The sequence below is a fragment of the Thermostichus sp. MS-CIW-23 genome (genome assembly GCF_054059455.1).
This window is the reverse complement of the sequence record NZ_JBSSCC010000023.1, coordinates 1-48140: the sequence shown is the minus strand read 5'-3', so window position 1 is coordinate 48140 and position 48140 is coordinate 1. Positions and strand designations below refer to the sequence as shown.

The 48140-nt window shown below is 58.7% G+C and carries 45 protein-coding genes, 2 tRNA genes and 1 pseudogene; 23 read left to right on the top strand and 25 right to left on the bottom strand.

Annotated elements, in window-relative coordinates; all coding sequences use genetic code 11:
- The 4 genes from ACVW0B_RS09460 to ACVW0B_RS09445 all read left to right on the top strand — a co-directional run.
- The coding region (locus ACVW0B_RS09460; protein WP_457491536.1) for an RNA-guided endonuclease InsQ/TnpB family protein at positions 1–900 on the top strand (900 nt) is incomplete at its 5' end.
- A gap of 84 nt (positions 901–984) precedes the next feature.
- Positions 985–2499, top strand: a complete 1515-nt coding sequence (locus ACVW0B_RS09455; protein ID WP_457491535.1) for an FkbM family methyltransferase — start codon at positions 985–987, stop codon at positions 2497–2499.
- A gap of 21 nt (positions 2500–2520) precedes the next feature.
- Positions 2521–3390 (top strand): FkbM family methyltransferase, encoded by an 870-nt coding sequence (locus ACVW0B_RS09450; RefSeq protein ID WP_457491534.1) that lies wholly within the window; start codon positions 2521–2523, stop codon positions 3388–3390.
- Positions 3391–3411: 21 nt separating this feature from the next.
- Positions 3412–4566, top strand: a complete 1155-nt coding sequence (locus ACVW0B_RS09445; RefSeq protein ID WP_457491533.1) for a hypothetical protein — start codon at positions 3412–3414, stop codon at positions 4564–4566.
- Here ACVW0B_RS09445 and ACVW0B_RS09440 read toward each other — a convergent pair.
- Complete coding sequence (locus ACVW0B_RS09440; protein ID WP_457491532.1) at positions 4553–7396, bottom strand: tetratricopeptide repeat protein; 2844 nt, start codon at positions 7394–7396, stop codon at positions 4553–4555. The genes ACVW0B_RS09445 and ACVW0B_RS09440 overlap by 14 nt on opposite strands.
- Before the next feature lie 88 nt (positions 7397–7484).
- The gene (locus ACVW0B_RS09435; protein ID WP_457491531.1) at positions 7485–8942 is read right to left on the bottom strand and encodes a hypothetical protein; all 1458 of its coding nucleotides are present in this window, start codon (positions 8940–8942) and stop codon (positions 7485–7487) included.
- A gap of 393 nt (positions 8943–9335) precedes the next feature.
- Between ACVW0B_RS09435 and ACVW0B_RS09430 the strand changes: the two genes are divergently transcribed.
- The 10 genes from ACVW0B_RS09430 (at position 9336) to gatA (ending at position 16907) form a co-directional block, all read left to right on the top strand.
- A complete protein-coding gene (locus tag ACVW0B_RS09430; RefSeq protein WP_457491530.1) occupies positions 9336–10529 on the top strand; it encodes an RNA-guided endonuclease InsQ/TnpB family protein in 1194 nt (397 codons plus the stop codon).
- Positions 10530–10692: 163 nt separating this feature from the next.
- Positions 10693–10992, top strand: a complete 300-nt coding sequence (locus ACVW0B_RS09425) for a ferredoxin (protein WP_011433206.1) — start codon at positions 10693–10695, stop codon at positions 10990–10992.
- A 465-nt stretch (positions 10993–11457) separates the two neighbouring features.
- Positions 11458–11817: a hypothetical protein gene (locus ACVW0B_RS09420; RefSeq protein WP_457491529.1), complete on the top strand. Its 360-nt coding sequence runs from the start codon at positions 11458–11460 to the stop codon at positions 11815–11817.
- A gap of 97 nt (positions 11818–11914) precedes the next feature.
- Positions 11915–12232 (top strand): hypothetical protein, encoded by a 318-nt coding sequence (locus tag ACVW0B_RS09415; protein WP_457491528.1) that lies wholly within the window; start codon positions 11915–11917, stop codon positions 12230–12232.
- Between the two features lie 219 nt (positions 12233–12451).
- Positions 12452–13069, top strand: a complete 618-nt coding sequence (locus ACVW0B_RS09410) for an IS607 family transposase (protein ID WP_457491527.1) — start codon at positions 12452–12454, stop codon at positions 13067–13069.
- Positions 12957–14213, top strand: coding sequence for an RNA-guided endonuclease InsQ/TnpB family protein (locus ACVW0B_RS09405; RefSeq protein WP_457491538.1), 1257 nt, complete (start codon positions 12957–12959; stop codon positions 14211–14213). Before ACVW0B_RS09410 ends, ACVW0B_RS09405 begins: the two co-directional genes overlap by 113 nt.
- 62 nt (positions 14214–14275) lie before the next feature.
- Positions 14276–14348, top strand: a tRNA-Ala gene (locus ACVW0B_RS09400).
- A 102-nt stretch (positions 14349–14450) separates the two neighbouring features.
- Positions 14451–14789 (top strand): hypothetical protein, encoded by a 339-nt coding sequence (locus ACVW0B_RS09395; RefSeq protein WP_414342512.1) that lies wholly within the window; start codon positions 14451–14453, stop codon positions 14787–14789.
- Between the two features lie 107 nt (positions 14790–14896).
- Positions 14897–15193, top strand: coding sequence for a hypothetical protein (locus ACVW0B_RS09390; protein ID WP_414342514.1), 297 nt, complete (start codon positions 14897–14899; stop codon positions 15191–15193).
- Positions 15194–15374: 181 nt separating this feature from the next.
- Positions 15375–16907: an Asp-tRNA(Asn)/Glu-tRNA(Gln) amidotransferase subunit GatA gene (gene gatA / locus ACVW0B_RS09385; protein WP_457491526.1), complete on the top strand. Its 1533-nt coding sequence runs from the start codon at positions 15375–15377 to the stop codon at positions 16905–16907.
- A 17-nt stretch (positions 16908–16924) separates the two neighbouring features.
- On the opposite strand, the gene psb28 is transcribed toward gatA, so the two are convergent.
- The 4 genes from psb28 to gyrA form a co-directional block, all read right to left on the bottom strand.
- Positions 16925–17239, bottom strand: a complete 315-nt coding sequence (psb28, locus tag ACVW0B_RS09380) for a photosystem II reaction center protein Psb28 (protein ID WP_011433213.1) — start codon at positions 17237–17239, stop codon at positions 16925–16927.
- A gap of 37 nt (positions 17240–17276) precedes the next feature.
- Entirely contained in the window at positions 17277–18476 is a 1200-nt protein-coding gene (locus tag ACVW0B_RS09375) for a glycerate kinase family protein (protein WP_457491525.1), read from the bottom strand.
- 38 nt (positions 18477–18514) lie between these two features.
- Positions 18515–18886 carry a DUF760 domain-containing protein gene (locus tag ACVW0B_RS09370; protein ID WP_011433215.1) on the bottom strand — a complete coding sequence of 124 codons (372 nt, stop codon included), beginning with the start codon at positions 18884–18886 and terminating at the stop codon, positions 18515–18517.
- Between the two features lie 186 nt (positions 18887–19072).
- Positions 19073–21601, bottom strand: a complete 2529-nt coding sequence (gyrA, locus tag ACVW0B_RS09365; RefSeq protein ID WP_414351725.1) for a DNA gyrase subunit A — start codon at positions 21599–21601, stop codon at positions 19073–19075.
- A 409-nt stretch (positions 21602–22010) separates the two neighbouring features.
- Between gyrA and ACVW0B_RS09360 the strand changes: the two genes are divergently transcribed.
- The 3 genes from ACVW0B_RS09360 to ACVW0B_RS09350 all read left to right on the top strand — a co-directional run bounded on the left by ACVW0B_RS09360 (position 22011) and on the right by ACVW0B_RS09350 (position 24983).
- Complete coding sequence (locus ACVW0B_RS09360; RefSeq protein WP_255344550.1) at positions 22011–22277, top strand: hypothetical protein; 267 nt, start codon at positions 22011–22013, stop codon at positions 22275–22277.
- A 90-nt stretch (positions 22278–22367) separates the two neighbouring features.
- On the top strand, positions 22368–24074 hold the full coding sequence (locus ACVW0B_RS09355) for a SulP family inorganic anion transporter (RefSeq protein ID WP_457491524.1): 1707 nt from the start codon (positions 22368–22370) through the stop codon (positions 24072–24074).
- Between the two features lie 69 nt (positions 24075–24143).
- A complete protein-coding gene (locus ACVW0B_RS09350) occupies positions 24144–24983 on the top strand; it encodes a DUF6671 family protein (RefSeq protein ID WP_457491523.1) in 840 nt (279 codons plus the stop codon).
- A gap of 132 nt (positions 24984–25115) precedes the next feature.
- Here the strand turns inward: ACVW0B_RS09350 and ACVW0B_RS09345 are convergent, their stop codons facing one another.
- The 8 genes from ACVW0B_RS09345 to groES form a co-directional block, all read right to left on the bottom strand.
- Positions 25116–26708, bottom strand: a complete 1593-nt coding sequence (locus tag ACVW0B_RS09345; protein WP_457491522.1) for an iron uptake porin — start codon at positions 26706–26708, stop codon at positions 25116–25118.
- A 444-nt stretch (positions 26709–27152) separates the two neighbouring features.
- Complete coding sequence (locus tag ACVW0B_RS09340; RefSeq protein WP_457491521.1) at positions 27153–28745, bottom strand: iron uptake porin; 1593 nt, start codon at positions 28743–28745, stop codon at positions 27153–27155.
- Between the two features lie 299 nt (positions 28746–29044).
- A tRNA-Val gene (locus ACVW0B_RS09335) sits at positions 29045–29116 on the bottom strand.
- A 41-nt stretch (positions 29117–29157) separates the two neighbouring features.
- The gene (locus ACVW0B_RS09330; protein WP_457491520.1) at positions 29158–30321 is read right to left on the bottom strand and encodes a GuaB3 family IMP dehydrogenase-related protein; all 1164 of its coding nucleotides are present in this window, start codon (positions 30319–30321) and stop codon (positions 29158–29160) included.
- A 115-nt stretch (positions 30322–30436) separates the two neighbouring features.
- A complete protein-coding gene (locus ACVW0B_RS09325; RefSeq protein ID WP_457491519.1) occupies positions 30437–31231 on the bottom strand; it encodes a DUF429 domain-containing protein in 795 nt (264 codons plus the stop codon).
- A gap of 93 nt (positions 31232–31324) precedes the next feature.
- Positions 31325–31519 carry a hypothetical protein gene (locus ACVW0B_RS09320; protein ID WP_414400084.1) on the bottom strand — a complete coding sequence of 65 codons (195 nt, stop codon included), beginning with the start codon at positions 31517–31519 and terminating at the stop codon, positions 31325–31327.
- Positions 31520–31569: 50 nt separating this feature from the next.
- Complete coding sequence (gene groL / locus ACVW0B_RS09315; RefSeq protein WP_011433224.1) at positions 31570–33204, bottom strand: chaperonin GroEL; 1635 nt, start codon at positions 33202–33204, stop codon at positions 31570–31572.
- A 90-nt stretch (positions 33205–33294) separates the two neighbouring features.
- On the bottom strand, positions 33295–33606 hold the full coding sequence (groES, locus tag ACVW0B_RS09310; protein WP_414380983.1) for a co-chaperone GroES: 312 nt from the start codon (positions 33604–33606) through the stop codon (positions 33295–33297).
- Between the two features lie 244 nt (positions 33607–33850).
- Here groES and ACVW0B_RS09305 point away from each other — a divergent pair, with 244 nt between their 5' ends.
- Positions 33851–34663, top strand: coding sequence for a PhzF family phenazine biosynthesis protein (locus ACVW0B_RS09305; RefSeq protein ID WP_457491537.1), 813 nt, complete (start codon positions 33851–33853; stop codon positions 34661–34663).
- Between the two features lie 161 nt (positions 34664–34824).
- On the opposite strand, the gene ACVW0B_RS09300 is transcribed toward ACVW0B_RS09305, so the two are convergent.
- Positions 34825–35808, bottom strand: a complete 984-nt coding sequence (locus ACVW0B_RS09300; RefSeq protein WP_414341986.1) for an apocytochrome f — start codon at positions 35806–35808, stop codon at positions 34825–34827.
- 122 nt (positions 35809–35930) lie between these two features.
- Entirely contained in the window at positions 35931–36449 is a 519-nt protein-coding gene (locus ACVW0B_RS09295; protein ID WP_457491518.1) for a cytochrome b6-f complex iron-sulfur subunit, read from the bottom strand.
- A 183-nt stretch (positions 36450–36632) separates the two neighbouring features.
- Here ACVW0B_RS09295 and ACVW0B_RS09290 point away from each other — a divergent pair, with 183 nt between their 5' ends.
- Positions 36633–36950, top strand: a complete 318-nt coding sequence (locus ACVW0B_RS09290) for a DUF3067 family protein (RefSeq protein ID WP_011433229.1) — start codon at positions 36633–36635, stop codon at positions 36948–36950.
- 123 nt (positions 36951–37073) lie between these two features.
- On the opposite strand, the gene ACVW0B_RS09285 is transcribed toward ACVW0B_RS09290, so the two are convergent.
- From ACVW0B_RS09285 to ACVW0B_RS09270, 4 genes are all read right to left on the bottom strand, one after another.
- On the bottom strand, positions 37074–38414 hold the full coding sequence (locus ACVW0B_RS09285) for a hypothetical protein (protein WP_457491517.1): 1341 nt from the start codon (positions 38412–38414) through the stop codon (positions 37074–37076).
- Positions 38415–38851: 437 nt separating this feature from the next.
- On the bottom strand, positions 38852–39364 hold the full coding sequence (locus ACVW0B_RS09280) for a tetratricopeptide repeat protein (protein ID WP_011433231.1): 513 nt from the start codon (positions 39362–39364) through the stop codon (positions 38852–38854).
- 16 nt (positions 39365–39380) lie between these two features.
- Positions 39381–39935: a phycobiliprotein lyase gene (locus tag ACVW0B_RS09275; RefSeq protein ID WP_414341991.1), complete on the bottom strand. Its 555-nt coding sequence runs from the start codon at positions 39933–39935 to the stop codon at positions 39381–39383.
- Between the two features lie 149 nt (positions 39936–40084).
- Positions 40085–41362, bottom strand: coding sequence for a S41 family peptidase (locus tag ACVW0B_RS09270; protein WP_457491516.1), 1278 nt, complete (start codon positions 41360–41362; stop codon positions 40085–40087).
- Positions 41363–41550: 188 nt separating this feature from the next.
- Between ACVW0B_RS09270 and petB the strand changes: the two genes are divergently transcribed.
- The 4 genes and pseudogenes from petB to ACVW0B_RS09250 all read left to right on the top strand — a co-directional run.
- Positions 41551–42198 carry a cytochrome b6 gene (gene petB / locus ACVW0B_RS09265; protein ID WP_041436518.1) on the top strand — a complete coding sequence of 216 codons (648 nt, stop codon included), beginning with the start codon at positions 41551–41553 and terminating at the stop codon, positions 42196–42198.
- Between the two features lie 98 nt (positions 42199–42296).
- A complete protein-coding gene (gene petD / locus ACVW0B_RS09260) occupies positions 42297–42809 on the top strand; it encodes a cytochrome b6-f complex subunit IV (protein WP_011433236.1) in 513 nt (170 codons plus the stop codon).
- 207 nt (positions 42810–43016) lie between these two features.
- The gene (leuB, locus tag ACVW0B_RS09255; RefSeq protein WP_457394427.1) at positions 43017–44132 is read left to right on the top strand and encodes a 3-isopropylmalate dehydrogenase; all 1116 of its coding nucleotides are present in this window, start codon (positions 43017–43019) and stop codon (positions 44130–44132) included.
- A 134-nt stretch (positions 44133–44266) separates the two neighbouring features.
- Positions 44267–44450 (top strand): annotated as a pseudogene (locus tag ACVW0B_RS09250) (hypothetical protein); the annotation flags it as partial.
- Positions 44451–44492: 42 nt separating this feature from the next.
- On the opposite strand, the gene dusB reads toward ACVW0B_RS09250, so the two are convergent.
- The 5 genes from dusB to ACVW0B_RS09225 form a co-directional block, all read right to left on the bottom strand.
- On the bottom strand, positions 44493–45578 hold the full coding sequence (dusB, locus tag ACVW0B_RS09245; protein ID WP_457491515.1) for a tRNA dihydrouridine synthase DusB: 1086 nt from the start codon (positions 45576–45578) through the stop codon (positions 44493–44495).
- A 16-nt stretch (positions 45579–45594) separates the two neighbouring features.
- Positions 45595–45810, bottom strand: coding sequence for a 30S ribosomal protein S18 (gene rpsR / locus ACVW0B_RS09240; RefSeq protein WP_011433239.1), 216 nt, complete (start codon positions 45808–45810; stop codon positions 45595–45597).
- A gap of 29 nt (positions 45811–45839) precedes the next feature.
- Positions 45840–46034, bottom strand: coding sequence for a 50S ribosomal protein L33 (gene rpmG, locus ACVW0B_RS09235; protein ID WP_011433240.1), 195 nt, complete (start codon positions 46032–46034; stop codon positions 45840–45842).
- 91 nt (positions 46035–46125) lie between these two features.
- Positions 46126–46989: an RDD family protein gene (locus tag ACVW0B_RS09230; RefSeq protein WP_414421656.1), complete on the bottom strand. Its 864-nt coding sequence runs from the start codon at positions 46987–46989 to the stop codon at positions 46126–46128.
- 29 nt (positions 46990–47018) lie between these two features.
- On the bottom strand, positions 47019–48005 hold the full coding sequence (locus ACVW0B_RS09225; RefSeq protein ID WP_011433242.1) for a ribonuclease Z: 987 nt from the start codon (positions 48003–48005) through the stop codon (positions 47019–47021).
- Positions 48006–48140 lie beyond the last annotated feature (135 nt).

The window sequence follows — 48140 nt, the reverse complement described above, 5'->3', positions numbered from 1 at the left end:
TACGATGCCCGTATCTTTTCGTTTCGCGAGAAAGACTGGACGGTGTCGCTGACCACCGTTGGGGGTCGAGAGCGCTTTGAGCTGGCGATTGGCCGTTACCAGAGAGAACAGTTGGCAGGCTCCAATCCCAAATCTGCCACTCTGGTCAAGCGCAAAGACGGTTCCTACTCCATTCAAATCTGTGTGGAAACGGAACCGTGCCCACCGCAACGCACGGATAGAGTGCTAGGCGTGGATTTGGGCAGGACGGATATTGCTCATACATCGGAAGGAGATAACTGGAATGGACAGCAGTTGAACCGAATCCGAGACCACTACTCCAAGCTGAGGGCGGTACTTCAACGCAAAGCCAGTAAGGGCACCCGCAGTTCGCGGCGCAGATGCAGAGAACTGTTGCAACGGCTGTCTGGCAAGGAAAGACGCTTTCAAGTGTGGGTCAATCATCGCATCTCCAAAGCTATTGTCTCTAGGGCAAAGGCGACAAACAGCGCTATTGCTCTGGAAGACTTGACAGGGATCCGGAAAAGAGTCAATCAACAACCCCGCAGCAAAGCCGAGCGGCGCAGGGCCAACAGTTGGGCGTTCTACCAACTACGTCAATTTCTGGAATACAAGGCGAGGGCTGCAGGGGTTTCTCTGATTCTTGTGCCGCCTGCTTACACGTCGCAGACCTGTCACCGGTGCTTACACATCCACCCTGAGCAGGGCAAGTCCTACCGCAGTGGCAAGTCGTTCAAGTGTGGGCACTGTGGATGGGAAGGAGATGCGGATTTGAATGGTGCGAATGTGATTGCGCTTTTGGGGGCTGTCGTAAACCAGCCTAGAGGTTCGGGCCTGTTTTGTTCTCTGGTAGAGCAGAGCAGGCTCAGGGCTACTGAAAGCCCGCTCCGTACCGCTTAGCGGTCGGAGTCGGGTAGTTTACGGAAGACCCAGTGCAGCTCCGGCAAGGTGGTAGGATAATTCAGCAGCTTAGTTAGCGAAGCCATGGGGATCCCCACCACTGCCGATGAATGTAACGAGCTGGGAATCTCTCACTGCTTGAAGGCCCAGCAAGCCAAAACCTCGCGGGAGCGACGTGCGGCTTGGGCCATGGCTCTGGCGGCCTGGCGGCAGGGTTTGGATCTCGATCCCAACCATCTCCCCTCCCAGTTCAATCGCCTCCATGCCCTTTTGGCCTTGGGAAGCGGCTACACGGCCCTCCAAGAGGGAAAAGAGCTGCTCTCCCGGCTTTTGACCCAGCGTTACCTAGAAGATCCCAGCTTGGGCCTAACTGGATCCCAACCCAAGCTCGCTTGGGATCCCCCTCGTCTGGCTTCTGCTAGCAAAAAGGCCCGCCGCTCTTCTAAGGCCGCTTCTGCTTCCCGCCTTGGCCCCCGCGAGCGCTACCTCCACACTCTAGCCCGTTGGCTAGCCCACCACAGCGGAGTCGTTTACCGACCGGAGCCATTGCCCTACTGGCGGCTGGCTGCAGCCATTGACCCAGAGGATCTAGAGGCGCAAATGGTGGTTGCCATGAATGCGGCAGCGCAGGCGCAGCCGGAAGGGGCTTTCTTGCTGCAGAAAATAGCCGACCATTTCCCTGGGCAGAAGGACAGGGCCCTGCAAGTGCTGCAACTGGCTCTAGATCGCTACATTCCGCGGCAGGATCCCTCCAAGGCGGAGTCGGATTCAGCAGAGCAAGAGTTAGAAACGCCTCCTAACGGAGATCCAGCCTCGGAGGCGGTGGCCAGTATGGAAATTTGGACTCAGTATGAGGGGTACAAGCTGAGGCTGGAGCCAGACCTTAAGAGCATTGCAACCTTCGTCCTCCTGGCTCAAGATCGCTGGTTTGAGAGTGAAATCGAGCTGTGTCGGCAAATCCTCAAGCCGGGCATGAACGCCATTGACGTGGGGGCCAACGTTGGGGTTTACACCTTTCTCTTTGCCCGCTGTGTGGGCGAGTCTGGGAAAGTCTATGCCATCGAGCCCACGCCGGGGTGTTTGCAGTGCTTGCGGGCAACTGTTGCTCAAAACCAACTCGATCCCTCTGTACAGGTCGTGGAAGCTGCAGTTGGCGAAGAGCCTCGGGAAGTTTATTTGGTTTGCGAAGGGGCCAGCGTTTTCAACCGCATCGTCACGGATCCCATGTCGGTTGTAGAAGAAACCAAGCCGGTGCAGCAAATTACCTTAGACGAGCTGTGGATCTCAGAGGGCAGCCCCGACATTGATTTGCTCAAAGTCGATGCGGAAGGGGCAGAAGTTCCCGTTTTGAAGGGGGGGAGAAAACTTATCGAGACCTGCAGCCCGGTAATCCTGTTTGAAAACCAAAATGTCGGCCAGTTTTCAGGTTTGGAGTCGGCGAAGCTTCTCGCCGAATTAGGCTATCTCATTTATGTTTACAACCCGATGATCCAAGATCTCAGTACCGTTCAGGCTTCTGTGCAACTGCCAACTGCGTTAAACTTGGTTGCCGTGCATCCGAATCGCTTTTCTCTGGCGAGCAAAGCTGGTCTGATCTAGCCGTTTCTGTGGAGTAGAGTAATGCCTTTCCCGATTAGCGAGATCCTCGGCAAAGACATGCCTTTTATCCGAATTGCAGACGTGGGGGCGATGTTTCTGGGCGGCGATAACTTCGACAAGCTGGTTCAGGAAGGACATGCCCAGGTGATAGGATTTGAGCCCCAGAAGGAAGAGTGTGAAAAGCTCAACGCCAGAGCCCTAGCCGAGGCTCCTCGCGCCGACAAAGTGAAGCGGCAGTACTTTCCCTACTTCATTGGGGATGGATCCCGCCGCAAGTTCTATTTCACCAATGCCGGCTACACCTCCTCTCTTTATGAGCCCGATCAGGAGCTGGCCCAGCATTTTGAGAACTTGGCGGAAGTTTGTCGGGTAACTCGGGTCGAGGAAGTCCAGACTACTCGGCTAGATGACATTCCAGAACTGGGCGAAGTGGACTTTCTCAAGATGGATGTTCAGGGAGCTGAGCTGGATGTTATCCGGGGCGCTAGAAAAACTCTACAGAGTGTTACTGTTATCCAAACAGAAGTCGAGTACATACCCCTCTACAAAAACCAGCCTCTTTTCAGCGATGTGGATATTGCCCTTAGAGAAGAGGGCTTTCTTCTGCATGGCATGACCAGCAACTTTGGCGCCTGCCTCAAGCCTTTCTCCTCCAGAACCTATCGCCCTTACACCCAAGTGTTGTGGTGCGACTATGTTTACGTCAAAAACTTTATGCACTTGGGTCGGCTTTCCTCGCGCCAGCGGCTGGCTATGGCGGTAGTTTTGCATGAGATTTACCTGTCCTATGATCTGGTGGCTTTTGTCCTGGGTGTTCATGACCAAATTGCCCAAACCCGCTACAAAGACTTCTACCTGGCCAAAATGTTTGCCGCTCTCAATGTCTCTTAAATTGCTCAGACGAGGTGGGGGATGATCGTCATCGACGGGGTTATCTGGCAGTCGGAAGGGTTTTCTCGCTCTCCACTTTTGGATCAGTCCTACCTGTGGCTGAGCCTCATTGAAGAGTGGGTCAAGGCCAAGAAGGCAACGAAGTTTGTGGTGCTCACCCGCGGGCAAACTTGGCTGCCGCCGGGAACTTTTTTTTCCGAGATCCCCCGCTTTGCTTTTGCAGAGGCAGATGAAGATCGCGCCGGCCTGCAGAGCGCCTGCGACCAGCTCAAGGCCAGGCTGTTTCTCTCCACCGGCTACACCACCCCCATCTCCACCCCTTCCATCGCCTTCATCTACGACCTAGAAGCAGAGGCTGGCAGCCAGTTTCATCCAGAATACATCGAGAAGAAAAACGCCATCTTGGCTGCTGCCCACTACGTTTTCTTCTCCGATGAAGTGCTGGCTGGCTTCCGAACCCACTACCCCGGGATCCCTCCCGAGCAGATGTCGCTAGTCTACCCGGCCATTGAAGGCTGGGCCAAGCCGGCTGCTCCCGATGCCATGGCCGAGTTTCGCCGCAAGTTTCAGTTGACTCGCCCTTTTTTCTTGGCCGTCTTGCCCGAACAGCTGGCTGATTACCGTGGCATCCAGGCTGTCAGCCAAGCTTGGGAGATCCTGCAGGGCCAAAGGCTCTCCCGCACCGAGCTGGTCTTTGCCTTTCCCAGTCCTCTGGAGGTGGATCCTGTCAAAGCGCAACTGCCCCAAAAACAAGGCATTCGCTACCTCAGCCTGAACAATCCCGAGCTTGCCTGCGCCTATTCCTCGGCTCTGGCGCTGGTTTTCCACTCCACCTTTCGGCCCAGCAGCCCCCTTGAGGCGATGGCCTGCGGCTGTCCTGTGGTGCATTACCGGGATGAGCAGCCAAATGCCTCCGGCTCGGAGTCGGCAACTGCCTCTGGAGAGAAAAAAGATAAGGATCCCTTGCAAAACCCGACAGCCCTGCTCTGCCAAGGCTCGGTGCGGGAACTGGCAGAAGCCCTGCAGCGCATCCAGAGCTACCCGGTACGCTCTCCCCTCATTGCCAAGGGGTTGGAACAGGCCAAGGAGCTGAGCTGGGCAACAGTGGCCGCCAAGCTGTGGGACATTTTCGAGCAGGTGGCTCCTTCGGAATCCGAGGAACCTACTGACCGCTGACCACCAAGTTTTTCCACATCTGCCGATAGGCCCGCTCCAAAGCGCGAGCATGGCTTTGCGGATCCCTCAGGGGCGATTTCTCCATCATGCCTCGCAGGCTGTGGCGCAAATGGCGCAGCCGCTCCAGATCACTGGCCAAGTTCACGGCAATTTCCACGTATTCTTCCGGCGTTTGGGCCACCAGCTCCGGCAGCCCCACGTTGGTGAGGATGGAGACCCCCACCCGGCAGACATGGGCATTGCCTGCCAAGACCACCACCGGCGCGCCGCCCCAGAGGGTTTCACAGGTGGTGGTGGTGCCGTTGTAGGGGAAAGGATCTAGGCCAATGTCAATCTCGCTGTAGATCTGGAGGTGCTCTGGAATGCTCCGGCGATCTCCCACCAGGTGCACCCGCTGCCGCTCCACCCCGTGCCGCTCGAAGTGCCCCCAGAAGATCTCGCAGACGCTGCTGTCGGTGTAGCGCATGTTCTTGAGCAAGATACGGGCGTTAGGGAGCCGCTTGAGGATCTCTGCCCACACTGCCACCACGTTGGGGGTAATTTTGGTGGGGTTGTTGCAGCAGCCAAAGGTAATGTAGCCGGCAGACAGAGCCGGTAGCTCGGAAACCGGCGGAAAGATATCCACAGGGTTGTAGCAGAGAAAGCTTTTGGGCAGGCGCATCAACTTTTCTGTGTGGTACCTTTCCGTCATGCCCGGCGGGTCGGCATAGGCATCGGTGATGCGGTAGTCCACCAAGGTCAGGCCGGTGGTGTTGGGGTAGCCCAGATAGGTGGCCTGGAGGGGGGCAGGTTTGAGGGCCAGCACGCCCAAGCGGTTGTAGGCCGTATGGCCGGCCAGATCCACCAAAATGTCGATCTTGTCCTCGTGGATGAGGTCGGCCACCTCCACATCGGAGCGGATCTTGTGGATGTCTCGCCAGGCATCGGCTTTTTCCTTCATCCGCTCGGTCACGATGTCCGAATACGGCCCGTTGGAATAGCAATAAATCTGGAAGCGCTCGTGGTTGTGGTGGTTATAGACATGCTCAAAAAACATGCTCACGGAGTGCAGCTTAAAATCTCCGGAGATGTAGCCGATGCGCAGAGGCCGCTTCAGATCCCGATCCCGGTGGTAGGGCCGCCGCAGATGGGCCACCGAGGCTTGGGTGGCATCCCCCCACTTCTTATGCTCCCGCAGGGTCTCTTCGGGATCGAAATCGGGGGCGTAGTGCAGGCCCATGAGGATGTTGCCGTGGAAAGCGATCACCCCCGGAGCCAGCTTGGCCGACTTGCGGTAGGCTTTGATGGCCTCCTCGTGGCGGCATTGCTGGAGGAAGGTGCCTGCCAACCCTGCATAGGTGGAAGGATCCTCGGGGTTGATCTCCAGGGCGCGCTGGAAAGATTCCAGTGCCTCGGTTAGGCGGTTCAACTCTTTGTAAACGGATCCCAGCGCCCGGTGCACCTCCAAAAAGTCTGGCTTGAGGCGGGCCGCTTCCTGCAAAACCGGCAGGGCTTCCTCATTGCGATGCTGACTTTGCAACAACAGCCCCAAGTTGCAGTAGGCTTCTCCCAGTTCTGGGTCGTGCACCAGCGCCTGCCGATATTGGATCTCTTCTTTTTCCGGCTCGTTCAAGTGCCGATAGGCCAGGCCCAGGTTGTTGTAGGCCAGGGCAAAATCGGGCTTGTACTCCAGCGCCTTCTCCAGCAGGGGGATGGCCTCCTTAAACCTTAGTTGATCCAGCAGCAGACACCCGGCCTCGAAGTAGGCCTCGGCCAGGTTGGGCCGCACACCCAGAGCGCGGCTGAGGTGGGCCATGCTGTCTAGCAGTCCCTTGGAGAACACCTTGCGCAGCTTGCGATCTGACAGAAGGTTGGCCAAGCCGCGATGGGCCTCGGCGTAGTCTGGCTGCAGGCCAAGGGCCACATGGTAGTAGTCCAGCGCCCGCTGCGGCTGCTTCAGCTTGCGATAGGCTGTGGCCAGGTTGAAGTAAACCCGCGGGCGATCCGGCTGCAGCGCCAAAGCCGCCCGATAGGCTTCGATGGCCGCCTCCGGCTGATCCTGCTCCAGCAAAGCAGTGCCCAGGTTGATGTGAGCTTCCACCAAGTGCCCATCCAGCTCCAGCGCCTGGCGGAAAGCAGCAATAGCTTCCTCCCACTTCCCCTGCTCTGCTAGAGTCAGGCCCAGGCCGTTGTGTAGCTCTGGCCGCTGTGGGTCTTGCTCCAGGAGCTGGCGATAGAGCTCAACAGAACGCTCCAACTGCCCCGCCTCGCGGCAGAGCTCGGCCAGTTCTTGCGCCCGCTCTGGGGTAAACTCTAGCGCCAGCGCCTGCTCTAGATGGTCGATGGCCGTTGCCGGCCACCCCTTCTGTCGGTAGATCTGGGCCAGCTCCGTCAGGATCTGGGCATCCTGGGGCTGCAGGGCCAGGGCCCGCCGGTAATACAGCTCAGCCTGGTCGTACTGGCCCAGCTGGAAGTGGCAGAGGCCCAGGTTGAAGAGGGCCTGCAGGTAATCGGGCTGCAGCGCCACCGCTTGGCTGTAGCATCCGATGGCTGCTTCCAGCTTGCCCAGCGCCTGGTACACCGCCCCCAAGTTGCTGTGAAAGGCTGCCTGCTCTGGCCGCAGCTGAGTGGCTTTGGCCAGGTGAGCTGCCGCTTCCTGCAGCCGGCCCGTCTGGTAGCAGAGGATGCCCAGAAAGTGTAGAGCATCAGGCTGCTCCGGCTGGAGAGCCAGCACCTGGCGGTAGGCCGCCTCCGCCTGCTGCAGATCCCCCGCCTGATGGTGGCGGGTTGCCGCTTCCAAGGTGGCTATCAGCGCATCGGGTGTCACTTGGCCTGGATCCCTAGATTTCATAACCTCTAATCCTACACCCATCTAAGTTCCGCGAGAAAAAAACGGGCCTGAACTTTCAGGCCCGCCGAGGGGTTAAACAGCCTGCCGACTAGCGCGGGACAGTGAAGGTGATGTCCAGCCGTGGCCCGCGAGCCGTGGTGATGGGGGCAGCACCCGTGCCTGTAGCCGGCTCTTTGTCGAACTCGGCCCGGCAAGTACCACCTGCCCCTTGGCTGATCTCCAGACCCGCCGCATTGGCCGGCGTGCCTGCCACCGTGTCGCTGGAGGTAAAGCTGACAGTGAAGGTGGCCGAGTAGGAGAAAGTTTGGTTGGGGATAACCAGGGTCAGGTTGACCGGGCCAGTGAGCTGACTGCCAGAGGCACTAAAGGTGACTTGGGTTAGGTTGTTGTTACCTGTAGCACTAACCGTCGGACCGGTAAATGTGAAGGAAGTACTAATTCCAAGGCCAAGTATCTCTAGGATACTCTGCGTAATGGTAGTCTGACTAGTGGGTAGGAAAGCAGTAAAGGTGCTTCCTGCAGCACTGAAGCTTACCGTAACTGGGTTGGTGGCCAGGAGGGTAATCGTGAGCGTGGCTGGGAAGCTGGTGTTAACTTGATAGGTGCTTGCACTAGCAGTAGTATTGTTGTTGTTAAAAGTAAACGTAACGGCCCCAGTGAACCCTACTGCCACAGGAGCAACCGCGTTAAATGCAGGTGCTCCAGAAGCACTTGCAGAAGTTGTGGTGCTAAAGGAAGCAGTTAAGGTGGGGAATACTGCCGTGGCCTGGTTATTCCACACCTCCTTGGCACACTGCAGCCGCACCTGGTAGAAGCCGGAGCCTGACACCGCCCGCTGCACCCCAGGCCCCACATCCGCTGTGCGCGGCCCAGCAGAGACATCTCCACCCAGCACGTTGCCGTTGATGCTCAGGGCAACAAAGGTGGGGCTGGAAGCCGGCGCAAAGAAGTCGCTGGACACCACGTTGTCGGGCGCACCCAAGGTCACTTCCTGGAACACCACGTTGTTGGCCGGCAGGTTGTGGGGCGTCGGATCCAGGAAGAAGAAGCCCAGCCCCCGGTCGCCAAAACCAGGAATGGTGGCCGAGTCGTTGGAGGGCAACTGCACCAGCGTCAACTGCGCCCCCTGCACGATGGCGTTGCTGGGAATGTCGTCGGGAATGGCGAAGGAAAGCACCGCTCGGTAGTCGGAGTAGGTGCCTACCGGCAGGTTCTCGCCTGCGCCGGAGCGGCGGATGCCAAAGCCAACGGGAATGACAGTGGGGTTGGAGAAGACTTGTCCCCCCGGAGTGAGAGCGGCCAGTTGGGTGGGCAGAGCGCTGATGGGCGGAGCCGTGGTGGGGGTGGGAGCAGGAACAGGAGTTGGAGGTGGTGGCGGCGGAGCCGGGGGAGCCGGTGGGGGTGGTGGGGGCGGCACGGGTGTGACGGTGCTGGTGCTGCTTTCTTCGCCGCAACCGGTGAGCAGCAGGGGCAGCAGCACCACTGTGGAAGCCAGAGACAGAGACCCGAGTGACTTCAGGAGCCACTTGTGCATTGTTCCGTTCATTGTTCTCCTCTTAACCAAAAAAGTGGGGTTCGGCTGAACACTTCCCTTAACTTACCCGATCAACTCGCCCAGGGCAAGCCAGGCCGTAGGAAAGAGCCAATCGAGGAAAGACGCACACGCGCTTGGATAAGCGGCTCGTCTGTTTACTCTGCTTATCATACAAGCCCATTAGCCCGCTTTGGCAAGTACTGCCGATTTTTTCTGGACAAGATCAAAGGTGACGTGGGTCACAGACACCGGGCAGGGTCCCGGGAAGGAGTCGGGTGGCGGCTTCTGGGAGCAAAGCAGGTGGAGCCACCGGAAGAGCAGTCAGCTAGAAATCGCAGGAGCCCCGCACTGTACCCGTAGGGTCAGTGTCGGGAGGAATGCGCTTTGATGAAGTACAATGGACTTATGAGCGAAGTCCTGACCATCTCCTGTAAACTCAAGGCGTTCCCGTCGCAAGCCGCCAAATTGGACGCGACGATGGAGGCTTTTGGCCAAGCCTTGAACTGGGTCAACCAGAACACGCCGGAGAAGATCGTCAACGCGGTCAAACTGCAGTCCCTTTGCTACTACGAGATTCGAGCCCGGTTCGGCTTGTCCAGTAACTTGGCTCAACAGGTGTGCAGACGGGTGGCAGGCGCTCGCAAAGTGGCGAGACAGCGCAACCGTCCGGTTAAAGAGTTCAAGCGTAGGTTCGTTACCTACGACGCACGTATCTTTTCATTCCGCGAGAAAGACTGGACGGTGTCGCTGACCACGGTTGAAGGGAGAGAACGCTTTGAGCTAGCCATTGGTAACTACCAGAGGGGAATGCTGGCTGGCTCTAACCCCAAATCGGCCACCCTAGTCCAGCGGAAGGATGGCTCCTACTACATCCAGATTTGCGTAGAGAAAAAACCACCCAAGCAACAAGATACCGACAAGGTGATCGGGGTGGACTTGGGAAGGACAGATATTGCCCATACGTCAGAGGGGGACAATTGGAATGGACAGCAGTTGAACAGAGTCCGAGACCACTACTCCCGGTTGAGGGCGGTACTCCAACGCAAAGCCAGTAAGGGCACACGCAGTTCGCGGCGCAGATGCAGAGAACTGTTGCAACGGCTGTCTGGCAAGGAGAGGCGCTTTCAGGCGTGGGTCAATCATCGCATCTCCAAAGCTATTGTCTCCAGGGCAAAAGCTACCAACAGCGCTATCGCCCTGGAAGACCTGACAGGGATCCGGGAAAGGGTCAATCAACAGCCACGCAGCAAAGCCGAGCGGCGCAGGGCCAACAGTTGGGCGTTCTACCAACTACGTCAGTTTCTGGAGTACAAGGCTCTGCGTGCGGGGGTTGCTCTGATTCTTGTGCCGCCTGCCTACACGTCGCAGACCTGCCACAAGTGTTTGCATATCCATCCCGATCCTGCGCAATCCTACCGCAGTGGCAAGTCGTTCAAGTGTGGGCACTGTGGATGGGAAGGGGATGCGGATTTGAATGGTGCGAATGTGATTGCGCTCTTGGGGGCTGTCGTAAACCAGCCTAGAGGTTCGGGCCTGTTTTGTTCTCTGGTAGAGCAGAGCAGGCTCAGGGCTACTGAAAGCCCGCTCCGTACCGCTTAGCGGTCGGAGCCGGGTAGTTTACAATCCTTGCCCGGCATGGCTTTTGCGGATCCACCTGGAAAAAACCGGAAGATTTGCCTATTTCCTCACAAAAGGATGCTTGATCCGGGGCAGAAGGGTGGCAGGATGAGGAGTGGATGTTTTTTCTGGAGACCCAACCAGGATGGCTACCTACAAGGTCACTCTGATCAACGAGGAGCAAGGCTTAAACGTCACCATCGATGTGCCGGATGACGAATACATTTTGGACGTGGCGGAAGAGCAAGGGATCGAGCTGCCTTATTCCTGCCGCGCCGGTGCCTGTTCGACCTGTGCCGGCAAGCTGGTGAGCGGCACGGTGGATCAAAGCGATCAGTCCTTCCTGGATGATGATCAGATCGAGCAGGGCTATGTGCTGACCTGTGTGGCTTACCCTACTTCCGACTGCACCATCATCACCCACCAAGAAGAAGCCCTTTACTGATCGAGCTTGAATTTCCGTCCTCAACCCCAGCCCCTCTTCCAAAGAGAGAGGGGTTTTTGTTTTGGGTGGCCCAAGGGGGTGTTCGAGCGCTCCGCGCTGCTGAGGCCCTCACCCAGAGGGAGAGGAGCATGCCTCTAACCCCCAAAACCCTGAACTTTGCTGAATTTACTGAGCTTTAGGCGGTTTGGCAAAAGTCATTGAGAGGGATATAGTAGACCAAGTTTCCCCCTGATCCTTGAGTCCACCGCAACGGTTGCCGGGAAGTGAAGGGGGAAAGCGCTCGGGGGGTATTCCTCAGGGCTTTGCGGGATACCGCCTTCCTGTTTGGACTCCGTCCCGCTGACGCGAACAGAGATAGGCAGGATGCGATCGCTTCTTTCCTGAACCATGTTCAGGAGAGTTCAGCGTGAATGTATCAGAATTGGCAGTGGTAGGATTTCCTTATTCTGTAGTGCTTCAGCAACCATGACCCCTGAGCAAGAGCAGTGGCTGATTCAAGCCATCCAGGAGCTACAAGCCTCCCAGAGAGAATTGCAAGCCTCCCAAAGAGAATTGCAGGCCGCTCAGCAGGAGCTGCGCCTTGTCCAACAAAACCAGCAGGTTTTGATTCAAGAGCTGCGGGAAGAGCAGGCGATGTTGGCACAGTTTTTTCGCGAGTCAATGGATCGGTTTGATGAGCGCACCCGGGCTATTGAACGGCGCACGGAAGCTGTGGAACGGCGCACCGAGGCGCTGGAACGGCGCACTGACGAGATGGCCCGAGAGATGCGGGAGATGCGGCAGGAGATTCGGGATCTGCGCCGCGATTTTCTGGAACGGCGTTAGCTTCCATCCAACCCTGGCCCAAGCGCTCACAGCCTCTTTCCGAGGGAGAAATGCAGGGTGATAGGATTTTTTTATTCTTCTGTAACCCTCGCCGACCATGACCCCTGAGCAAGAGCAGTGGCTGATTCGCGCCATCCAAGAGTTGCAAGCTGCCCAGCAGGAGCTGCGTCTTGTCCAACAAAACCAGCAGGTTTTGATTCAAGAGCTGCGGGAAGGGCAGGCGATGCTGGCCCAGTTTTTTCGCGAGTCAATGAATCGGTTTGATGAGCGCACCCGAGCCATTGAACGGCGCACGGAAGCTGTGGAACGGCGCACAGAAGCACTGGAACGGCGCACCGACCAGATGGCGGAAGAGATGAGGGAGATCCGGCAGGAGATTCGGGATCTGCGCCGCGATTTTTTGGAACGGCGTTGACTGCCAACAGACCGAGCGCTCACAGCCCTGCTCCCAGAGGAAGAGAGGGGTTGTGCGAGATGACAAGGCTAGTATGGCAGCAAAGAGACTTTTGGCCGAGACGGTTTATGGCTTTGGCAATGGGATCCGTTTCTGCACCATCAAGAGCATGACTCTAGTCAATGATACGCTGGACTATACTGAAAATAATGTACAGTATGTTCAGTATGGCTGCTTGGTATGGCTAGGTATGTAAAACCGAGAGAAGCGGCGGATTATTTTGGGGTGTGTCTCCACACTTTGAGGCGATGGGAACAGAAGGGCTGGATCCATGCAGTACGTACACCATCCGGTAGGGCGAGAAGGTATGACCTCGACAGCTACATTGGCCTCCGGCCCGCTGACGCGAACAGAGCGCCCAAAAAGGACAAACGAGTCGTTGTGTACGCCCGAGTCAGCGGTCGAGGGCAGAAACCAGACTTGGAGCGACAGATTGCAAGACTGGTTAACCTCTATCCTGGAGCCGAGGTGGTCGGAGAGATTGGCAGCAGTCTCGACTTCAAAAGACCAAAGTTCCTTGCCTTATTGGAACGAGTTCGTGCGGGAGATGTCGGAACAATTGTGGTCGCTCACCGGGATCGACTCTGCCGGTTTGGATTTGAGTTCGTTGAGTGGTACTGCCGCCAATACGGCTGCGAAATCTTGGTTCTCGATGACGACCACCTTTCTCCCCAACAGGAACTGGTTGAGGACATCCTCACCATCCTGCACTGCTTCAGCAGTCGGCTCTACGGACTCAGGAAGTATCGGGCTGAAATCGAGAAAGATACGGATTTATCCGGAGCCAGCGCTGGCTAAAGTCTGGAAGCGGTGGCAAGCGGCGTGCCGGTACTGCTACAACCAAGCGATTGCCTATCAGCGTCAGCATGGTGCTCCAAGAACGGCCAGAAAGCTGCGGGACATCATCCTGCGCTCCGACCTGCCTGAGTGGGTGAAGGACGCCCCCTGCCACATCAAGCAGAACGCGGTCGTCGAGGCGTGGTTGGCGTTTCGCCGAAGCAAAGACGCGAGGTTTCGCAGTGTGCGAGACAGGTCGCATACGCTGCAGTTCAACGCCGGCAACTTTCGCAATGGAACGTGGTATCCGAAACTCACCCGAGGTTTGGCGTTTCGTGCATCCGAGGAGATGCCCAGAGAATGGGCACGCGGAACTGAGCTAATGCGGGTGAAAGACAGATGGTATGCCATCTTCCCTGAGCCTGTGAACGAGCAGTGCTCGTTAGCAAAGGGGGTTGTTGCGCTTGACCCTGGAGTAAGAAGTTTCTTTACAGGGTTTGATGGGGCAGGTTTTGTAGATATTGCCAAGGGGGACTTTGGTAGAATCACTCGGCTGTGCTACCACCTAGACGATCTGCAGTCCAGGCTGAGCAAGGCACCGAGACTCAAGCGTAGGCGAATGAGGCAAGCGGCGTTTCGTCTGCGGGAGAGAATCAGGAACTTGGTGGACGAGTGCCATCGCAAGGTAGCGGCGTTCCTAACGGATAACTACCGATTGATATTCCTCCCCACTTTCGAGTCAGCCCAGATGGTTGCCAAGGCAGGGAGGAAGTTTGGTAGCAAGACGGCGAGGGCGATGCTCACCTGGGCGCACTATCGGTTCAAGCAGTTCCTGAAGTTTCAAGCCAAGAAGAAAAACGTGGTCGTCGTGGAAGTATCGGAAGCGTACACCAGCAAAACCTGTACCAAGTGCGGGCACATCCACACTAAGTTGGGTGGCGCAAAGGTGTTTAGATGCCCAAAGTGCAACCATAGGTTACCACGAGATTGGCAAGGCGCCCTGGGCGTCATGCTCAGGGCTTTGCGGGATACCGCCTTTCTGTTTGGACTCCGTCCCGCTGACGCGAACGGACTCCGTCCCGCTGACGCGGTCGCGTTAGCGTCGCGTAGCGACAACGGAAACGGACAGAATGCTATCGCTTCACCGCTGAGCAGTAATGCTTAGCAGTGTTCAGCGTAAATGTATCAGATCTTGGCTGCGGATTCGGGTTATTCTGGTAAAGCTACGGGGAGTTAGCTCAGTTGGTAGAGCGCTGCGATCGCACCGCAGAGGTCAGGGATTCGAGTTCCCTACTCTCCATTGAGGTTTTGGATTTGGATCCCTTGCCCCCGATCCTTCTCCCAGGAGGAGAGAAGAGTTAGTGGTGGTAGGATTTCCTTATTCTGTAGTGTTTCAGTAACCATGACGCCCGAGCAAGAACAGTGGCTGATTCAAGCCATCCAAGAGTTGCAAGCCTCCCAAAGAGAGCTGCAAGCCTCCCAAAAAGAATTGCAAGCTGCCCAGCAGGAGCTGCGTCTTGTCCAGCAAAACCAGCAGGTTTTGATTCAAGAGCTGCGGGAGGGACAGGCGATGCTGGCGCAGTTCTTTCGCGAGTCAATGGATCGGTTTGACGAGCGTACTCGGGCCATCGAACGCCGCACAGAAGCACTGGAACGGCGCACCGACCAGATGGCGGAGGAGATGAGAGAGATCCGGCAAGAGATTCGGGATCTGCGCCGCGATTTTTTGGAACGGCGGTAGCTTGGGCCCAAGCGCTCTGCGTTGCTAGTGTAACCATCCCCGGATCCTTCTCCCAGGAGGAGATTTAGGGTGGTAGGATTTCCTTGTTCTGTAGCGCCTTGGTAACCATGACACCTGAGCAAGAGCAGTGGCTGATTCGGGCCGTCCAGGAGTTGCAAGCTGCCCAGCAAAACCAGCAGGTTTTGATCCAAGAGCTGCGGGAAGGGCAGGCGATGCTGGCACAGTTTTTCCGGGAGGCGCTGGATCGCTTTGACGAGCGCACCCGAGCCATTGAACGGCGCACGGAAGCTGTGGAGCGCCGCACCGAAGCTTTGGAACGGCGCACTGACGAGATGGCCCAAGAGATGCGGGAGATGCGGCAGGAGATTCGGGATCTGCGCCGCGATTTTTTGGAACGGCGTTGACTGCCAACAGCCCAGGCGCTCGGCGCTGCTGATGTGATCATCCCTAGATCCTCTCCTAGCAAGAGAGGGGGATCCACGAGATCTTTAGGGAGTTAGGGTTGGGAAGGGATCCCATCTGGATTAGTCTAGAGGGAACTTGGTCTGGCCTCATCGGCGTTTGCCATTCCCTGCGAGTTTGCCTATGTCTGTGATTCGCGCCCTACACAGCCAGTTGGTAGCCAAAGAGCGCTCGGCGGAGGAGATCGCCCGCGAGTACCTGGAGCGCCTGGCCCAACTGGAGCCGCAGCTCAAGAGCTTTATTACTGTAACCGAGGAACTGGCTCTGCAACAGGCCAAGGCGGTGGACGCCCGCATTCGGGCCGGGGAGGCGATCGGCCCTTTGGCCGGGATCCCGTTAGCTGTCAAAGACAACCTCTGCACCCAAGGGATCCGCACCACCTGCGCTTCCCGGATGCTGGAGGGGTTCATTCCCCCCTATGAATCAACGGTGACAGCGCGGCTGGCGGCTGCGGGCATGGTGACGGTGGGCAAGACCAACCTAGACGAGTTTGCCATGGGCAGCTCCACGGAAAACTCCGCCTTTCAGCGCACCGCCAATCCCTGGGATCTGACGCGGGTGCCAGGGGGATCCTCTGGGGGATCGGCGGCGGCGGTGGCTGCCGACCAAGCGGTGGTGGCCCTGGGCTCAGATACGGGGGGATCCATCCGCCAACCGGCAGCTTTTTGTGGGGTGGTGGGCCTCAAGCCCACCTACGGGCTGGTGTCTCGCTACGGGCTGGTGGCCTTTGCTTCGTCTTTGGATCAGGTGGGGCCGTTTGGGCGCACGGTGGAGGATGTGGCCTTGCTGCTGCAGGGGATCGCCGGCCATGACCCAATGGACTCCACCAGCCTGAAGGTGGATATCCCGGACTATAGCCAGGCTCTGATCCCGGACATCAAGGGGTTCAAAATCGGGGTGATCCGCGACTTGCTGGGAGAAGGATGTGGGGAGGAGACCCGCGCTGCCGTCCAAGCAGCCATTCAACATCTGCAAGAACTGGGGGCCGAGATCCTGGAGATCGACTGCCCCAGTTTTCGCTATGGCCTGGCCACCTATTACATCATCGCCCCTTCGGAAGCCTCTGCCAACTTGGCCCGCTATGACGGGGTAAAGTACGGCCTGCGGGAACCTGCCGACTCGCTGCTGGCCATGTATGGCAAGACCCGCGCCCACGGCTTTGGGCCAGAAGTCAAGCGGCGCATCATGATCGGCACCTATGCCCTCTCCTCGGGGTACTACGACGCCTACTACCTCAAGGCTCAGAAGGTGCGCACCCTCATCAAGCAGGACTTCCTCAAGGCTTTCGAGAAGGTGGATGTGCTGGTCAGCCCCACCACCCCCACCCCAGCCTTCAAGCTCGGCGAGCGGGAGGATCCCCTCAGCATGTACCTGTGCGACCTGATGACGATCCCGGTGAACTTGGCGGGATTGCCGGGATTGAGCCTGCCCTGCGGGTTTGCCGATGGCCTGCCCATTGGCCTGCAAATTGTGGGCAACGCCCTACAGGAGAGCAAGGTGCTGCGGGTGGCCTATGCCTATGAGCAAAGCACCGACTGGCACAAGCGACGGCCCCCGCTAGGGCAGCCCTCAGTTGAAGAGGGCCAGGGATCCGATCCCGGCCAACCTCAAGCCAAGCGCAGATCCGGCAAAAGGAGCAAAAAATCCAAAAGCTGAGGCAGGAAGGGCGGCAACTAGGCCATGCCCATCTGGTTGGCCGCCGAAAAGCGCTCCATAAAGCGCAGGAAGCGATCCCACTCTGCCTCGGTTTCCATGTCGTAGGTCACTTCCAGGGCTTTGAATTCCCCGTTCAGGAACTTGGCCCTGATGTTGCGGGTGGTCAGCTCCCCTTCCTCATCGATCATCCGCATGCCGAGGATGTTTTGCGTATCGGATTTTAGATCCTCGAAGCGGAAAATCGCGGATCCCCGGTTGCCGGTCTTGGATTTCAGCACTCGCACCTGGGTGGGCACCTCTTGGATGCCGGGGGAGAACTCGATACTGGCCATGATGTCCTACGAAACACGATGATTTAGATTTAAGCCATTATAACCGGCCCATCCCCGCGCCCTGCTCCAGAAAATCTCTCAGCTCCTGAGCCGCCATCTGCTCCAGGTGATGGCCGGCCTGCCGTTGGGCTTCTGCCACATCGGGGATCCGGTCGCACAGGGCGCCAACCCGAAGGGGAAGAGGTTGGGCTGCCAACCAAGTGCGCGCTGCCGGAGTCACCTGGCCACAGAGGATGAGCAGGGGCTTCTGGGCACAGATAGCCTGCTCCAGCACCGCCCCCACCACCTTTCCCATCGCGCTTTGCTCGTCGAGGCGGCCTTCTCCGGTGACAATCAGATCGCAGCGGCGGATGCGCTCCGGCAGGGCCAATTGCTGGGCCAGCAAGCGGATCCCGGACTCCAGAGTGGCCCCCAAAAAAGCCACCAACCCTGCTCCCGCTCCCCCTGCGGCTCCGGCCCCCGGGATCCTGGCCACGGCCTGGCCCAAATCTCGCTCCACCACTTGAGCCCACTGCTGCAGCGCCTGCTCCAACTGCTGCACCTGGGAAGGGGTGGCGCCCTTCTGGGGGGCAAAGACGGCGGCGGCTCCCAACGGGCCGGTGAGGGGGTTTTGCACATCGCAGAGGCCGCGGACCCGTTTCCCCTGCCAACCAGGCTGTTCGGGGGGCTCGATGCGCGCCAGCCGGGCCAGCTCCGCCCCACCCCAGCCGATGGGATCCCCAGCTCCATCCAACAGGCGATAGCCTAAGGCCTGCGCCATGCCGGCTCCCCCATCCACAGTGGCGGATCCCCCCAGACCTATCCAGATCTCGGCAATAGGCTCTCGGCAGACGGCCCGCAACAGCTCTCCCAGGCCATAAGTGGTGGTGCGGGTGGGATCCCGCCGCTCCGGTGGCACCAAGGTCAGGCCGGCCACCTGGGCCAGCTCCAACAGGGCCAGCTCTCCTGCCACCCCGTACTCCGCCCACACGGGATCCCCCAACGGGCCGGTGACCCATAGGCCCTTCTTCTCTCCCCCCAGCGTCGGCAGCAGTGCCTCTAGGGTGCCCTCTCCCCCATCCGCCAAGGGGATCCGCTCCACCTCGACTTCCGGCAGCACCTGTTGGATCCCGCGGGCCATGCTCTCTGCCGCCGCCGTGGCTGTTAGGGATCCCTTAAAACTATCCGGGCAAACCAAAATCCGCCGCGGTGGGCTGCTGAACTGGGATCCCTTTGCCTGGAAACCCGCATCCAGCATGGAACCTCCTCGGCGGCGCTAAAAGGTGGATTGCAAGCCTAGCCCTCCTCCTCTGCTGGCGAAGGCTGATCCGCGCTGGCAGGCTGGGAGGCACTGCCCAAAGATTGCTCCAGGGCCAGACGCTGCTCCATCACCCGCAGAAAATAGCCGCCCATCATCGCGCCGGAGAGCATTTTCGCCAGGCTCTCGCGGTTGGTAATGATCTGAACCCCGAATTGATCGGAGGGCAAGCTCCCCACCAAGCTGCGGATGTTGTGGCCCAAGATCTCCAGCACTTCCGGGGAAGAATTGCGGGCAATATCCTGAAAGACGCTGGGATCCTGAGATTGCAGGTATTGCCAGAGCCGGTTGTCGGGGCTCGGAGTTTGCACTGCCTCAAAACCAGGGATGAAGTTCAACGGGCTCGCCATGGAGTAACCAAGCTCCACAAACACAGCAGATGCCATCCCAACCGGGCCGCTCGGCCTGATCCCACAGACCTTTGCCGTTCCCGGAATTTGGGCTATCCCAAAGGTAACACCCCATCCTCACCCTCTCCGGTACGGGATCCCACCCTTCTGCGGCGGCAAATGCCGTACCTAAGTAACGGCCGGGGATCAAGCGCTGGCTTCTGAGGTTTCCTCCTCGGCAACCAAGGCAGCGGGTACCACTGTAACTCCCACAATGCTGTCTTCCGGATCCAGGCGCTGCACCAGCACCCCGGTCGCCTCGCGGGACTGGGTGGGAATGGCCTTGGCCAACTGGCGCATGACAATGCCCCTGGCGGTTACCAACAGGATCTCGTCTTCGGCATTGACGATGCGCAGGGCCGCCAGCTCGTCCGACGCCTGGCGGAACTTGGTGGCGATCACCCCCTTGCCGCCGCGGTTTTGCTGGCGGAAATTGTCGATGGCCGAGCGCTTGCCCCGCCCTTCTTTGGTGATCACCAGCACCCAAGGGTTAGCCAGCTTCTCCCCCTCTCGCTCGGCAGCCATCACCGATTCGGCAGAGATAATATCCATGCTGACGATGTCATCGCCGGCGTTGAGGGTAATGGCCCGCACGCCCCGGGTGGCCCGTCCCAGAGGGCGCAGTTGCTCGTCATCCGCCGGGAAGCGAATGGACATGCCTTGGCGGGTCGCCATGACCACATCATCGCTGGAGCGGGCGCGGCGCACCCAGCGCAGTTCGTCGTTTTCTTCCAGAGAGATGGCAATCAGGCCGTTGGAGCGTACATTGGCAAAGGCGCTGAGGGCCGTTTTTTTGATGTAGCCGCCGCGGGTGAGCATCACCAGATATTCGTCGTCGCTGAACTGGCTCACCGGCACCATGGACGTAACCCGCTCTTCCCGGGTGATCGGCAGCAACTGAACGATGGCGCTGCCGCGGGCGGCGCGGCTCCCCTGGGGGATCTGGTGGGCGGGCAGGGTATAGACTACGCCCCGATTGGTGAAAAAGAGGATGGTGTCGTGGCTGCGGCAGGCAAAAAACTGTTCGATGGCATCGTCTTCTTTGATGCGGGCGCCGGCTTTGCCGCGGGTGGCTCGCCCCTGCACCTGGAACTCCTCAAGGCCCATGCGCTTGATATAGCCCTGCTCGGTTAGAAAGATAACCGTCTCCCGATTTTCGATCAGATCATCCGTTCCCAGCTCCCCATCCTCCAAACAGAGGCGGGAACGGCGCGGGCTGGCAAAGCGGGCTTTGAGCTGCTGCAGCTCTTCGCTGATGATCTGCATCACCCGTTCTCGGCGGGCCAGAATATCCCGCAGGTCGGCAATTTGCCTCACCAAGTCTTCGTGCTCGGCCTGGATTTTTTCCGCTTCCAGGGCGGTGAGGCGGCGCAGCTGCATCTGCAGGATCCCGTCGGCTTGGGCTTCACTCAGGCCCAACACCGCCTGCAATTCCTCTCGGGCTGTGGCGGTATCGGCGGCTCCCCGAATGAGGGCAATCACCCGATCCAACTGCCCCAAAGCCAAGAGATAGCCCTGCAGCAGGTGATCCCGCTCTTCGGCTTTTTGCAGCTCGTAGCGGGTGCGCCGCTCGATCACCTCTTCCCGAAAATCCAGAAAAGCCTGCAGCGCGTCCCGCAGGGTCAGGGTGCGCGGCTCGCCGTTGAGGATGGCCAGCATGTTAACCCCAAAGTTGGCCTGCAGGGGGGTTTGCTTGTAGAGGTTGTTGAGCACCACCTGCGGCTGGGCATCCCGCTTCAGCTCGATCACCACCCGCATGCCGCTGCGGTCGCTCTCGTCGCGGATGTCGGCAATGCCTTCCAGCTTTTTCTCGTTGACCAGCTCGGCGATCTTCTCGATCATGGCTGCCTTGTTGGTTTGGTAGGGCAGCTCGGTGATGATGATGGCATCCCGAACCGGTCGGCCCCGTTGCTCTATGGTTTCGACGGTGGCCACCCCCCTCAGGGTGATGGAGCCGCGCCCGGTGGTGTAGGCTTCGCGGATGCCCTCTTGGCCCATGATCAGCGCCCCGGTGGGGAAGTCAGGAGCCGGGATCCACTGCATCAACTCCAGGCTGGTCAGGTTGGGGTTGTGGATGAGGGCGATCAGGCCGTCCACCAATTCGCCCAAGTTGTGGGGCGGGATGTTGGTGGCCATGCCCACGGCAATGCCGGAAGAGCCGTTTAAGAGCAGTTGCGGGATCCGCGCCGGCAGCACCAGGGGTTCTTGCTGGGATCCGTCGTAGTTGCCGACAAAATCGACAGTGTTGGCGTCAATATCTTGGAGCAGGGCTTCTTGGGCAAAGGCAGTCAGCCGACACTCGGTATAGCGCATGGCTGCCGGCGGATCGTTGTCCACAGAGCCGAAGTTGCCATGCCCATCCACCAGCCGCTCCCGCATGGAGAAATCTTGAGCCATGCGCACCAGCGCATCATAGACGGCCTGATCCCCATGGGGATGGTATTTTCCAATTACATCCCCCACCACGCGGGCACACTTGCGGAAGGGGCGATCCGCCGTCAGGCCCAACTCGTGCATAGCGTAGAGAATGCGGCGGTGCACCGGCTTCAGGCCATCCCGCGCATCTGGCAAAGCCCTCCCGACGATCACGCTCATGGCGTATTCCAGGTAGGACTGCGACATCTCCCGCTGCAGGTCGGTGGAGATGATGCGCGCCGTCGATTCGTTGTCGCTCATGGGGTTGGGTTATCGTTGAGGGATCCCAGTCGGCCTTGGCGCAGTGGGTTCATGGAAGTTTATCGAGAAGCCAACCTTGGCCGTGGCAGAGTAAACTACCCGACCCTGACTGCTTCGCAGTACGGGGCGGGCTTTCGGTAGCCCTGCAGTTAGTAAACTAACCACGAGCCTCTGGGCTGGTTTACGGGCAGCCCCAATCGACCGTTACCAGTGCCCTAAACAGCCGTTTCTGGTGTCCGCAGAATTATTATAGCATTCCTCCCGACACTGACCCTACGGGTACAGTGCGGGGCTCCTGCGCTAGTAAGCTGAAGGTGATTGAATTGAGCAGAAAGCTTTTGTATTCCCAGTCTACCATTCGCCCTTTGTGAAGGCCGGCTGACTTCCAGTAGGAGAGGCTCGGTGGTTCATCGGCGGCCCTCTCTACAGCCTCATGGATCGAGATTTACAGGTGGGCCAAGCGGAGCTGATCATTACCCTGACCGGCATCGACGACACCTTTTCCCAAACCATCCATGCTCGCCACTCCTACTTGGCCGATGAGATTCTCTGGAACCACCGATTTGCCGATATTCTCCACCTGGACAGCAATGGGCATCGCTATGTGGACTACTCTCACTTTCACACAACTCTACCGGCTCAAGCCCCATGCCCTCGCTTGGAGGGGAATCCTTGAGGGAAACTATAGAAGAAAATCTATTCTCTAGCATGATCTCTATAGTAACGTTCAATGATAGGCTGCCCATAGCGTGGAGGGCTTTGGGGCATGCTGAGCCAAGCGAAAGAACAACAGTCCGGCAACAGGAGATTTCTGGGTTGGCACCGACGTCTGAGCCTAGACAACTGGCGCGGGGATCTCTTCGGCGGGCTGACGACAGCGATTGTTTCCTTGCCGATGGCCTTGGCCTTTGGGGTGGCTTCGGGGGCAGGGCCGGTGGCGGGCTTGTACGGAGCAGTATGCGTGGGCTTTTTTGCGGCTCTGTTTGGGGGTACGCCCACGCTTATCTCCGAACCCACTGGGCCGATGACTGTGATGATGACGGCGGTGGTTGCTAATGTTACAGCCCGCTATCCGGAGCAGGGGCTGGGGCCGGCCTTCACCGTGGTGATGCTGGGGGGCTTGTTTCAGGTGTTGTTTGGATCCCTGAAACTGGGTAAATACATCACCCTCATGCCCTACAGCGTTATTTCCGGCTTTATGTCCGGGATCGGCTGGATCATGATTTTGCTGCAGATCCCGCCGCTATTGGGCCACGCCAGCCAGGGAGGAGTGATTGGGGCGGTGCAGAACCTACCGACCTACCTGCTCAACCTCAAGATACCAGAGCTGGGGTTGGGGCTGCTGACCCTTGCCATCCTTTTTGGCTATCCCAAGCCCTGGCGACGGGCGGTGCCGCCGCAGTTGGTGGCTTTGGTGCTGGGAACGCTGGTGGCCAGCTTGTTCATGGCCGATGCGGATCTACGGCGCATCGGCTCCATCCCCACTGGCTTGCCGCAAGTGCAATGGCCGCAGTTGCCCTTTTCCTCCCTGGCCAACCTGGTGCTGGATGGAGTGGTGCTGGGGATGCTGGGCTGCATCGATACCCTCTTGACGGCAGTCATTGCCGATAACCTCACCCGCACCCGCCACGACTCCGACCAAGAGCTGATCGGGCAGGGGATCGCCAATATTGTCTCTGGCTTCCTGGGGGGCTTACCGGGAGCCGGCGCCACCATGGGCACAGTGGTGAACATCCAGTCGGGCGGACGTACCCCTCTAGCCGGCATTACCCGAGCGTTAATCCTGCTGATGGTGGTGCTGTTTGCCGCTCCCCTCACGCAAGGGATCCCAATGGCGGTGCTGGCAGGGATCGCCTTTAAGGTGGGGGTGGATATCCTCGACTGGAGCTTCCTGAAACGGGCCCACCGGCTCTCCCTCAAAGGGGCAGCCATCATGTACGGGGTGATGTTCATGACGGTGTTTGTGGATCTCATCGCCGCCGTAGGGGTGGGGGTGTTTGTGGCCAACTTGCTCACTATCCAACGCCTCAGCGAGATCCACTCCGAAGAGGTGAAAGCCATTACCGATGCCGATGATGCGGTGGATCTCACTCCCCGTGAGAGGGAATTGCTGCGCCAGGGATGCGGCCAGGTGTTGCTGTTTTACCTGAGCGGGCCGATGATCTTCGGGGTTTCCCAAGCCATTTCCCGCCAACATCAGGCGGTGGCCTCCTGCCAAGCGCTGGTGGTGGATCTATCAGATGTGCCGATGCTGGGAGTTTCGGCGACGCTATCCTTGGAAAATGCCATTCGCGAGGCCCTGGATCGGGGCAAACAGGTGTGGATTGTTGGGGCCAAGGGCCGGATCCGGCAGCGCCTAGAAAGCCTGCATCTGCCGCTGCCCCCAGAGCGGTTTGTGGACAGCCGTGAGGTGGCTTTGGCCGAGGCTGTTGCCCAGTTGGGCTTGCCGCTCGAGGCCAGTCCCCTGGTTTGAGTAACCCCAATTGGCCTGAGCCACAAAGCTGCGGGATCCGTTTGCCAGATCTAGGTTAAGTCTAAGTCTATGCAATGGAAGGGTCGGGTCGCCTACTTGGCAACCATGCATCGCAAAGAGCAGGTCATCGGCCCTCTCTTGGCCGAACATTTGGGGATCCAAGTTCAAGTAGTAGCTTTCGACACCGACCAACTGGGCACCTTCTCGCGGGAGCGGCCCCGACCGGGGGATCCCATCCACACTCTGCGCCTGAAGATTGCAAGGGCTTTGCAGGATCATCCTGAAGCTCTGGGCTTGGCCAGCGAGGGATCCTTTGGCCCCCACCCCCAGATCCCTTGGATCCCTTGGAATCAGGAGTGGGTCATGCTCAGGGTTTTTGAACCCGGCGCGGAGCCCTTGGAGCTGGTCGGCTATGCAGAGAGCACCCAAACCAATTTCAGCCATCGCTGGGTACACAGCTTTGCAGAGGCGCTGGACTTTGCCCAGAAAGCGGGTTTTCCCCAGCATGCCCTGATTGCCCTCGACCGGCCAGAAAAGCCTCAGGTCATCCACAAAGGAATCCAAGATGAAGAGACCCTGAAGCAGGTGGTGGGGGAGCTGCTGGCTCGGCAGGGTGGCCTGCATCTGGAAACCGACATGCGGGCCCTGTACAACCCAACCCGGCTCCAAGTCATCGCAGCCGCCACCCAAAACCTAATCGCCAAAGCCCAAAGCCTGTGCCCGGCCTGCGGCACTCCTGGCTACTGGCAGATCCGCTCGGTCTCTGGACTGCCCTGCGGTCAATGTGGCGCCCCTACCCCTGTGACCAAGGCATGGGTATATGGCTGTTCCCGCTGTTCCCACACCCACACCGAGCCTGTGGCAGAGCCCTGGGCGGATCCCGCTCAGTGTGCCTTTTGTAATCCCTAGCTTTGTCCCAAGCTTGACGTCAAGCCCAGGCTTTCATCCCCCCAGAGGGGCTGATGTAAGAAAATAGGGATCCAACCCAGTGGATCCCTACTTAACTTAACGACTTGAATGTCAGCGTAAGGACTCTGGGAACTAGAAAGCAAACACAGCCCGCAAGACACCCACGCCGATGGTTGGATCGGTATCCCCAGACTTGCTAGGCCCACCATTGGGATTGCTCACAAAGTAGGCTGCCGGGGTAAGGGTGAGGTACTCGTTCACCGGGAAGCTGTAGTAAACATCCACGATGAAAGGACGGCTGTCAAAAACTCCCTCCTCGGTGCTGACAATCGGTTGGCCAAACACCACACCGCCCTGAGCACCCTCAATGAAGAGATCCGGGAAAGCAAAGCCAAAGAGGAAACCATTAAAGTTTTCCTCACCCGGATCCACAGTGCCAGCTGGCACCACGTTGGGCAAGTTGTAATCCACATTGCCAGCAGTAAACCAGCCGGATACGGTAATTCGAGGGCTAAGCTCCCAGTTGGCTGCCACCGAGAAAGCATTGACACGGGCAGAAACATCTACCCTCTCTACCCTCGTCCCCCGCAGAGGGCCACGGAAAAGAGCTGTACCGTTGGCCAAGAACTCAGGGCCATCGTTTGCCTTCTGCAGATAGGTACTGGCAAACTGCAGGTAGATCTCCAGGTTTTCGTTCGGCAGGAAGCCCAGCTCCACCGCGTGGGCACTGTCGCTACCGGTTATACCGCTGTCGCCGAAGCCCTTGCCCAAGGCTTGAGCGTTCCTGGTGCTGTAGCTGTAGGCCAAGCGTAGTTGATCCGAGAGTCGGTAGCGGAAGCCAAACAGAGCTCCACCTGGCACGTCCGCCGTGGAGTTGGGAGCATCAGCAAAGTCGGAGAGAGCTTCGAAGGGTGTGCTGTAGTTGAATACATCGAACACACCTGAGCCAACGATACCCGTGTAGATGGTAGCTGCTTGGTTGAAAGCTGGGAATTGGTAGATCAGCTTGGCCAGGGTGAAAGTGCCGCCGCCACGGCCGCCAAACTCAAGGCCGGGATCCCCATCAAAGAACTCAGTCACAGCATCGCGAGCTTGGAGACGAATGCGCAGGCGATCGCGACCCACAAAAGAAGCATCGAAGTTCAAGCGTACCCGATAGGGAAGAGTCATGTTGGCTTGGTTTTGCTCGGCTACTACCTTCCCATCAACAACTCTGTCTTCCGTGAGAGCGCTGCCTACAACAGCGGCGATGACTTGGGCATTCAACTTGGTAACCGGGTTGAAGACCTTCCCTTTCAAATCAGTAACATCGGCTTCCAGGGCATCCACCCGCCCGCGCAGGGCTGCCAGCTCAGCAGCAAATTCCTCTTGCAAGCGCTGCAGAGTGGCCAAGTCTTCCTTGGAGACTTTGTCGGCCAAACCGGCTGCAATCAACTCATTGATGCGATCCAAGCAGGCGTTCATACCGGCGGCAAACTCAAAGCGAGTCATAGCCCGGTTGCCGCGGAAGGTGCGGTCGGGGTAGCCGGCAATACAACCGTAGCGCTCCACCAAGGATTGCAGCGCTTGGAAGGCCCAGTCGGTGGGCTGCACATCCGAAAGCTCAGAGATGGAGGTGACCGGCCCGGTAGCTTGGGCATAAGCCACTCCAGGGGTCAAGACTGCCGCTGCACCCAGAGTGCCGGCCAGCAGCGTTTTCCAGTAGTTCGCGTGTTTCACGGGCATGTTTCTCTCCTTGTTCTTTTCCTCACACCTTTTTGGCTGTAGGGATGTCTTCTAGAGGTAACCAATTGCCTAACTCAAGAACAAGTCTGGCAACTGCGGACTTTGGTGAAGACATGATGTGGAGATTATGATACTGCCGAAGTCCACATCCTCTTGCTGTCCGGTCTGCCCTACAGTTAATGCGGTGTCCCCACATCTGTGGCCAAGACATGGGTATCTGTTCCCGCCATTCTCACACCTACACCGAGCCTGTGGCAAAGACCTGGGCAGATCTCACGCAGTGCGCTTTTTGTAGCCCATGGCCTCGTCTTAAGCTCAACCTCAAGCTCTTCAATGCCAGCATCCTTATCCCCACAGAGGAGTTGATTATTCTTATTTAATGAAGAGATCCACCGTAGTGGATCCCTGCCTGGCAATTTGGCTGTAAGCGTGAGGAGCTATGAACTAGAAAGTAAACACAGCTCGCAAAGCCCCCACGCCAATGGTTGGGTCGTTGTCTCCGGGTCTGCCGCCATTGGGGTTGCTCACAAAGTAGGCAGCAGGCGTTAGAGTAATGTACTCGTTGACCGGGAAGCTGTAGTAGACGTCCACAACGAAGGGGCGAGTATCCCACACTCCGTCGTTGTCGGCAGTCACAATTGGCTGGCCAAACACAATACCACCTTTGGCACCCTCCACGAAGAGGTCGGGGAAAACAAAGCCAAGGAGGAGACCGTTAAAGTCTTCCTCTCCCGGATCAACAGTACCAGCCGGTACCACATTGGGCAGGTTGTAATCCACATTGCCAGCCGTAAACCAGCCAGACAAGGTAATGCGAGGGCTGATCTCCCAGTTGGCTGCGAACGTAAAAGCATTCACCCGTGCAGAGACATCTACCCGAGTTCCTCTTACCGGTCCACGGACCGGTCCACGGAAGAGACTTTTACCCGTGGCCAGGAAGGTGGGGCCGTCGTTCGCCTGCTGCAGGTAGGTGGAAGCAAATTGGAGGTAGAACTCCAGACCCTTTGTCGGCAAGAAGCCCAGCTCAACGACGTGGGCGCTATCATCACCTGTCAAGCCACTGTCGCCAAAGCCTCTCCCCAAGGCTTGCCCTCTTCTGGTGCTGTAGGCGTAGGCTAAACGAAACTGGTCACTCAGGCGATAGCGGAAGCCAAATAGGGTTCCGCTGGGCACATCTGCCGTAGATTTGGGAGGATCGGCAAACTTCGACAGGGCATCAAAGGGCGTGCTGTACTGCAGAACGCCCCCCACTCCCGTACCCGTAATGCCCGTGTAGATAGTAGCAGCGCGGTCGAAAGCAGGGAATTGATAAACCAGCTGGGCCAGGGTGAAAGTGCCACCGCCACCACCGCCAAAGCCAAGGCCGGGATCCCCATCAAAGAACTCAGTCACAGCATCGCGAGCTTGGAGACGAATGCGCAGGCGATCGCGACCCACAAAAGAAGCATCGAAGTTCAAGCGTACCCGATAGGGAAGAGTCATGTTGGCTTGGTTTTGCTCGGCTACTACCTTCCCATCAACAACTCTGTCTTCCGTGAGAGCGCTGCCTACAACAGCGGCGATGACTTGGGCATTCAACTTGGTAACCGGGTTGAAGACCTTCCCTTTCAAATCAGTAACATCGGCTTCCAGGGCATCCACCCGCCCGCGCAGGGCTGCCAGCTCAGCAGCAAATTCCTCTTGCAAGCGCTGCAGAGTGGCCAAGTCTTCCTTGGAGACTTTGTCGGCCAAACCGGCTGCAATCAACTCATTGATGCGATCCAAGCAGGCGTTCATACCGGCGGCAAACTCAAAGCGAGTCATAGCCCGGTTGCCGCGGAAGGTGCGGTCGGGGTAGCCGGCAATACAACCGTAGCGCTCCACCAAGGATTGCAGCGCTTGGAAAGCCCAGTCGGTGGGCTGCACATCCGAAAGCTCAGAGATGGAGGTGACCGGCCCGGTAGCTTGGGCATAAGCCACTCCAGGGGTCAGGATTGCTGCTGCACCCAGAGTGCCGGCCAGCAGCGTTTTCCAGTAGTTCGCGTGTTTCGCGGGCATGTTTCTCTCCTTGTTCTTTTCCTCACACCTTTTTGGCTGTAGGGATGTCCTCATAGAAGCGACAAACTGCCTACCTCAACAACGAGCCTGGCAATTGGGGACTCTGGGAAGACATAATACAGCCGAAATCCACATCGTCTACCACTTTACACACTTTCTGGGCAAGACTCAATGCGAGACCCAACTGCGGTAGATGATCGAGGCTCGATATCCACTACTCTACCTCAGGGATCCGGCTCTGGCTAGCGGGTGTATCTCAAACTGAGACAGAGCTCTCAAGCTGCAAGCTCCGGTGGGGATGGGCGGTACCGGACTCGAACCAGTGACATCCTGCTTGTAAGGCAGGCGCTCTACCGCTGAGCTAACCGCCCCCGAGGGATCCCAGTCCACCGAGTTTAGCATTCCCAAGGGACTATTTCCCCATGCCCAGGCTTTGCGCCTTCTGGTACACCTTCCCCTCGGTGAGCAGGGAAGGGGCAATGCAGATCTCCACCTGCTGCATTTCTCGAAGATTGGCAGCCCCCAAGGTGGCCATGCTGGTGCGCAGGGCGCCCCAGAGGTTGTGGGTACCGTCGTCCAGGCGGGCGGGGCCGCGCAAGATTTCTTCCAAGGTGCCGGTGGATCCCACGCGGATGCGGGTGCCGCGGGGCAAGATGGGGCTGGGGGTGGCCATGCCCCAGTGAAAGCCGCGACCGGGGGCTTCATGGGCGCGGGCCAAGGGGGATCCGATCATCACTGCGTCCGCTCCACAGGCGATGGCCTTGCAAATATCGCCGCCGGTCACCAATCCGCCATCGGCAATGATGGGAACGTAGGCGCCGGTTTCCGCCAAAAACTGCTCCCGTGCAGCGGCACAGTCGGCAATCGCTGTAGCCTGTGGTACCCCCACCCCCAGCACGCCCCGGGAAGTACAGGCAGCGCCAGGGCCGATCCCCACCAGGACACCGGCAGCTCCGGCCTGCATCAGCTCCAGGGCGACATCGTAGGTGACGCAGTTGCCCACCACAACAGGAATGGGCATCGACCGGCAAAATTGGGCCAGATCCAGCTTCTGCATGCCCTCGGGCACCTTGTGGTGGACGGAAACTACCGTGGCCTGAACGAAGAACAGATCCCCCCCGGCTTCAGCCACCAGGGGGCCGTATTGGGCGGCGTGGGCGGGCACACTGCTGGCTGCTGCAATGGCGCCACCGGCCTTGATTTGGCGGATGCGCTCTTGAATCAGATCCGGCTTTACAGGTTCGCTGTAGAGGCGCTGCATCAGAGGCACAAACTCGTCTTTGCCCACCGACGCGATCTGAGCCAAAACCTCATCGGGATCGGCGTAGCGGGTTTGGATGCCATCCAGGTTCAACACCCCGAAAGCTCCCAGCTCCGAGAGCAAAATGGCCATTCGCACATCCACCACGCCATCCATGGCGCTGGCGATGATGGGGATTTGCCGTTGGATCCCTCCCAGAGTGAAGTGGGTGTCCACCAGGCTGGGATCCAGCGTTCGTCTGCCTGGGGCCAGCGCGATTTCATCCAGCCCGTAAGCGCGTCTTGCCTGCCGATTGCGGCCCAGTTGCACGTCCATTTTTCCCCTGTTCTGCGGATCCCTTGTTTTTATCATGCCGCCAAGGAGGGATCCAAGGCTAGCGAGAGTTTTGTTCTTCTGGTTGGGATTTCCACCTGCGATCCCGGAGCGGGTCTCAATCAGCCTCAGAGGTTCGAGGGGGCAAGGGCGTGAAAATGTGCCCTTCTTGCAGGTTGCCGAAACTGCGGCAGCGCTCGGATCCCCAGCGGAACCCGTAGAGGGCGATGTAGGCACACATCAACGCATCCACTTGATCTTCGTAGTTTTTGAGCCGACGGCCCTTGAGGGATCCCACCTCCCCTTGAAGCAGCTCCTCGTGGCCCTGGAGAGCTGGGTCAGCGGCGGCTAGAGAGCGCAGATGATGCTGGTAAAGCTGCCAGGCTTGTTGCCGTTCCGGCCAGGTGCGTCGGGGGCGAGCCTTGTATTTCAGGGTGCGGCTGAGGCCAAAGAGGCTGACCAAGGCGCTGTGGGGGAAGACCTCGGTCACTTGGCGGGTAAGCTTTCCTCGCTCGATGTTGGCCTGCTCCCGAAAGCCATAGCGGGATAGGGCTTGCACCAGGGCTTCTCCTCTCACCTGGCCGTTTTTTTCTAGAAGCCGGCGGTTGGCCGGGTGGGCCCCGGCTGCGTAGGCGCGAAACACCTGGTTCAGTTCTGCCTCGGCCCGTCGCTGTCCGCTGAGGTTGGGAACCCGCAAGGGCGCATCCACCGCCACCAAGCAGGGATCTTCGCCCGCCTGAGCTTGAATGTAGTCCAGGATCTCCTCATCCGTTTGGAGAATGCGGCTATCGACCAGATGGCCTGTCAAGTTTTGCCTGCCGGGATCCCCGAGCTGGACTCGCAGCGTGGCCAGACCGGAAGGGTTGCGGGTTGACCAGGCCAGATCCAGGCCAATGCAGATCAACTGAGCCACACCGCCTTCCCCTTCTCTTCAAGTTGGACAGAATCAGAGTCGTTATCAAAAAACCAGTTTGAGGCAGTTCCCGATTGCATGGCTCCGGCGCCCTCACCCCCAGCCCCTCTCCCAAAGGTAGAGGGGGATCAACGTCACAGACAGTTGCGCTGCTGTTGCATGGGTATTGGGAATGATCCCGCCAGCTCGCCTGTCTTGATAAAAAATAAAAATCCATAAAAAAGGGATCCCACCAGGGGATCCCGAAAGATTCATCCAAGATGCCTGGCCAGGAAGCGAAGTGCCCATGGGCTCTTCGGTGAGCCTCAGGGATCCGCCTCCCTGTGGCAATCAACAGATCAGTAGTCGTAGTCACTCATGCCGCTGCCGCTGCTTGCCGGCGTGTTGGTTTTGGGCTCGGGCTTGTCCACCACGATTGCTTCGGTGGTCAGCACCATCCCCGCAATGGAAGCGGCGTTTTGCAGGGCGGAACGGGTAACCTTGGCCGGGTCTACAATGCCCGCTTCGAACATATCCACGAAGGCGTCGTTCTGGGCATCGTAGCCGGTGTTGAAGGGCTTGTCTTTCACCCGCTCCAGCACAATGGAGCCGTTTTGGCCGGCGTTCTCAGCAATGCGGCGCAGCGGAGCGCCCAGAGCGCGGGCGACCAGGTTGGCCCCCACCAGTTCATCGCCGGACAGATTGGCTTGCGCCCACTCAGTCACCACCGGGATCAGGTGTGCCAAGGTGGTGCCGCCGCCGGGAACGATCCCTTCTTCTACCGCCGCTTTGGTGGCGTTGATGGCATCTTCCAGGCGCAACTTGCGGTCTTTCATCTCGGTTTCGGTGGCCGCGCCCACTTTGATCACCGCTACACCGCCGGAGAGTTTGGCCAAGCGCTCTTGCAGTTTTTCTTTGTCGTAGGTGGAGTCGGTTTCCTCAATTTGGCGACGAATTTGCTCGCAACGGGCTTTCACAGCCGCTTCGTTGCCTTCCGCCACGATGGTGGTGTTGTCCTTGGTCACCGTGACGCGACGGGCAGTGCCGAAGGAATCGAGGCGAGCGTTCTCCAGCTTCAGGCCGCGCTCTTCGCTGATTACCTCACCACCGGTCAGGATGGCGATGTCTTCCAGCATGGCCTTGCGGCGATCCCCAAAGCCAGGCGCTTTCACCGCCACCACGCTCAGCACACCCCGCAGCTTGTTCACCACCAGGGTAGCCAGCGCTTCTTTCTCGATGTCTTCGGCGATGATCAGCAGAGGACGACCGGCGCGGGCCACCTGCTCCAGAACCGGTACCAGGTCTTGCACCAGGGTGATCTTCTTGTCGGTGATGAGGATGTAGGGGTTTTCCAGAACCGCTTCCATCCGCTCGGTATCGGTGACGAAGTAAGGGGAGATGTAGCCCTTGTCGAAGCGCATCCCTTCCGTCACTTCCAGCTCGGTGGTCATGGACTTGCCTTCTTCCAGGGAGATCACCCCTTCGCGGCCCACCTTGTCCATGGCCTCGGCAATCATGCGGCCCACCTCTTCATCGTTACCGGCGGAAATGGCCGCCACCTGGGCAATGGCTTTGGAATCTTCCACCGGGCGGGCATGCTCGGCGATTTTGTCTACCAAAAACTTCACCGCCTTGTCGATCCCTCGCTTTAGGGCAATCGGGTTGGCGCCGGCAGCCACGTTTTTCAGACCTTCTTTCACCATGGCGTGAGCCAAGACCGTGGCCGTGGTGGTGCCATCCCCAGCCGTGTCATTGGTCTTGGAAGCCGCCTGCCGGATCAAGGAAACGCCTGTGTTCTCAATGTGGTCTTCCAGCTCGATTTCTTTGGCAATGGTTACCCCGTCGTTGATGATTTGGGGGGCGCCAAACTTCTTCTCCAGCACGACGTTGCGCCCTTTGGGACCCAGGGTAACGGCTACGGCTTCTGCCAAAATATCCATGCCGTGCTCTAGAGCGCGGCGGGCTTCTTCACTGAAGATGATTGATTTGGCCATAGTCAACCTCTCCGATGCAAATGCAGGTAAGGGTGAAACAGAGTCTCAAGGATTCAATCGTTCGTTGAACTGCTGCTGAATCACTGACCATTACTGAACAATGGCGAGAATGTCCCGCTCGGCCAACAGCACATATTCGTCGCTGCCCAGCTTGACCTCGGTTCCGGCGTACTTGGAGTAGAGCACTTTGTCGCCGGCTTTCAGTTCCATCGGGATCAGCTTGCCGTCGTCATTGCGCTTGCCAGGGCCAACAGCAACCACTTCCCCCACCTGGGGCTTTTCCTTGGCAGTGTCCGGCAAGAAGATCCCACCTGCGGTTTTCTCATCTTGCTGAGCGATTTTGACCAGCACGCGGTCGCCCAGCGGCTTCAGGGTAGAGACGTTAAGAGCTACTGCAGCCATGACGAATGTCCTCCGTGATCCTAAAGCACGAAGCTGAAGTTTTCATTTCCATTAGTTCCACTTCCCCGAAGGGAAGCGACTTAGCACTCTCGACTTACGAGTGCTAGTTTATCAGCCAACTTTCTGGCCTGACAATAGCCTTTGTCAGCGGGATCCCGCTTTTGGCAGGTGCGGTCGGGGTGCGGATCCCCCTACTTTGGGGTCTGCTGTGGGATCATGACCTGAGTTGGGCTTGGTTGAGAAGGTGTGGATCCCGTTGTTTCAGGTGGATGCGTTTACGGCAGTGCCTTTTGCAGGTAACCCCGCGGCGGTGTGTTTGCTGCCTCAGGAGCTGCCGCAGGCGCTGATGCAGGCCATTGCCGCAGAGAACAATTTGTCGGAGACGGCTTTTTTACTTCCCCAGGGATCCCAGGGCGAGGTTCCCCACTATGGGCTGCGCTGGTTTACGCCGACGACGGAGGTGGATCTCTGTGGCCACGCCACCTTGGCTGGTGCCCATGTGCTGTTCACCGAGGTGCATCCTGAGGCGGAGAGGGTAGCCTTTTCCACCCGCAGTGGCCTGTTGCAGGTGCGGCGGCAGGGGGATCGCCTGGCCATGGATTTTCCTGCTCGCAGTCCGGAACCTTGGCCAGAAGCCAAAGAGCAGGTGGCAGCGGCTTTGGGGATCCCACCTGTGGAGCTGTACCGCGGGGGTATGGGGGTGGCGGTGCTGGCTTCGGCGGGACAGGTGCAGCAGGTGCAACCGGATCTGGCCCAGGTTCAAGCACTCCCCGTTCCGGGGTTGATCGTCACAGCCTCTGGGGCGGCTCTGGGGAATGGGCCGGATTTTGTCTGCCGCGTTTTTGCCCCTCGGCTGGGGATCCCGGAGGATCCGGTGACGGGATCCGCCCAGTGTCTTTTGATGCCCTATTGGGCCAAACGCCTGGGTCGCTCTGAGTTACAGGCCCACCAGCTATCCAGCCGCGGCGGGGAGCTCTGGTGTCGCGATCTCGGCTCTCGCGTGGAGATTGCTGGGCAAGCGGTGCTGGTGATCAGAGGAGAGCTGAGGCTGCCTTAGAACCGTTGTCGACTAGGGTGCTAGCGGCAGGGAACAAGGCCTCCGGCCCGCTAGGGCGAGCAGTTGAAATAGATGGTAATAAAAACCACGACTGCTATCAGCCCTACAGAACAAAAAACACCTCGGATACCTCCGAGGTGCAGGCCAGGAAAGAGCTTGAGCTAGCCGAGGATTTCGGCGGCTTGAATGAGCTCCACCTGCTTTTTCTTCAGCACCAACAGCACCTGGGTAATGGTAATGGCTGCCAGGAAGGCCACCAGCCATTTCACCCGATCCGGGCTTTGCAGCACCAGATCCCGCTCCACCTGGCCAAAGCCGCCCACATTGGGATTGTTGGTGACGGGATCCCCTTCTTTGACGCTGTCTCCAACAGCAACCACCAGCTCCGGCCCAGGCGGCACCACCAGGTTTTGGATCCCGCTTTCGGTCTCGAAGCTGAGAACTCTCGTGCCCGGCAGCTCATATTCCGGGGGCACCAGGCTGGCCAATTCAGCCGGTAGATCGCTGATATCGGAGTCGAGGGTGGCAATGTTGACCAGACGCCCGGTGGCCGGAGCGCGGAAAACGTTGTTGTTGCTGAGGCTGCCGTCGGGGTTGAGCTGACCGCGACCCCGGTTGGCCCCAATGTAAACGCGATACTTCATGAAGGCCACCGAGGGATCCTCTTTCGGGTCAGGGGCCACCACTGGAAAGACGATTTCTTGATGCTGCTCGCCCGGCAAAGGCCCGACCAGGAGGATGTTGGGCTTCGCGTCGCTGTAGGGGGTGATGTAGGTCTCGGCAGTTTCTTGCCGTTGTTCCTCGGTCATCTCGGCTTCGGTGGCTAAACGGAAGCCCTCCGGCAAGACCACCACCGCGCCCACATTCAACCCACCCTTGCTGCCGTCTGCCAGCACCTGCTGCTTGCTCAGGTCATAAGGGATCCCAACTTTGATGGTGAACACCTGGCCGGGGGTGACGGCCTGGGGCACCTCGGCGCGAGTGGGCATGGCGTTCAGGTGGCAGTTGGCACAGACAATTTTTCCAGTCGCCTCGCGGGGGTTGTCGTAGGCCATCTGGGCATAGTAGGGGTAGGCTGCCGCCGGACGTGCCCCCATCCCCAGCAACAGCAGCAGCCCACAGAAGGCCAAGCAGATTCGCTTCATAACTCTCAGCTCAGAATGAATTTCCATCACAGGTTTAGGACACAGTCTTGGAACAGCCATCTCGACAATTTGCCCCAAATCGTTCGGCAAAAGCCGGCACAGCCAGCGGGATCCCTTGCCCTTTAGGTTTCCCGGAAATCGGGGCCTTGCCAAGGGCTGAAGCGGACGTTGTCGCCATCCACAGTGGCGCTCACCAGCTGCAGCGAGCGGGGAGCCGGTCCCCGGATCACCTTGCCATTGGCCGCGTACTGGGATCCGTGGCAAGGGCACTTAAACAAGTTTTCCCCCACATTCCAGGGCACCACGCAACCGAGGTGGGTGCAAACCGCGTTGAGGCCATAGTTGGCCACCGCCCCGTTGTCGATCACGATGTAGGTGGGATCCCCTTTCAAACCTTGGGCCAGCACCCGATCCGTAGCGGCATGGGTGGCCAACAGTTCACTGACGCTGATGGGCTTGCCGAGGGCGTCCTGAGCGATGAGGCCCTCACCCCCTCCACCGGAAGAGGGCGGGATAAAGTACTTCACCACCGGGTAGAGGGCGCCCACCACTACGACTCCCACAGAGCCGCTGAGCAGGGCATTGAGAAGAACCCGCCGGCTCATGGGGGGCGCTTCAAAGTTGCTAACCGCTTCCGTCATAATGGCAAATGCAGACCTGAGAAGTTTTAACGTTCGTTGACAAGCGACATCATCCTAACCGACCCCTCTGGCCAATATCGTTAAGAAATGTAACGCTGTAAGAGGCCGTGGCCTTCCTTCCCAAGGTGAGCGGCCCACCCAGCGCGATTGGAGCCAGATCCAAGCCAGCCTCAGACAAGTCTGATGAAGGGATCCGACTTTCAAGCTTTGTTGCGCGAGAAGTGGGGCTATTCCTACGACGTGCAGCTGCGGCGTATCCAGCAGAAGGTGGTGTTGCTGGTGATGTGGCGCTATCTGGAGCAGCCCTCCTTCCCCTTGAGCGAGGCGGAGTATTTGGCCCACTTGGAGAACGTGCTGGCCCATTTGCAGGCTTGGGGGGTGTGGGAAGCGGTGCGTCGGGAAATCGAAGCCACCCGTCAGAGACCCCGTATGGGCAAGGCAGTGGCCATTCCTCTGGATTTGCAGAAGGTGGGGGAGCGAGTCTCCGAGTGGTTGCTGTGAGTTCTCCTGGGGAGAAAGAAGTCCAAGCAAACCTAAGCGCTGGATTCGCCGGCTGGCCAAGAAACTCGAATCTGTCTCGGCCTAAACGGTAGACCGGGAGTTTGCCCAAAGGCCATGCCCTCTCTAGAGCGGACGCTGCTGGCGCACTTGTTCGGTTTCGGGGCGATCCTGCTGAGCTTTGGATTCCAAAAGTTGGCGGAATGCCGGCTCGTCCAGACGGTAGTCCCGCTGCTCGATCAAATCCCGATCGGTTGAGTAAATGGTGTCTGACTCTGGCACAACTTCCTGACGGCGGAAGCGGCGGGCAAAGTTGAGTTTGCGCAGCAGCGCCTCTGTGGGATGCTGCAGATGCTCTCGCCAAAGCTGCCGGACACGATTGCGACGCTCCACCCCCTGGTTGCGGATTTGCAAGGTCAACCACCGAACGGCGGGCACCGCCAAAAACAGCGTGCCGTAGAGGAAGAGGAAGCCGATCAACGGGTAGATGAAGGCCAAAAAAGCATTGCTGCCGGCTGCCGCTGCCACCTCCTCCCGTGCCCCATAGAGAATGGCGGCCAGAAAGAAATTGAGAACTCCCAAGCCTCCTGCCAGGGTCAGTTGACCAGGCGTGGCCCGGCTGAACACCCAAGGTTTCTCCTGCAACACTTCGGGGATCCCCTTGGGCTTGCGCTCTGAGGCGGCCACCTGCAGCTCTGGGAAGCGGTAGACAATGTCCCCATCCTCGCTGACCTCCGGCTGGCCGTCGAACTTGAGCAAAATGGGCAGCATGTAATCTTCGTATTCCAAGGCCGGGGATCCCGGCTCCACATCCAGGTAGGGCAACACCTGTTCCGCTGCGATCACCCCCCCATTGGCACGAATCAGTTGGCCAATGAGGGCATAGCGCTCCTCCTCCAGGTTGGCATTGGGATCCCCGTCCCCAAAGAGGAAGCTGTACACCGCTTCCAGGAAGTTCAGCTCGGATTTTTGCGGCTGGCGGGGGCGCGTCCGACCGGAGTAGCTGCCATAGTAGGGATAGGGATCCCAGAAGGGGTTGCCGATCCAAAGGTTGGGGAAGTAATAAAACCCTATCCCCCGCGATCGGCTGCGATTGTCCTGCTCGCGGCTACTGGCCATCTGCAAGGCAATCAACGCCAGGACGATCAAGACAATTGACACCACCAGCAGAATGCCAAAGGAGATGCGCAACCCATAGAGGAAGCCCCTCCACAACCGGCGACGCAGGGCTGCTAGCCGATCCTGCTGCTCCTTGCGCTTGAGAATGCTGCGAAAATCCGGCGGGAAAACATAGGTAATCTCCCCCTGCCGGGAAACCTGGAGATGCCCCTCCGCCTTTTGGGCCAAATTCAGCAGCTCTTGTTTGGCCTCGTGTAAAGCTAAGCCCGTGCTGGATGCAATATCTCCCAGCGTGACCCGCAGGCCCAACTGCTCCACTGCATCCATCACCAATGTTTGGGTAGCCACTTTAAACCTCCGCTTTCCGCCCCCATTGCCGAGGAGCCTTTGGGATCCCTAGGACGCAGATCCGCTCCCCTGAGCTAGACCTAGCGTCTCCTCTATTCCCAGTATCTGATACATTCACGCTGAACTCTCCTGAACATGGTTCAGGAAAGAAGCGATCGCATCCTGCCTATCTCTGTTCGCGTCAGCGGGACGGAGTCCAAACAGGAAGGCGGTATCCCGCAAAGCCCTGAGGAATACCCCCCGAGCGCTTTCCCCCTTCACTTCTCGGCAACCGTTGCGGTGGACTCAAGGATCAGGGGGAAACTTGGTCTACTATATCCCTCTCAATGACTTTTGCCAAACCGCCTAAAGCTCAGTAAATTCAGCAAAGTTCAGGGTTTTGGGGGTTAGAGGCATGCTCCCCACTAACCCAGCAGCGGCGAGGGTTATACCCCCCTCTAGGGCAGCCAAGCCATCACGGCCAGCAGGGTCGAGAGGATCCCGATCAACACCCAGATGAGGGGCTTAGTGTCCAACGGGGGATCCGCTGCCCGGCGGCTGAGGGGATCCCCAGATCTTGGGGAAGGGCCTTTGCGTTGGGAGCGCCCATAGGCCAAGCGGTACTCTGGGGGATCAGCTTCCTCCAGCCGGCTGAGATCGGGAATTTCGCTCAACCACTCCGCTGGACGCCGCAGACGAGGGGCTTGCCAGATACCCAAGACATAGCGAGCCTGCTGGGCGACTTCTGGATCTGGGTTGCGCAGCAAGGTTTGGGCCAACAGGATGGCCTCCTGCGTTTCGCCAAGGGCTTCTTGGGCCAGGGCCTGCCAGAGCCGTAGCTTACCCGACTGCGGATAGCGGCTTTGGGCCTGCTTAACCTCCTCTAGCGCCTGCCGGTATTGTCCTCGCTCGAACCTCAACTGGATCAGAGCTAAGTGCTGAGACAATCTCAGGTCTTTGGGAAGCGTCATGCTCAGGATCCGCAGGCTAGGTCAGCTTCTGTTCTACCCCAAACCCCACCAGCAACAGCTCCTGCAAAGGCTGACCCTGAGGGGGACGTTGGTAGGTAAGGATCTGCCGCAGGCGCAGGCGCGGATTCAGTAGAGTGATGGTATCTACAGCAACCACACGAGTGTAGGTGGTGGTCATCACCAGTTGCAGGGATCCGGGATCAAACCGGAAAGCCGCCACCATCGGGCGATCTTCCTCGTAGGCCCGATCCCGCAGGTAGTCTCCCTGCAGCCCCAAGGGGGTTTCCTGCCGAGGGACGAACAGCATGTTCAGCTCTTGCCCGGCCTCCTCCCCCGTTTCGGAAACGGTCTCAAAAGCCAAGTGAAAGCCCAAAAAACCATCCACGTTGTGGTTGGGGTAGTTGTTGTCGGTGAGCACCTTGTGCTTGAGCTCAGGGGTGAGAGTGCGAATGGTGAACTCGGTGCGGGAGCGCTCCACCTCGCCACGGTCTAGGTAATGGTAGGTGCGCTCTGTGCGCCAAGCCCCAATGCAGCAGTTGAAAAAGTGGTGAAATTTCTGGATGGCGTTCATGCGGGCGGGAGCGGACAGAGTCAGAAACCGGCGCTGGAGCCGAGAAGTGGCCCAGAAAACCCTGCCTCTGATCCTAAAACGAATCGAAAACAACCAGGAATCCAAATCCTGAATGCCAACGATTGAGTTCTACCGTGGGATCCCCTTCCTCACGGGCTTTTGGCCACCGGGATCCCTTGGGTCTGCCCCAACAACTCCAAGGCTCGCTGCAGCTGGATGTCCTCCGGCCCGGCCAAGGTTTCTGCCGTCAGAGGAACGGATCCCTCCGCCACCACCACATCGGGCTGGATCCCCTGGCGATGAATGTCGTGGCCGCTGGGGGTGAGGTACTTGGCCGTGGTCACCGCCAGCCCCGATCCATCCGCCAGCTCCAGCAGGGATTGAATGAGCCCCTTGCCAAAGGTGCGCGTTCCCACCAGTTGAGCTCGCCCACTGTCCTGAAGTGCCCCGGCCAACACTTCACTGGCACTGGCGCTGCCCTGGTTCACCAAGACCACCAGCGGTGCCTCTGTGAGCACCTCGCCGGTGGCGGGAATGCTGTCCTGAATGCCGTGGCGATCCGTCACCAGCACAATGTCACCCTTGGGGATCCAGAAGCGGGCGATCTCAATGGCCGCCTGCAAGAGTCCCCCCGGATTGTTGCGCAAATCGAGAATGTAGCCCCGCACCCCTTGAGCTTCTGCGGCCCGAATGGCTTGGCGGACTTGAGCGGCAGCATTGCCGTTGAACTGGCTGAGGCGAATGTAGGCCACCGATCCCTGAGGCAGCTCAAAAAAACGGGTGCGCACGGGGTTGATGGTGATCGATTGGCGCACCAGCTCCACCTCCCAAATGCGATCCTGCCGTTTCAGCTTCAAGGTAACCGGCGTGCCACTGCGCCCCCGCATCCGCTCGGCCACTTCGTCCAGACTCAACCCCGCCACCGGCACCCGATCCACCGCCAAAATCTCATCCTGAGGTTGGATCCCGGCCTGCTCGGCAGGAGTGCCCTCCATGGGGGCAATCACCCGCACAGCGCCTTGCTCGTCGATGGCAATCTGCAAGCCGACACCGCTCAGCTCGCCGGCTGTAGAGGTCTGCAGGCTGAGGTAGTGCTCTCTGTCCAGAAAGCGGGTAAAGGGATCCCCCAGAGTGGCCAACATCTCCTCGATGGCCTGGTAAGTCTGCTTGCGCTCCTTCAGGGGCCGGGAGAGAAACCGTTGCCGCACCTGCCACCAGTTTTGCCCGTTAAACCCCGGATCCACATAGGCCCGATCCACATAGGCCCAAGCCTGCGCCAGCAGTTGCTGCTCTTCTCCCCAGCGGCTGGCCTGCCCTGGACAGGCGCCAATGCCCAAACTCGCCCAGAGCAAACACCCAAGCAAGACAAGGCGGATCCCCCACCCTCTCCAGCGGATCCCTGTGTATCTCGGCTTCTGCACAACCATCGATCCCAAAAAACATTAAGAAACATGAACAAAACGCAATATCGAAAACTTGCCTGGCCTCCTGGGATCGAGATCTTCGTCCCCAAGCTGAGCCCGACGCCAGGATGGTGTTAAAAGATTGTGTTACATTGCTGAGTAGAGTGGGCTTGCCCCGCCCTCGAGATCCAATTTCAAGAATTGCAGGCATTATGAGCAAAGTTTACGACTGGTTGGACGAGCGGCTGGAGATTACGCCTTTCGTCGACGACGCAACAGGGAAATTCATTCCGCCTCACGTTAACATCTTCTACTGCCTCGGCGGGGTGACGCTGGTGTGCTTCTTAATTCAGTTTGCCACCGGCTTCGCCATGACGTTTTACTATCGTCCGACGGTGGCTGAGGCCTTTGAATCGGTGAACTACATCATGACCCAGGTGAACTTCGGCTGGCTGTTGCGCTCCATCCACCGTTGGAGCGCCTCCATGATGGTGCTGATGATGATCCTACACACCTTCCGGGTCTATCTGACAGGGGGATTCAAAAAGCCCCGTGAGCTGACCTGGGTAACCGGCGTGATCTTGGCGGTGCTGACCGTCTCCTTCGGCGTTACCGGCTACTCCCTGCCCTGGGATCAGGTGGGCTACTGGGCGGTCAAGATCGTCTCAGGTGTGCCCAGTGCCATTCCGGTGGTGGGCGACTTGTTGGTGCAACTGATCCGGGGTGGCGAAGCAGTGGGTCAAGCTACCCTGACTCGCTTCTACAGCTTGCACACTTTCGTGCTACCCTGGCTGACCGCAGTCTTTATGACCATGCACTTTTTGATGATCCGCCGCCAAGGCATTTCTGGACCTTTGTGAGCAAGGTTTGACTCCCAGACGCCTTTGACTTTCCTGGTAACTGGGATCTTTACCTGCCCCTTTTTCAGAACTTTTGTCCCTAGATAAGGAGAACTCTCATGGCTGTCTCAAAACAGGTGATAGCGACCGAGGCCATTACCCGCAAGGTTGATCTAGACAATCCCAAAGTTGTAGCCAAGCTGAAGAAAAACATGGGCCACATGACCTATGGTGAGCCCGCTTGGCCCAACGATTTGCTCTTTATGTTTCCGGTGGTGATCCTGGGCACTATTGGAGTGATCGTTGGCCTGTCGGTTATGGATCCTGCAGGCGTGGGTGAGCCGGCGGATCCCTTTGCCACGCCTCTGGAAATTCTGCCGGAATGGTATCTCTACCCCGCCTTCCACATCCTGCGGATTGCTCCCAACAAGCTGTTGGGAATTGCTCTGATGTCTGCCATTCCTGTGGGTCTCTTGTTTGTGCCCTTCATCGAAAACGTCAACAAGTTCCAAAACCCCTTGCGCCGTCCGGTGGCGACAACGGTGTTCCTGATCGGCACCTTGGTCACCCTCTACCTGGGCATAGGTGCCACCTTGCCCTTGGATAAGTGGGTCACCTTGGGCTTGTTCTAAAAGAACATCTGGGACTCCCGCTTGATGGGTTGATCGTCATCATCACCATCAGAATCACCATCAGAGTGCAGCAGGTTGGTGGCCGGGCTGCACTTTCTCTTTTGGAGAGCTTTTTGGAGAAGTTGTCTGCAAACCTGTGTGCCAAGGGATGTGCCAGCCCGCCGAAGTGGTAGTATCTCTACGCCCTCGTTTTCAGCTTGACCGCTCATGAGCGCTCCTTCTCCCACTGCTCGAACCTATCGGATCACAGCCCTTGCCGGAGATGGCATCGGCCCCGAAATCATGCGGGTGGGACGAGCCGTTTTGGATGCAGTTGCCCGGCAGATGGGATTTGCTCTCCAGTGGCAAGAGGGCCTAATCGGCGGGGCTGCCTACGACCAGACCGGGGATCCCTTGCCGGCAGAAACCCTGAAAATGGCTCAAGAGAGCGATGCCGTTTATCTGGCTGCTGTCGGCGACTTCAAGTATGACGCTCTGCCTCCTGAGAAACGCCCGGAGCGGGCCTTGTTGGGCTTGAGGGCGGGGCTGGGGCTGTTTGCCAACTTGCGCCCGGTAAAAGTCTTCCCTCAACTGGTGGGGGCCTCCTCCCTGAAGCCAGAGGTGATCTCGGGGATCGACCTGGTGGTAGTGCGGGAGCTGACGGGGGGCATTTACTTCGGCCAACCTAAGGGAATCTTCACGGATGCCCAAGGATCTCGGCGCGGCGTGAACACCATGGTCTATAGCGAAGCTGAGGTGGATCGGATCGCCCGAGTTGCCTTTGAGCTGGCCCGCAAACGCCGGCGCAAGCTCTGCTCGGTGGACAAAGCCAACGTTCTCGAGGTGTCGCAACTGTGGCGGGAGCGGGTCAATGTCATTGCGGCTGAGTACCCGGAGGTGGAACTTTCCCACCTGTACATCGACAATGCCGCCATGCAGTTGGTGCGCTGGCCCAAGCAGTTCGACGTCATCCTCACGGGCAATCTCTTCGGCGATATCCTCTCCGATGAAGCGGCCATGCTGACCGGCTCTATTGGTATGCTGCCCTCTGCCTCTCTGGGATCCTCTGGCCCCGGCCTATACGAGCCGGTACATGGGTCGGCTCCCGACATTGCCGGACAAGACAAAGCCAACCCCATTGCCCAGGTGCTCTCCGGCGCCCTGATGCTCCGCTACTCCCTGGATCAGCCGCAAGCTGCCGACCGCATCGAACAGGCGGTAGAAGCCGTTTTGGCGCAAGGGTACCGCACCCCAGACCTCTACTCTGAGGGAATGACTTTAGTGGGTTGCCAGGAAATGGGAGAAAAGTTGGTGGCAGCCCTGTCCCAGCAGCAGGCGCAATAGCCTTTTTCGGGGCCACAGGCTACAGCCAAGGCAGACGTGCGGCGATTTCCAAGCAATTTCCAATTGTGGGGATCCTTGGAGCATGACTCTAGTCAATAATAAGCTCAACTATACTGAAAATAATGTATAATATGTTCAATACGGATTACTACCAGTTGATCTTTCTGTTTACTTTCGAGTCTGCCAACATGGTAGCCAAAGCAAAGCAGAAAATTGGTAGTAAGACGACACGGAAACTGCGCTTTGGGTATTCTACTCAAAGCTTTGCGGGATACCGCCATTCTGGTTGGAAACAAACAGAATGCTATCGCTGCATAGTTGAACAGTGATGTTCAGCAGTGTTCAGCGTAAATGTATCAGCTACGCCCAACCGGCTTCAGGGAGAAGGTCGACCTCCTCGGTGGTTCTAATGGCCTCTTCCGGTCGAGGTGTGGCTTCTTGGCAGCGCTCCATGGCTTGAAGAAGCAGGGCTTCCCCTTCCTGCACCGTCTCAATGCGACAGAGGAGAGCACGGAATTGAGAGGCTCCGGCAAAGTCTTTGATGTACCAAGTCATGTGCTTGCGGGCCTGACGGATGCCACGTTCTCCCTTGTACTCCCAGAGACCGCGCAGATGCTCTAAGGCCATTTGAATCCGCTCCAGGGGAGTGGGGGCCGGTCTTTCTTGACCGGTTTTCAGGAAGTGATCGATTTCCCCCACCAGAAAGGGATAGCCCATGGTGCCGCGGGAGCACATCACCCCATCGGCGCCGGTTTCCTCCAGACACTTCACCGCTGCGGCTGTCGAGAAAATGTCCCCATTGGCGATGACGGGAATGCGCAGGTGCTGTTTGACGCGGCGGATCCAGTCCCAGCGGGCTTTGCCGTTGAAGCCTTGGGCGCGTGTTCGGGCATGCAGGGTGAGCAGTTGCGCCCCTGCCTCCTGCAGACGGTGGGCAAAATCCAAAATGTTGATCTCCTGATCCGACCAGCCCAGGCGCGTTTTCACGGTTACGGGCACCTCCACTGCGTTGGCCACCGCCTCCACAATTCGCGCTGCCGTGTCGGGATCGCGAAGCAGAGAAGAGCCGCCGCCGTTTTTGGTAATCTTGTTCACCGGGCAGCCCATGTTGATGTCCACCAAGGTCGCCCCTTCGTCCACCGCCATGCGGGCCGCTTCCGCCAGAAAGTCGGGCCGACAATCAAACAATTGGATGCCGATGGGCTGCTCTCCCTCGCCGACCTCCATGATGCGGGGCAACTGGCGGGCATAGTGCAAGCCGGTCGCACTGACCATTTCCGTGTAGACCAAGCTGTGGGGGGCAAAACGGCGTACCAGCCCTCGAAAGACCTGGTCGGTTACCCCTGACAGTGGCGCCTGAAAGACGCGACTCAAAACCTTGACCCCACCGATATCGAGGGGTGGGGATAGGCGGGCTTGGAGTTCCGGCGAAAGCTGCAGGCCCATCGGGATCCGGAGAAAGCTATCCCTCTTTGTTGACAAAGTAAAGAAGACCCATGATGCGCGCTCGTTTGATCGCGGCAGTGAGCTCCCGCTGCTGTTTGGCGGTCAGGCCGGTGATGCGGCGGGGCAAGATCTTGCCTCGCTCGGTCACAAATTTCTTGAGCAGCTCCACATCGGTGTACCTAATGGGCTCTCCCGGCTTGATGGGAGACAGGCGGCGGCGAGCGTAAACCATAGGTCAGGAGAACGGCGAAACGGCTTGAACTACTTAATCTCTTTGTGGACGGTGTGGCGGTTGCAGTGAGGGCAGAATTTCTTCAGCTCCAAGCGGGCTGTTGTGTTACGGCGGTTTTTGGTGGTGGTATAGCGGTTCACACCTGGAGAGCGCTTGTTGACGTTGGTGCGGCACTCGGTGCACTCCAGGGTGATGATGATGCGGGCACCCTTTGCTTTAGCCATGACGGATCCCAAGACGAAGGTAAACGGCAATGAGGAAACTGCAATCCCAGGCCCTAAGGCTGGAGATATGGGTTTGCCTCAATAAGCGCGATCACCAATTATCCAACTTTTCCTTGACGGAATCAACCCAAGTTTTCACGTGCTTGCCCGTTTGTTGCCGTAGGCTACGGGCGTTGCGATCCACATCTTTGCTCAGGCGCTGCAACTGCTTGGACAGATCCCGCACGGTGTCATTGCGCTGGGCTTGGCGCAGCAGGTCGCGAGCAGCCGATTTGACGTCGTCAGCAGCGTCCCCCTCTAGGATGTCCTGCAAAAACTGCAGGACTTTTTCATCCAGGTGATAGCCCCGCTCCGCTTCCACGACCAGGGTGCGTCCGGCGCGGTCGTGAATGGTTTGGCGTTTTTCCTTGTCGAAGACGGCAAACAGCCCATCCGCAGCCAGAGGCACCAGCAGGGCCTCTGTAAGCACAAAGAGGGAGAGCACCCCCTCTCGAGCCAGAGAACGAACCAGGTGCGGCGAGGCTTCGGTCTCGGGATCCAGGGTTTTGATGTTCAGCAGCCATTTGCCGAGGCTTTGGCCCTCAGGACGGGATTGGAAATAGCCGCGGTTCACCAGCCAGGTGGCGAAGAAGGCGAGATAGCCGGTCATGTCCACGGCGCCTGCATTGGCCCCTACCAGAGCAGCCAAGCCTTGGGCTAGGTAGGAGATCCCCAGCCCCAGCCCAAAGTCGAGGGCAAAGGCCCCAATTCGTTTGCTCCAGGGAGCCAATTTCGGCAGGGTTTCCCCCTCAGCAGCCGTTTGCGGGACTGGCCGCTCGGCTTGAACCGGGGGCAGAGAGGTGGCAGGAGGCAAAGCGCTGAAGGCTCGCCATTCGTTGGCAGTTTGATCCAGTTGTTCGGTTTTGGGCCGCTCTGGAAATTGGGGGCGTTCGGGGTAAGGTCTGGGATCCGTCATTGCCGGTTGAGACAGTCAGTTCTACCATTCTAGCGAGGCAAGCCCACACCCACCGGCAGAGGGGACGGGCTGCGACGGGGGATCTCGTAGGTCAGCCGATCGCGGGCCAGCAGGGTATTGGGAAAAATGGCCTGAGCTTCTGCCAGCAGGTCTTCCAAGGTAATGGGGGCCTCTGGGGTGTAGCGGGGGCTGAAGTGGGTGAGGATCAAAGCTTGGGCCTTGGCTTCGGCGGCCACTTGGGCGGCCATGGCGGCGGTGGAATGCTTAGAGCGGCGGGCCAGCTCCAAGTCAGCCTGAGCGTAGGTAGCCTCGTGGATGACCAGATCCGCAGCCCGGGAGAGATCAACAGCATTGCGGCAGAAAATCGTGTCGGTGCAGTAGGAGAATTTGCGGCCCGGAATGGGATCCCCCACATAATCCCGTCCGTGAAAGCAGCGGCCCTGCCAGATGATGGATTGGCCGGCCTTGAGCTGCCCATACAGAGGGCCAAAGGGGATCCCATCGGCTTGGGCTTTGGCCACATTAAAGCTGCCTGGCCGATCCTGTTCCACCACGCGGTAGCCGAAGGCGGGCACCCGGTGATCCAAGGGCGCGCAGAAGACGGAGTATTCCGGCTCTTGCAGGATGAGACCGGTTTCGACGGTGTGAACGCGGAAGCCATAGGGGATGCGCGTCTCGCTGTAGCGCAACACGGCCTTCAGGTACTCTTCCAGGCCCGGCGGGCCGTAGATATCGATGTGCTCAGGGGTGCTGCCCAAGCCACAGGAGGCCAACAGCCCCGGCAGGCCGTAGATGTGATCCCCGTGCATGTGGGTGATAAAAATGCGGCGCAACTGGCTGGGGCGCAGCTCATCTAGGCGCAGCAACTGGTGCTGGGTGCCCTCGCCGCAATCGAACAGCCACCATTCCGACCGCTGGGGAAACTGCACCGCCACCCCAGAGACATTGCGCTGGCGGGTGGGCATGCCGGAGCTGGTGCCCAAAAAGGTGATCCGAATGGCATTGGGATCTGTCACAGGGGCAAGACCTCAGGGATTGGGATCCCTAGCTTACCAATTGCTGATACATTTACGCTGAACACTGCTGAACATCACTGTTCAACTATGCAGCGATAGCATTCTGTTTGTTTCCAACCAGAATGGCGGTATCCC

Coding starts and splice junctions, on each gene's coding strand:
- ACVW0B_RS09455 (WP_457491535.1), top strand. CDS start 985: ATGGGGATCCCCACCACTGCCGATGAATGTAACGAGCTGGGAATCTCT.
- ACVW0B_RS09450 (WP_457491534.1), top strand. CDS start 2,521: ATGCCTTTCCCGATTAGCGAGATCCTCGGCAAAGACATGCCTTTTATC.
- ACVW0B_RS09445 (WP_457491533.1), top strand. CDS start 3,412: ATGATCGTCATCGACGGGGTTATCTGGCAGTCGGAAGGGTTTTCTCGC.
- ACVW0B_RS09440 (WP_457491532.1), bottom strand. CDS start 7,396: ATGAAATCTAGGGATCCAGGCCAAGTGACACCCGATGCGCTGATAGCC.
- ACVW0B_RS09435 (WP_457491531.1), bottom strand. CDS start 8,942: ATGAACGGAACAATGCACAAGTGGCTCCTGAAGTCACTCGGGTCTCTG.
- ACVW0B_RS09430 (WP_457491530.1), top strand. CDS start 9,336: ATGAGCGAAGTCCTGACCATCTCCTGTAAACTCAAGGCGTTCCCGTCG.
- ACVW0B_RS09425 (WP_011433206.1), top strand. CDS start 10,693: ATGGCTACCTACAAGGTCACTCTGATCAACGAGGAGCAAGGCTTAAAC.
- ACVW0B_RS09420 (WP_457491529.1), top strand. CDS start 11,458: ATGACCCCTGAGCAAGAGCAGTGGCTGATTCAAGCCATCCAGGAGCTA.
- ACVW0B_RS09415 (WP_457491528.1), top strand. CDS start 11,915: ATGACCCCTGAGCAAGAGCAGTGGCTGATTCGCGCCATCCAAGAGTTG.
- ACVW0B_RS09410 (WP_457491527.1), top strand. CDS start 12,452: ATGGCTAGGTATGTAAAACCGAGAGAAGCGGCGGATTATTTTGGGGTG.
- ACVW0B_RS09395 (WP_414342512.1), top strand. CDS start 14,451: ATGACGCCCGAGCAAGAACAGTGGCTGATTCAAGCCATCCAAGAGTTG.
- ACVW0B_RS09390 (WP_414342514.1), top strand. CDS start 14,897: ATGACACCTGAGCAAGAGCAGTGGCTGATTCGGGCCGTCCAGGAGTTG.
- gatA (WP_457491526.1), top strand. CDS start 15,375: ATGTCTGTGATTCGCGCCCTACACAGCCAGTTGGTAGCCAAAGAGCGC.
- psb28 (WP_011433213.1), bottom strand. CDS start 17,239: ATGGCCAGTATCGAGTTCTCCCCCGGCATCCAAGAGGTGCCCACCCAG.
- ACVW0B_RS09375 (WP_457491525.1), bottom strand. CDS start 18,476: ATGCTGGATGCGGGTTTCCAGGCAAAGGGATCCCAGTTCAGCAGCCCA.
- ACVW0B_RS09370 (WP_011433215.1), bottom strand. CDS start 18,886: ATGGCGAGCCCGTTGAACTTCATCCCTGGTTTTGAGGCAGTGCAAACT.
- gyrA (WP_414351725.1), bottom strand. CDS start 21,601: ATGAGCGACAACGAATCGACGGCGCGCATCATCTCCACCGACCTGCAG.
- ACVW0B_RS09355 (WP_457491524.1), top strand. CDS start 22,368: ATGCTGAGCCAAGCGAAAGAACAACAGTCCGGCAACAGGAGATTTCTG.
- ACVW0B_RS09350 (WP_457491523.1), top strand. CDS start 24,144: ATGCAATGGAAGGGTCGGGTCGCCTACTTGGCAACCATGCATCGCAAA.
- ACVW0B_RS09345 (WP_457491522.1), bottom strand. CDS start 26,708: ATGCCCGTGAAACACGCGAACTACTGGAAAACGCTGCTGGCCGGCACT.
- ACVW0B_RS09340 (WP_457491521.1), bottom strand. CDS start 28,745: ATGCCCGCGAAACACGCGAACTACTGGAAAACGCTGCTGGCCGGCACT.
- ACVW0B_RS09330 (WP_457491520.1), bottom strand. CDS start 30,321: ATGGACGTGCAACTGGGCCGCAATCGGCAGGCAAGACGCGCTTACGGG.
- ACVW0B_RS09320 (WP_414400084.1), bottom strand. CDS start 31,519: ATGGGCACTTCGCTTCCTGGCCAGGCATCTTGGATGAATCTTTCGGGA.
- groL (WP_011433224.1), bottom strand. CDS start 33,204: ATGGCCAAATCAATCATCTTCAGTGAAGAAGCCCGCCGCGCTCTAGAG.
- groES (WP_414380983.1), bottom strand. CDS start 33,606: ATGGCTGCAGTAGCTCTTAACGTCTCTACCCTGAAGCCGCTGGGCGAC.
- ACVW0B_RS09300 (WP_414341986.1), bottom strand. CDS start 35,808: ATGAAGCGAATCTGCTTGGCCTTCTGTGGGCTGCTGCTGTTGCTGGGG.
- ACVW0B_RS09295 (WP_457491518.1), bottom strand. CDS start 36,449: ATGACGGAAGCGGTTAGCAACTTTGAAGCGCCCCCCATGAGCCGGCGG.
- ACVW0B_RS09290 (WP_011433229.1), top strand. CDS start 36,633: ATGAAGGGATCCGACTTTCAAGCTTTGTTGCGCGAGAAGTGGGGCTAT.
- ACVW0B_RS09280 (WP_011433231.1), bottom strand. CDS start 39,364: ATGACGCTTCCCAAAGACCTGAGATTGTCTCAGCACTTAGCTCTGATC.
- ACVW0B_RS09275 (WP_414341991.1), bottom strand. CDS start 39,935: ATGAACGCCATCCAGAAATTTCACCACTTTTTCAACTGCTGCATTGGG.
- ACVW0B_RS09270 (WP_457491516.1), bottom strand. CDS start 41,362: ATGGTTGTGCAGAAGCCGAGATACACAGGGATCCGCTGGAGAGGGTGG.
- petB (WP_041436518.1), top strand. CDS start 41,551: ATGAGCAAAGTTTACGACTGGTTGGACGAGCGGCTGGAGATTACGCCT.
- petD (WP_011433236.1), top strand. CDS start 42,297: ATGGCTGTCTCAAAACAGGTGATAGCGACCGAGGCCATTACCCGCAAG.
- leuB (WP_457394427.1), top strand. CDS start 43,017: ATGAGCGCTCCTTCTCCCACTGCTCGAACCTATCGGATCACAGCCCTT.
- dusB (WP_457491515.1), bottom strand. CDS start 45,578: ATGGGCCTGCAGCTTTCGCCGGAACTCCAAGCCCGCCTATCCCCACCC.
- rpsR (WP_011433239.1), bottom strand. CDS start 45,810: ATGGTTTACGCTCGCCGCCGCCTGTCTCCCATCAAGCCGGGAGAGCCC.
- rpmG (WP_011433240.1), bottom strand. CDS start 46,034: ATGGCTAAAGCAAAGGGTGCCCGCATCATCATCACCCTGGAGTGCACC.
- ACVW0B_RS09230 (WP_414421656.1), bottom strand. CDS start 46,989: ATGACGGATCCCAGACCTTACCCCGAACGCCCCCAATTTCCAGAGCGG.